General features: G+C 54.7%; 32 protein-coding genes and 1 pseudogene (2 of these 33 cut by a window edge). 12 read left to right on the top strand and 21 right to left on the bottom strand.

The features are described from left to right. Positions 1 to 1,546, bottom strand: the 5' portion of a protein-coding gene (locus JIN87_RS05330) for a c-type cytochrome (protein ID WP_200354493.1). Its footprint begins 380 nt before the window's first position; 1,546 of the gene's 1,926 nt are visible here — the first part of the coding sequence; its start codon is at positions 1,544 to 1,546; the stop codon falls past the left edge of the window. Positions 1,547 to 1,572: 26 nt separating this feature from the next. Further along, entirely contained in the window at positions 1,573 to 3,408 is a 1,836-nt protein-coding gene (locus JIN87_RS05325; RefSeq protein WP_200354492.1) for a 3-keto-alpha-glucoside-1,2-lyase-like domain-containing protein, read from the bottom strand. A gap of 249 nt (positions 3,409 to 3,657) precedes the next feature. Between JIN87_RS05325 and JIN87_RS05320 the strand changes: the two genes are divergently transcribed. The 3 genes from JIN87_RS05320 (at position 3,658) to JIN87_RS05310 (ending at position 8,529) form a co-directional block, all read left to right on the top strand. Then, a complete protein-coding gene (locus JIN87_RS05320) occupies positions 3,658 to 4,308 on the top strand; it encodes a nitroreductase family protein (RefSeq protein ID WP_200354491.1) in 651 nt (216 codons plus the stop codon). Between the two features lie 323 nt (positions 4,309 to 4,631). Further along, positions 4,632 to 7,406: a bifunctional aconitate hydratase 2/2-methylisocitrate dehydratase gene (locus tag JIN87_RS05315; RefSeq protein ID WP_200354490.1), complete on the top strand. Its 2,775-nt coding sequence runs from the start codon at positions 4,632 to 4,634 to the stop codon at positions 7,404 to 7,406. 241 nt (positions 7,407 to 7,647) lie between these two features. Then, complete coding sequence (locus tag JIN87_RS05310; protein ID WP_200354489.1) at positions 7,648 to 8,529, top strand: CIA30 family protein; 882 nt, start codon at positions 7,648 to 7,650, stop codon at positions 8,527 to 8,529. A 12-nt stretch (positions 8,530 to 8,541) separates the two neighbouring features. Here JIN87_RS05310 and JIN87_RS05305 read toward each other — a convergent pair whose 3' ends face one another. Beyond that, a complete protein-coding gene (locus tag JIN87_RS05305) occupies positions 8,542 to 9,555 on the bottom strand; it encodes a cytochrome d ubiquinol oxidase subunit II (RefSeq protein WP_200354488.1) in 1,014 nt (337 codons plus the stop codon). Continuing rightward, positions 9,552 to 10,874: a cytochrome ubiquinol oxidase subunit I gene (locus JIN87_RS05300; protein WP_200354487.1), complete on the bottom strand. Its 1,323-nt coding sequence runs from the start codon at positions 10,872 to 10,874 to the stop codon at positions 9,552 to 9,554. Before JIN87_RS05300 ends, JIN87_RS05305 begins: the two co-directional genes overlap by 4 nt. A gap of 310 nt (positions 10,875 to 11,184) precedes the next feature. Here JIN87_RS05300 and JIN87_RS05295 point away from each other — a divergent pair, with 310 nt between their 5' ends. Next, entirely contained in the window at positions 11,185 to 11,616 is a 432-nt protein-coding gene (locus JIN87_RS05295; RefSeq protein ID WP_200354486.1) for a hypothetical protein, read from the top strand. Here the strand turns inward: JIN87_RS05295 and JIN87_RS05290 are convergent. From JIN87_RS05290 to JIN87_RS05255, 8 genes are all read right to left on the bottom strand, one after another. Further along, positions 11,613 to 12,056, bottom strand: coding sequence for a thioredoxin family protein (locus JIN87_RS05290; protein ID WP_200354485.1), 444 nt, complete (start codon positions 12,054 to 12,056; stop codon positions 11,613 to 11,615). The genes JIN87_RS05295 and JIN87_RS05290 overlap by 4 nt on opposite strands. A 55-nt stretch (positions 12,057 to 12,111) precedes the next feature. After that, positions 12,112 to 12,582, bottom strand: a complete 471-nt coding sequence (locus tag JIN87_RS05285) for a transposase (RefSeq protein ID WP_200354484.1) — start codon at positions 12,580 to 12,582, stop codon at positions 12,112 to 12,114. A 96-nt stretch (positions 12,583 to 12,678) separates the two neighbouring features. Beyond that, positions 12,679 to 14,838, bottom strand: coding sequence for a TonB-dependent receptor plug domain-containing protein (locus tag JIN87_RS05280; protein ID WP_200354483.1), 2,160 nt, complete (start codon positions 14,836 to 14,838; stop codon positions 12,679 to 12,681). Positions 14,839 to 14,920: 82 nt separating this feature from the next. After that, positions 14,921 to 16,015, bottom strand: coding sequence for a DUF6174 domain-containing protein (locus JIN87_RS05275; RefSeq protein ID WP_200354482.1), 1,095 nt, complete (start codon positions 16,013 to 16,015; stop codon positions 14,921 to 14,923). A gap of 121 nt (positions 16,016 to 16,136) precedes the next feature. Then, a complete protein-coding gene (locus JIN87_RS05270; protein ID WP_200354481.1) occupies positions 16,137 to 30,710 on the bottom strand; it encodes an Ig domain-containing protein in 14,574 nt (4,857 codons plus the stop codon). A 66-nt stretch (positions 30,711 to 30,776) separates the two neighbouring features. Next, positions 30,777 to 31,823 carry a hypothetical protein gene (locus JIN87_RS05265; RefSeq protein WP_200354480.1) on the bottom strand — a complete coding sequence of 349 codons (1,047 nt, stop codon included), beginning with the start codon at positions 31,821 to 31,823 and terminating at the stop codon, positions 30,777 to 30,779. Between the two features lie 122 nt (positions 31,824 to 31,945). After that, on the bottom strand, positions 31,946 to 33,670 hold the full coding sequence (locus JIN87_RS05260) for a GAF domain-containing hybrid sensor histidine kinase/response regulator (RefSeq protein ID WP_200354479.1): 1,725 nt from the start codon (positions 33,668 to 33,670) through the stop codon (positions 31,946 to 31,948). 166 nt (positions 33,671 to 33,836) lie between these two features. Then, positions 33,837 to 35,066 (bottom strand): alpha/beta hydrolase, encoded by a 1,230-nt coding sequence (locus JIN87_RS05255; protein WP_200354478.1) that lies wholly within the window; start codon positions 35,064 to 35,066, stop codon positions 33,837 to 33,839. 197 nt (positions 35,067 to 35,263) lie between these two features. Here JIN87_RS05255 and JIN87_RS05250 point away from each other — a divergent pair, with 197 nt between their 5' ends. The 3 genes from JIN87_RS05250 (at position 35,264) to JIN87_RS05240 (ending at position 38,150) form a co-directional block, all read left to right on the top strand. Next, a complete protein-coding gene (locus JIN87_RS05250; protein ID WP_200354477.1) occupies positions 35,264 to 35,734 on the top strand; it encodes a redoxin domain-containing protein in 471 nt (156 codons plus the stop codon). Between the two features lie 297 nt (positions 35,735 to 36,031). Then, complete coding sequence (locus JIN87_RS05245; RefSeq protein WP_200354476.1) at positions 36,032 to 36,544, top strand: STAS domain-containing protein; 513 nt, start codon at positions 36,032 to 36,034, stop codon at positions 36,542 to 36,544. Positions 36,545 to 36,707: 163 nt separating this feature from the next. Further along, positions 36,708 to 38,150 (top strand): GAF domain-containing SpoIIE family protein phosphatase, encoded by a 1,443-nt coding sequence (locus JIN87_RS05240; RefSeq protein ID WP_200354475.1) that lies wholly within the window; start codon positions 36,708 to 36,710, stop codon positions 38,148 to 38,150. On the opposite strand, the gene JIN87_RS05235 is transcribed toward JIN87_RS05240, so the two are convergent. The 8 genes from JIN87_RS05235 to JIN87_RS05200 all read right to left on the bottom strand — a co-directional run bounded on the left by JIN87_RS05235 (position 38,147) and on the right by JIN87_RS05200 (position 49,525). Then, positions 38,147 to 38,818: a 3-keto-disaccharide hydrolase gene (locus JIN87_RS05235; protein ID WP_200354474.1), complete on the bottom strand. Its 672-nt coding sequence runs from the start codon at positions 38,816 to 38,818 to the stop codon at positions 38,147 to 38,149. The two genes, JIN87_RS05240 and JIN87_RS05235, sit on opposite strands and share 4 nt — an antisense overlap. A gap of 76 nt (positions 38,819 to 38,894) precedes the next feature. Next, complete coding sequence (locus JIN87_RS05230) at positions 38,895 to 40,181, bottom strand: Gfo/Idh/MocA family protein (protein WP_200354473.1); 1,287 nt, start codon at positions 40,179 to 40,181, stop codon at positions 38,895 to 38,897. A 193-nt stretch (positions 40,182 to 40,374) separates the two neighbouring features. Next, positions 40,375 to 40,902 carry a P-loop NTPase family protein gene (locus tag JIN87_RS05225; protein ID WP_200354472.1) on the bottom strand — a complete coding sequence of 176 codons (528 nt, stop codon included), beginning with the start codon at positions 40,900 to 40,902 and terminating at the stop codon, positions 40,375 to 40,377. A 103-nt stretch (positions 40,903 to 41,005) separates the two neighbouring features. Further along, complete coding sequence (locus JIN87_RS05220) at positions 41,006 to 41,485, bottom strand: GNAT family N-acetyltransferase (protein WP_200354471.1); 480 nt, start codon at positions 41,483 to 41,485, stop codon at positions 41,006 to 41,008. 58 nt (positions 41,486 to 41,543) lie between these two features. Continuing rightward, a complete protein-coding gene (locus JIN87_RS05215) occupies positions 41,544 to 43,640 on the bottom strand; it encodes a right-handed parallel beta-helix repeat-containing protein (RefSeq protein WP_200354470.1) in 2,097 nt (698 codons plus the stop codon). A 114-nt stretch (positions 43,641 to 43,754) separates the two neighbouring features. Further along, on the bottom strand, positions 43,755 to 44,855 hold the full coding sequence (locus JIN87_RS05210; RefSeq protein ID WP_200354469.1) for an alkene reductase: 1,101 nt from the start codon (positions 44,853 to 44,855) through the stop codon (positions 43,755 to 43,757). Positions 44,856 to 45,064: 209 nt separating this feature from the next. Beyond that, positions 45,065 to 46,261, bottom strand: coding sequence for an amino acid aminotransferase (locus JIN87_RS05205; RefSeq protein ID WP_200354468.1), 1,197 nt, complete (start codon positions 46,259 to 46,261; stop codon positions 45,065 to 45,067). A 228-nt stretch (positions 46,262 to 46,489) separates the two neighbouring features. After that, the gene (locus JIN87_RS05200; RefSeq protein WP_200354467.1) at positions 46,490 to 49,525 is read right to left on the bottom strand and encodes a carbohydrate binding domain-containing protein; all 3,036 of its coding nucleotides are present in this window, start codon (positions 49,523 to 49,525) and stop codon (positions 46,490 to 46,492) included. A 144-nt stretch (positions 49,526 to 49,669) separates the two neighbouring features. On the opposite strand from JIN87_RS05200, the pseudogene JIN87_RS28890 reads away from it, so the two are divergent. Together JIN87_RS28890 and JIN87_RS28885 are read left to right on the top strand one after the other, a co-directional pair. Continuing rightward, positions 49,670 to 49,948 (top strand): annotated as a pseudogene (locus JIN87_RS28890) (peptidylprolyl isomerase); the annotation flags it as partial. Between the two features lie 3 nt (positions 49,949 to 49,951). Beyond that, entirely contained in the window at positions 49,952 to 50,233 is a 282-nt protein-coding gene (locus JIN87_RS28885; RefSeq protein ID WP_200354502.1) for a peptidylprolyl isomerase, read from the top strand. Positions 50,234 to 50,287: 54 nt separating this feature from the next. On the opposite strand, the gene JIN87_RS05185 is transcribed toward JIN87_RS28885, so the two are convergent. Further along, entirely contained in the window at positions 50,288 to 53,710 is a 3,423-nt protein-coding gene (locus JIN87_RS05185) for an ATP-binding protein (protein WP_200354466.1), read from the bottom strand. 291 nt (positions 53,711 to 54,001) lie between these two features. On the opposite strand from JIN87_RS05185, the gene JIN87_RS05180 reads away from it, so the two are divergent. The 3 genes from JIN87_RS05180 to JIN87_RS05170 all read left to right on the top strand — a co-directional run. Then, entirely contained in the window at positions 54,002 to 56,221 is a 2,220-nt protein-coding gene (locus JIN87_RS05180) for a DUF1800 family protein (protein ID WP_200354465.1), read from the top strand. A 67-nt stretch (positions 56,222 to 56,288) separates the two neighbouring features. Next, the gene (locus tag JIN87_RS05175; RefSeq protein ID WP_200354464.1) at positions 56,289 to 57,635 is read left to right on the top strand and encodes a DUF1501 domain-containing protein; all 1,347 of its coding nucleotides are present in this window, start codon (positions 56,289 to 56,291) and stop codon (positions 57,633 to 57,635) included. Next, positions 57,632 to 57,671, top strand: the 5' end (the start) of a protein-coding gene (locus tag JIN87_RS05170) for a hypothetical protein (RefSeq protein ID WP_200354463.1). The gene runs 563 nt beyond the window's last position; only the first 40 of its 603 coding nucleotides appear in the window; its start codon is at positions 57,632 to 57,634; its stop codon lies off the right edge, out of view. The genes JIN87_RS05175 and JIN87_RS05170 overlap by 4 nt, the downstream gene beginning before the upstream one ends.

Below are 57,671 nucleotides of genomic sequence, written 5' to 3'. Positions count from 1 at the left end.
TGAGTGTGTAGAAGGCTGAAGCGTGGAGGAGCGGGTGGTTGTTCTCCGCATCACGAAGATCTCGGGCATGGATTTCGTGTACGTAGTATTGGCGTAGGTTCGCTACCGTAAGGTATGCTTTGAGTCTGTCATCGGACAGATGCACTCCGGTGAATTCTAAGTCTTCGATGTCGTGCTGTGGGCTGCCGTAGGCTGGGTGATACTTGTAAATGTAACTGCGACCTGAATACGAAGCGAGGTCGAGGGCAGTTTCCTTGTCCACCGGTTTTGTGAACTCGATCTCGAACCCGTCAGGTTTAGCGCGGACCGTTTTCATCTCAAAGGGAACCTTACCGTTCCATTCTATGAACTCCAGGCCGTGGGCTTCGTCGCCAGCAGATCCCCAGCCTCGATTCGTTTGCCCGGCGAATAGACTTTGGTTTGGGCCCCAGTCGAGTCGCAGAACTCCGCTTTGGAACCCAGAGCGGAAGTCGAAGGCGACACCTTGGTATTCTCCTTGTACCTTTTCGAGGGAGACGCGCATGATTTTGCTTTGTCCTTGGTCACCCACGAAGAGCTGTCCAGAGAATGGTCCAAAGTTGCCCTCGCTTTCATCTACGACGATCTCGGCATTTGATACGCCCAGAATTCCGTGAGGGAGTATAACGGCGGGCAGGCGAAAATTTGGAAAGCTCTCTAGTAGCTCGTAGTTGAAGTCTGGATCTTTTTCATCGGGAATGTTTTCAGGTTTTATGTAGAACCCGTTGGCATTCTTCATTTGACGGTGGTCGAGATGTTGCTCGAAGATCGCTTCGGTCATCTCGACTGGAGAACTGGCGTGCTCCGCCCAGCGAAGGCCGGCAGGGTGAGCGACGAAGTCGCCTTTTTCCAAGTGCCATAGTCCGCCAGACCCGACCCAGTCGCCTTGATTGTCTGTATAGAAGAGCTCGCCTTCATACATACCAAGTCCAGCGGGAGAACGAAGGCCAGTGGCCCATGGTTCGATTTCGCCGTCCGGATGGATCTTCAATGCCCAACCACGCCAAGGGACACGGCTTTCACCACGCCACCACTCTTCGTCGCCGAAGGCGATGTTTGTAGTGACGAAGAAGGTACCGTCTTCGGCGAGCTTCGGTCCGAAGGAATATTCGTGGTAGAAGGCGCTGAGAGGCCAAGCGGCGACCGTTTCGTAGATGTCGGCTCGCTCGTCGCCGTTGGTATCACGGAGTCGAGTCAGCTCACCGTTTTGAGCTGCGTAGAGGTCGCCTTGATGGAAGAGAAGTCCGAGTGACTCGTGCATGCCCTCGGCGAAGAGTTTGAACTCCGGGGCGAGTCCACCTTGCATCGTTGGGTTGTCTATGAGCCAAACTTGGCCTCGTCGAGTGGATACAGCGATACGTCCTTCAGGTAGCTGAGCGATCCCTCCGACCTCGAGCAAGACGCCTTCAGGGGCTTTGACGGTATGGATCGGATAATAATCGGCCTCGGTTGGAGTTTCCGCCGAAGCGTAGCTAAAAGAGGTCGCAGCTAGAGAAAGAGCGGTGAGGAGATGTAGTGAATGCTTCATTACGGTGTTATCTGTTTTCTAGCTGTTTACCAAATGAGAGAGTAAGAAAGGGGGGTGCCGTCGAATGGGAGTTGGAGCTCTAGCCCCGTCGCCGTGCGGACAAACTCCACTTCCTGTTCAGGAGATAGTTGGATATAGTAACTCAAGTCGTCTAGTGCGTAGAGACCAGAGCCCACGTCTTCTACATTTTTGGCGTTTGCGATGGTAACAGTGAAGGGGCTGATTGTTTGCTCCTCGTCGGATAGCGAAAGTGTGTAGGAGAGTTGCTTGCCCTTCATTTCAGGCTCGATGGCAATTTTGTATCCGACGTTCTGATATTGATAGCGGAAGGTGGGGAGTCCTGTCTCTGGGCTTAGCGCATAGCCCTTGGCCGTAAGGCCGTTCTTGCCACTCTCGTTGGGGGGCGTGATCGGGAAAGGAGACTGTGGGTTGTACATCTGAGCAGCCCCACGAGGACTGTAGGTTCCGTCGCCGCGATTGTACCACATGGAGGTGGTGTCGATGAACTTGCCTCTCCAACTTGCGAGTAGGGCAGCTCGCTCGAGGTCAAAGGCGTAGTGTGTCCCGCTCGGGTCGCCAACTGCGATGCTGTGACCGACTTTCTTATCGAGTGCATGGAAGAATCCTCGTTGAAGTCGAGGTTCTGCTCCCACTTCGTGATAGATCGGTCCGATCACATCGAGCCGTTCGGGGAACGAGTCGGGAGAGGTGAGGCGAGCTGGGTGAGTGCTACTTCCCTCGATCTGTACAAGTAGGCGAGGGTCTTCCCAGATAATGTCTTTGTAATGGTAAATCTCGACTTTGTGAGATCCCTTGTTGAGCGAAATGCTGGCTCGATTATCACCGTAAGTCGTACCGTTCTGCTGGTCGATCAGGCGTTGCCCGTTCACATCCAGAACCATGGCTCCGATTTGCTTGACTGAAAAGGTGTATTCGTCTGCTCGCGGTACGGTAAGCGTCATCTTCGTGTGGATACCGTATTCGTCACGTTTACCGGTCACATTGGCATCGAGAAGCGCTGCCGATGACTTGCCGGTGGGGTTGCTAGCCAGCATGTGGTCGATGTCGTTGAACGCTCCTTCGTAGTGTGTAGAGCTGAAGTCGCTTGTCTCGTACTCCAGGTTCTCGAGCAAGCGGTAGCGAACGTTTCGAAACGCGACTGGACCGTGATCGCCTTGAATCATGATTGGTCCTTTGGCGACTTCATCGTGGGAAATGGGGCCTCCTGTTAGTCGTGGAACCTCGATGTTTTGGTGGATGCGTATTCCATTTAGGTCAACGAAGTCGAAACGTGCGTTCGCGATCTTGTTTCCGTTTGAATCGAACTGAGGCGCTCTGAAAAGGAGATGGAGCGTCTGCCAGAGGCCGGGAGCCTTGGCAGCGTTGCTACGAGGAGCGATCCCTCGGAAGGCCTTCTCGGGTTCTTCTTCCCAGTTGCGGAAAATGCCGCCGATGTCGGCGAAGCTTGGATTTTTGACGCCCCAACTGTCTAGGAGTTGCAGCTCGTAGCGACCTTGCAGATACAAGCCGGAGTTCGAGCCCCGTGGCATCATGACTTCGAGGCTGATCTCGATGTCGCCGTGTTCGAGTCGGCTTACGATGTGATCCTTGGTTTTGTCGTCGTTCTGGTTGAGAAGAATACCGCTGCCGTCGCTCGTACTGAGGGCTCGGGCGGCGTCTTCAGGGTCGTGCGCATTGATCCTAGGATCCATGGTGACCGACTCGACGACCCGCCAATTTCCCGCTTGTGGGCGAAATGCTTCGAGGGAGTCAAGGGGTAGTGTTTCCCATGTTTCGGCTTGGGCTTGGACGATTGTGAATAGGCTTGCGAGAATACTGATGAATCTTGGCACTGAGGTCATAGTTGAACGGGGTTAGCCGGTCTCGTTGTGTTGGGGCGGGCAAAGTGATTTCGCTAAAGACTGGGTAAAGGCGAAGTTGGTTCGAGTACTTGTTTATTCATGTTGTTGTACAGGTGCAAATCAGCGGGGGAAGTTGTGTGCACAAGGATTCCGTACTCATCGTTGAAGGATGGTCGTGGTCTAGGTTCTCACTCGAGTTTTCGCTCTTTGGCATGGACAGGTTGCAGAGGTGCTTACTTGTTTTTGGCCATGTCTGATACGAATGTCGCCCGAATCGCGTCCGAGTTGTTCAAAGAACGTTGTACCTCCAAAGCATTGGCTGAGGAGGCTTGGCCTGTGCCTGATCAAGACGGAGAGAAACTCGCCGCAATTCTCGAAGCGGCAGGTTGGGCTCCCTTTCACAAGCCGGCGGCTCGGGAGTATCGTGTGGGCGATCAAGATGGCATTGAGCCGTGGCGTTGCCATGTGCTCGATGCAAAACAATGCAGGGAGCTGAGGCAGCGTTTACTCGATGCCGGTGACACTACCAAGATCCCGAAGATGTTAGCGGTGGCGGACTACTTGATCCAAGTGACCTGGCTGCAGGAACCAAGGGCGGAGTCGGACGATTCTCTTTTTGATCCGAGTATCCAAAATATGGAGCATATCGCTGCTGCGTCGGCTGCGATCCAGAATATGTTGTTGGCGGCTACGGCGAGGGAGATTCCCAACTATTGGTCAAGTGGCGGCAAGCTGAGATCGCCAGAGGTGTTCGAGATGTTGGGAATTACCAGCGAGGAAATCTTGCTCGGCTCTGTGTTGCTCTTCCCGAGGGATTTGGAAGGAGCGCAGGTTAAGGCGGGTGCTCTACGGCACTCGCGTAGCGAGGTGGGGCAATGGTCTCGTCGCGTTGAGCTTTAGGGGAGTATTGTCCGCAAAGGTAGAGCCCGCTGTCCCTAGCGGGCAAATGCGTTTGAAGTGGTTTTGTGTCCGTTGGGGACAACGGACGCTACCTCAGGGAATGATGCTTGTTTTAGTCGTTTATGTTGTTGCGAGAGAGCCTTTCTGACCGGGTGGTTCCGTTGAAATGATCCGAAATCATGAGAGACATTCGACTCAGTCATACTTCGTGCGAAACCGGCTCATGGAAACGGTCTAAAATCCGTGTTGGAAGCCTCTATAATAGGGCGAGGGCAAATTCTTCTTGAAAAGAGGAGGATCCGAGAGTGATTTCTTTCGGCCTCATGAGCTTGTATTCCGACTATATTCAGGAAATCGAAGAACGAAAAGGCCAAGGCTTGAGCCCCAAGCCAATTGATGGCGGCGAACTGCTTGCGGAAATCGTTGAGCAGATCAAGGATCTGGAGAACGCAGATCGAGAGGAGTCTCTCAAGTTTTTCATTTACAACACTTTGCCGGGCACAACTAGTGCAGCTGGCGTAAAAGCTAAGTTCCTCAAGGAAATCATCCTTGGCGAATCGAAGGTCGAAGAGATCACGCCAGAGTTCGCTTTTGAGCTGCTGTCGCACATGAAGGGTGGCCCTTCGATCGAAGTCCTTCTCGATCTCGTCCTCGAGGGAAGCGATATCGCAATCGCGAAAAGCGCTGCAGAGGTCCTCAAGACGCAAGTCTTCCTCTACGAGGCAGATACGGAACGCCTCGCCGTAGCGTTCAAGGCAGGTTGCCCTATTTCCAAGGAGATCCTCGAGAGCTACGCGAAGGCTGAATTTTTCACGAAACTTCCTGAGGTTGAGGAGACAGTCGATGTTGTCACGTTCATCGCTGGTGAGGGGGATATCTCCACCGACCTGCTTTCTCCAGGTAACCAAGCCCACTCCCGCTCCGACCGCGAACTGCACGGCAAGTGCATGATTTCCGAGGAAGCTCAGAAGGAAATCCAAGCGCTGCAAGCGGCTCACCCGGGTAAGCGTGTCATGCTGATCGCCGAAAAGGGCACAATGGGGGTTGGTTCATCTCGTATGTCCGGCGTGAACAACGTTGCTCTGTGGACAGGAAAGCAAGCCAGCCCGTACGTTCCTTTCGTGAACGTTGCTCCAATCGTAGCGGGCACAAACGGGATTTCTCCAATCTTCCTGACGACTGTTGACGTAACGGGTGGTATCGGCATCGACCTCAAGAACTGGGTCAAGAAGACTGATGAAAACGGCAACACGGTTCTCGACGAGAACGAAGAGCCCGTTCTCGAGCAAGCGTACTCCGTTGAAACCGGCACTGTGCTGACTATCAATATCAAGGAGAAGAAGCTCTACAACGGCGACAAGGAGCTCATCGATATTTCCGCATCGCTCACTCCACAAAAGCTCGAGTTCATCAAGGCAGGCGGATCGTACGCGATCGTATTCGGAAAGAAACTACAGAACTTCGCAACGCAGACGCTTGGTGTCGCGGGCGAACAAGTATTCGCTGCTTCCAAGGAGATTTCTCACGAAGGCCAAGGTCTCACCGCGGTTGAAAAGATCTTCAACAAAAACGCAGTGGGTGTTGCCGAAGGAAAGACTTTGCACGCAGGGTCCGACGTTCGCGTTAAGGTGAACATCGTTGGATCTCAGGACACCACTGGTTTGATGACTTCTCAGGAGTTGGAAGCGATGGCGGCGACCGTCATTTCTCCGACTGTAGATGGCGCGTACCAATCAGGCTGTCACACCGCTTCGGTTTGGGATAAGAAGGCTCAGGCCAATATCCCGAAGCTCATGAAGTTCATGCATGGTTTCGGTCTGATCACGGGTCGTGACCCGAAGGGCGAGTACCACGCGATGACAGACGTTATCCACAAGGTTTTGAACGACCTTACTGTTGACGACTGGGACATCATCATTGGCGGCGACTCTCACACGCGTATGTCCAAGGGCGTCGCATTCGGAGCTGACTCCGGAACTGTTGCTCTCGCTCTCGCTACGGGTGAAGCGACCATGCCGATCCCTCAGTCCGTAAAGGTGACTTTCAAGGGCGACATGAAGGAGTACATGGACTTCCGCGACGTCGTTCACGCTACTCAAGCTCAGATGCTGCAGCAGTTCGGAGAGAACGTTTTCCAGGGTCGCATCATCGAAGTGCACATCGGAACGCTTCCAGCCGACCAGGCTTTCACGTTCACTGACTGGACTGCGGAAATGAAGGCGAAGGCATCAATCTGTATTTCACAGAATGATACGCTTATCGAGTCCCTCGAAATCGCGAAGAGCCGCATTCAGATTATGATCGAAAAGGGCATGGATAACGACACCCAGGTTCTTCAAGGTTTGATCGATAAGGCGAACAATCGTATCGCTGAGATCCGCTCTGGCGAAAAGCCAGCGCTCACTCCAGACGCGGATGCGAAGTACTTTGCAGAGTTCGTCGTAGACCTCGACGTGATCGTCGAGCCAATGATCGCCGATCCTGACGTACACAACGAAGATGTATCCAAGCGTTACACACACGATACGATCCGAGATCTCACTTTCTACGGTGGAGACAAGAAGGTCGATCTCGGCTTTGTCGGTTCCTGCATGGTTCACAAAGGTGATATGAAGATCGTAGCCAAGATGCTCCGCAATCTCGAGGAGCAGTATGGCAAGGTCGAATTCCAAGCGCCTCTCGTTGTGACCGCTCCGACTTACAACATCATCGAGGAGCTCAAGGCAGAAGGTGACTGGGAAATGCTCCAGAAGTATTCAGGCTTTGAATTCAATGATGAAGCGCCCAAGAACACGGCTCGCACCGAGTACGAGAACATTCTCTATCTAGAGCGTCCTGGCTGTAACCTTTGTATGGGTAACCAAGAGAAGGCTGCCAAGGGTGACACGGTACTCGCGACTTCCACTCGTCTCTTCCAAGGCCGAGTCGTTGCCGATTCCGATCGCAAGAAGGGTGAGTCGCTGCTCGCGTCTACACCAGTGGTTGTTCTCTCTGCGATCCTAGGCCGCATCCCGACTATTGAGGAGTACAAGAAGGCTGTCGTTGGTATCAGCCTGACGAAGTTTGCTCCGCCACGTGAGCCGATGCTCGCGAGCTAAGCCAAAGTCGATACAAGCAATTTGAGACGAGGATGACTGTCACTGACGGTCATCCTCTTTTTTTGTGTGGATGTGCTCATGGTAGGGCTCGACGGCCCGGCGAGCCGAATGCGCGATGCGGTCCGCCCGGCGGTCGGACCCTACCTGCGAACAATGAACCGATTCGGAAACTGTTCAGGGCCTTCGTGAGATGAGGTTGAGCGTTTATCGTGTTATGACGTTACCAATCGTACGATCCACCATGACGAGTCTTTGTTTTTCCTTGTTCTCATCCTTGTCGCTAGCTGATTCGCAGGAGATCTCGGGGGTCTCTGAGCTCGTCCTTGATTTTAGTGATCCGAGCGTCTTGCGGGATTGGGGGGTGGTAAACGACTCGGTTATGGGAGGAGTATCTCGAAGCAGTGTTCGACGTACTGATGAGGGAAATCTGCGTTTTAGCGGTATCCTTTCTTTGGAGAACAATGGTGGGTTCGCATCGGCTCGTAGCCGTGCTAGGCTCCTGGGGTTCGAAGGGGCGAGCGGTGTCACGTTGAGCGTTCGGGGTGATGGGAGGACCTACTATCTCGATCTGCGTTCGCGTTCTCAGAGCATGGCTGGTTCGTACCGGGCTGCGTTTGAGACGGTGGAGGGCGCCTGGACGAAAGTATATCTTCCCTTTGATGGGTTTGTGCGGCAATCGTTTGGTCGTCGACTCCCAGGATCCGTCGATCCAGGTAGGATCGACTCGATCGGTTTCACTTTGTCGGATAAGCAACCGGGAGCGTTTCAGCTCGAAGTGGCTTCCGTGGAGCGTGTTTTTTCTGAAGGCGAGAGTGGCTCGCAAGGGTTTGAAGCTGCTCCGATTGAGCCAACGACGTCGAGAGAACTTATCGAATTTGCGATTTCACGAGGGGTGCCTTTGTTCAATGAGGGCAACCACAGGGCTTGTGCCGACATTTACGAAATGGCGTGTCGCGCCTTAACTGCGATGCCTGAGCTCTCTGAGAGGGGAATGGAAATCGTGGGTACCGCTCTGCGTCGCATCGAGAGTGAGAGCGCTTTCGAAAGTGCGTGGACGCTTCGCTATGCTTTGGACGAAGTAATGGAGCTGCTGCCAGAGCCAACGAGCGGCTCCGACGTCTAGTGTTTGATGGTTTTAGTCGTAGCGGAGCTCCTGAGCTTTCCCTCGGAAGATCCAATAAGCGAGAGCGGTATATCCGACCATGAAGGGAAGAACGACTCCGGTTCCGATCAAAATGACTTTCAAGGAGGCGGGAGCAGCGGATGCTTCTACGATCTTCAACTGTCCCGGGATAATGTAGGGATAGAAGCTGTAAACTAGTCCCAAGAATCCCAATACAAAGATAGAAACGGAAATCGCGAAGGGCATCCAATTGAGTCGGTCTCCCTCGAGCGGGAGGATTGCGAGAATGAATCGCATGAGCAGCGTGAGGATAACCGAGATGAGTGGCATCGCTATGAGTAGGGTAATCTCGGGAAATGAGAACATGCGGTCATAGATGCGCGTATCTACGAAGGGCGCGACGGCACTGCTGAGCAGTGCTCCCGCTACCATGATGAGGATGGCTCGTTTGGCCCAGCTGATGGATTTCTTTTGCAGTTCGCCTTCCGTTTTCATGATCAACCAACATGAGCCCATCAGGGCGTAGCCAGCGACAACCAAGAGTCCGAAGAAGATGGCGAAGAGTTCGCTGATCAGCCCGATTTGGAAACCGATCATGAAGCGGCCCAGCATGTAGCCTTGGCTGAGCGCGATTCCAAGCGAGCTCCAGAAAAAGATGTGGTTCCATTTCGCTTGGGCTTCAGGGGCGACCTTCTTGCGGAAGTCGAAAGAGACGCCGCGAAAGATGAGGGCGATCATCATGAGGGCCACCGGTAGATAGAGGTTCGTCAGCACTACACCGTGGGCGGCTGGAAAGGCTACGAGTAGTAGTCCTACACCCAATACAAGCCAAGTTTCGTTGGCATCCCAAAAGGGGCCGATCGAGGCGATCATGCGGTCGCGTTGCTCGCTGCTCACGGAGCGGGACAGTAGACCGACTCCGATATCGTATCCATCCAGCACGGCATAGAGCAGCATGGAAAGGCCGATCAGAAATGCGAAGACGAATGGGAGCCATTCACCGTTTTGGAAAAAGTCAGAGTTCATGATGCGGCGAGCTCCTTGCTAGGGGTGGCGATCTCCTTGCGTGAAAGATAGAAGAGAGAGCCAATGTAGGCGACCAGAAGAATCGAGTAAGTAACGAGGTAGGCGGTCAGAGTAACAGCTACGTGCTCGGGAGGGAGATCCGCTACAGCGTCTTTTGTTTTGAGGATGCCGGTAACCAGCCAGGGTTGCCGGCCGATTTCGGTTACGTACCAGCCAGCGACTGAACCCACCCATCCTGAGAAGGTCATGGCCAGAAGCAGCTTGAGGAAGAAGGGTGGCCATCCCCGCTTTTTCCAGAGCAGGTAGAGTCCGAGGAAGGCGGTTGCGATCATGAGTCCTCCCACTCCGAGCATGACCCGAAAGCTCCAGAATACGGGGCCAACCCGTGGGTTCTCGCCCTCGAAGTCATTCAGTCCTTGGACATGACCGTTCGGGTCGCGTGTAATGATGAGGCTGCCCAGCTTGGGGATCGCTATCTCCATGTGGTTCTCCCGGTTCTCTTCATCGGGAATCGCGAACAAGACAAAGGGTGCTCCCTCTTCGCTCTCCCAAAGTGCTTCCATGGCGGCGAGCTTCTGTGGCTGGTAGTCGCGTGTATTCACTCCGTGGAGATCGCCCACGATTCCTTGGAGCGGGCCGAGGATCGCTGCGAGGATTATCGTGGTTTTTAGCCCTGTCAGGACGGCGGGGCGTTTGTCCCCCTTGAGATAGCGATAGGCAAGGAGTCCGGCAGCCAGGAACGCGACGGTGAGCCCAGAGCCGATCAATGTGTGGAAGAGGCGGTAGGGCATGGAGGGATTGAAAACGATGTCCCACCAGCTTTCGGCATGGGCAACGCCATCGATCATTACGTGACCGGTGGGCGTCTGCATCCAGCTGTCGAGTGCCAGTATCCAAAATGCGGATAAGGTGGTTCCGCCGGCTACCAAGAAGGTTGACAGTGAATGGAACCAGGCAGGGACTCGTCGAAATCCGTAGAGCATGACGCCGAGGAAGGTTGCCTCGAGAAAGAAGGCTGTGAGTACTTCGTAGGCGAGTAGGGGGCCGGCTATGTTGCCCACCGTGTTCATGTAGCCTGGCCAGTTGGTTCCGAACTGGAAGGACATGGTTACTCCACTCACGACACCGAGGCTAAAGCTGAGGGCGAAGACTTTGGTGAAGTAAAAATAGAGCTCCATCCAGAGGTATTCCTGGGTGCGACTGTATCGCCATTTGAAGAACAGCAGCAGCCAGCCCAGGCTGATGGTGATCGTGGGAAACAGGATATGGAAAGTGATGTTCGTCGCGAACTGGATGCGCGAGAGCAGAAATTCGTCCATGACAAGGTGGTGCCGCCGGGAGACCGGAAGCGTGCGTGTTGGTGTTCAATCGACCGGAACAGAGCGTTCCAGCTGGATCCTCGGATTAGATCTTTGAATGTTCGTACGCAATAAAGGACGGCTAATAGAGCACCAAGAAGTAGCTGTGGTAACAGCGGTGATTAGCTGTGGGTGTAGGAGGGATAGACTCGTTTCGCTTAAACGGTTCATAGCAAATACTCGGCAGCTTTGATGGGTTTCCCATGTACGGATGCGGTAATTTTCATAGCTTTGAAGGGATCCAGCTCTGGTTGGGCTAAACCTATAGCGTATGAATCCCGTGATAAATTTCCTTTTGGCGGTTTTTGTTGTGCTTGGCTGCACCGTCTTCACTGGCTGCAAAACGACCTCTAGCAGCGAGGTGGCTGAGCCGACGGTAAATCTAGAGGTTGGGTTGCCGATCGAGGAGCTCGTGGCTCAACTGGGAGAGCCTGCTCTGGTGAAGCCGATGGAGAACGAAAGAGAGGGCTTCGAGGTGTGGGTGTATCAGTTTGAGACGACTGATCTAGAGATGCTGCCTACTACAACTGTGTCGCGGCCCTACATAAATCCTATCACCGGTGAGATGCTATATGAAGAAGAGCCGGTTTACGAGGCGGTCGACAAAGTGAAGTCTGCAACGCTGGAGGTTCTTGTTAGCCGTGAAATGGTCGTCGCTTGGAAGACGAGCCAGGACGTCGACTACGAGTTCTCGAAGAATTAGTCATTGAGGGCTTCGATCGCTTTTAAGTAGACCGACGGGCTTTGAGAGGTGTAGTTGTGGGTTAGTATTGGATTTGTGGTTACGGGATCTAGAATGATCACTGTGGGGAAGTCCTTTATTTTGAACTTCTCTTGGAGAACCCGGTTGTGACGTGCCTGCTGTGGTGGAATGGAATTTCGTCTCGGGAAGTCTAGTCGAACCGGGATGGCAAGCTGTGGAAGCTCGGCTCTGATCTGCTCATCAGCGAAAAGTTCGCGCTCTAGTTTCTGGCACCAGTGGCACCAGTCAGATCCGGTGAAGAGAAGCAGGACTAGCTTGTCTTCTGCTTTTGCTTGGGAAAGCGCAGTTTCGTAGTTGGTTTGCCAGAGGGAGTCGGAGGCTTGAGCGATGGAGAAAGGGAAGAGAACGAGGAAAAGGAATAGCAGTTTGCAGGAGGGCAACGCTCTGTCGTTGCCTTTTGGATCGGGCTGCTGGCAACGACGGAGCGTTGCCCTCCTATTGCCAGAATAAGTCATTTTGTTTTCCTTTGTAGGGCCAGTCTTCAGTTCGATCGACGCGCTTGGCTCGAATCGGATTTTGCTGAACGTAGTCCCATTTGGCGGTGTAACTGTCTCCGGTTCTGAGCTGAGAATCCCAGCAATCGATTTGCCAGATGGGATGCTCTGAATTGTCAGGCCAATTCTGGGAGGCAATGGATTTCCAATACTTGACCCAAGCTTTGACAGGAAGGTGATTAGGATTGGCGGGCGAGCAAAATAGGTGGATGTGATCAGGCATGATCAGGTAGTGGCCCACTTGCCAATGGTCTGCTTTTGTCCACGCAGTGATGAGAGTTTGATGTGATTCTGGAAGGGCAAGGATCTGTCTTCGTTTATGTGTGCAAACGGTGAGAAATATGATGTTCGGTTTCTTGTCTGTATACAGAAGCGGGAGACTGGCAGGGTGTTTGCGTTGGTAGGATTCCATGGGTGAAAGCTTAGGACTCCAAGGTCGGAGGGCAACGTGTCTTCGTTGCTTTTTTGATCGGGTTGCTGGCAATGACGGAGCATTGCCCTCCTGTTTTTACCAATCCATTCCGGCGCGGATGACGAAGCTTCTGGGGAAGCGGGGGCCGTAGAAGTAGGTGGTGTCGCGGTCGGGGCCGCTGGTGAGATCGTCTTGGCGTTCGTCGAACACGTTTTTGATGCCAGCCATAAGGTCTATATGTCGTGTCTTTCCGAATACGTCTAAGTGGATGTGTTTCGTGGCGGTGATGTCGAAGACGAAGAAGTCGTCAGTTGATTCGTTGAGCGTGCCTTCGACTTCGCGAGCGGCGATCATTGGTCCCGTGTAGACGAGGCCAAAGAAGAGGTCGATGAAATCCTCGTTCTCGTACTTGAGCTGGGCGACGCCGGACCATTCGGGTGTTTCGAGATATCGGTTTTCGTAGATGCCGGGGAGAACCTCTTGTGCTTCGTCGAATCGGGCGTCGACATGAGTGAGGCCTATGGTGCTTTGCCAGCGATTATTTATGCGGTAGGCGGTATTGAACTCTATGCCTTGTACCGTGGAGCTGCCTGAGTTGCTGCGGAGTTTGAATGCGGTTCCGTCTGTGTCGGTGTATACGATGTCGGATACGTTGAATGTGTCGCGCAGGTCGGTGCGATAAAGTTCTCCTTCGACTTGGAGTCGGTTCTCACCCGCTGCGGGTGTCCAGACGAAACCAGCGGAGTAGGAGATGGATTTCTCTTCGCTCAGGTCGTTGGCGTTCCGGGTCCGGGTAGGATCTTCGAGGATTTCGATGTGGAAGTCTTCGTCGAAAATTTCAGGGGCGCGGAAGCCGGTCGCAACAGAAGCGCGCCAAGTCCATGCCTCGTTTGTTGTATGGCGGAGAGCGATACGTGGTGAGATGATCCAGTCTTCGATCTCAGAGTGCTTGTCGGTACGGAGTCCGGTAATGAGTGTTGTATTCGGATTTGGCATCCACTCGTCTTGGACGAAGAGCCCGAGGTTCGTGAACTCTCCTGCTGCAATCGGATCCTGCCCGCTGAAGTCTGCGAGTGAACCGTCTGATAGGAGCGCCCCGTCTTGCTCATCACGCTTTTCGTCGAAGACGTCATCGATCTGATATTGAACGCCCCAAGAGAGGTGGTGTTCGCCGATGCTCTTTGAGAAAAGGGAGTCGAGGTAGTACCGAAGCGTATCCGAGTAGCCATACAGGAGTCGTGATTCGTCAGTTGCTGCTTGGTAGTCGCTGGCATCGAAGCCTTCAGATCCTGGCAGAGCAACGTCCCCGACTCCGCCGTAGTAGCTGTCGCGAGTGACATAGGAGACGGATCCACTAAGGCGGTAGTTTAGGTCGTTGGCCGAGCTTTCCCAGGTCAGGCCGCCGCGGTGCCAATCGTGTTCCAGCTGCTCGGTGATTTGAGCTTCATGGGGAAGGAGGTTGAAGGCGTTTCCACCCCTGCGTTCCTCCCAACTGTACGAGTAGTTGAGGCTGAGTCGTCCGTTCTCGGTTGGGTAGAACCAGCCGTTTGCTCCCACCGTGTAGAAATCCTTTTCTGTTATCTCTGTAAAGCCGTCGTCGTTCAGGTCTACTGCTTCATTGTCGTTGAATTGCGCATACAGAGAAATCGCTGTGTCTCCCTCGGGGCTCGACCAGTCGCGGAGGAGGGAAGTGCTGAGGAAATCTTGCCCGTCCACATTCTCGTAGGCGAAGTCGTAGCGTTGCTTGTCGACTACGGGCTCGTTGGGGAGGATGTTGATGACGCCAGCGACTGCGCCGGGTCCGTACAGGGAGGAGGCACCCCCTTTGACGACTTCTATACGTGAGATGAAAGCGGTCGGGATATGCTCGATGCCATAAACCGAAGCCAGACCAGAGAATAGAGGTTGGCTATCGAAGAGCAGTTGGTTGTAGCCAGCTCCGAGACCGAGCATCTTGATTTCGGCAGTGCCACAGTTCTGGCAATTCGCCTCCGAACGGATACCTGGCATGTATTCCAGAGCGGCGGCGATGTCTCGAGTCCCGGCAGATAGAAAGAGATCGGGCGCTATGAGTTCGGTGCGGATGGGCGCGTCTTTGGCAAGGCGTTCAGAGCGAGTGCCAGTGGAGACGATCTGATAGGCGTCAAGCTCTACGACGGAGTCGGCTGCTTCGTCATGGCTCTGAGCGGACGCGGCAGCGGCTAAGGCAAGGGACACGGCGGTCGCCTGCAGCGATCTAAAAGTTCTGTTAGGCATCTCAAATATTGAACTTTGACTAATCAAAGTTGTGGGGATGCGGTCAAGAACGATTTTGAGGGAGGAAGATTCGGTATGAGGGCTAAGGGGTAGGGTAATCGACCAAAACAGGGGGAGCATCACTCCCTTTCGTCCTGACCATCAGTCGAATAGAATCAGTGCGTCCGTGGGCTTCGGTGAATGCGGCTTGAAACTCGGATAGGGAAAATTCTATGGGATGCTTGCGATTGAGGATCGATGGATCTTGGAGTTCGCGTTGCAGTTCGGGAGGAGTAAGCGTGAGAAGTCTCAAAGTGAGCGATACGGAATCGGGCTTGGTCGATTCCAAGATTGCAGGGTCGTACTCCAGGACAAACTCGTTTCCATCTAGAATGTCTCTTTGGTAGTCCACTTCGATGGTAAGCCAGTCGCTGCTTGTGCTGGCACCTATGATCGTAACGGGGGCTTCGTAGGCGTTGGTGGGTTTGCTGGAGGCGGGGACGAGAGTTGATTCCCAAAGCGCGAGGTGGAAGTCGTGGTAGAGGTCGTCCAATCCGTTCCGGTCGTCGATTCGTATTTCAATCGGGTATCCGAACTTTGGATGATATCTGACATTTAGCACTCGAGCGTCTAGTGTTCGTTCTATGAGTTCAAAGTAGTCTTCGATTGAATACTTATGATCGGTGGTGTTCTCGGGAGCGGTTGGGTCCTTGATTGATAGGGTTGTGCGGAATTCGTTGTTCCGAATCGAATGTAGATAGCCGTGAATGTCGAAGGTCCAAGCGCTGTAGTCCCGATCGTAGTACTGGTAGTTTTCGGGTTTGTTTTGATCCCACAACGCTCGTGCCGCTTCCAGCTCTGCCGCGTCATCTACTGTGACCAAACGATAAAACACGGGGAAATTGGGAATCGGGTAGTAGTAGGGCCAGGTGGCGCTCGCGGGCCATTTCTCGTGTGGGGCTAGCTCTGCTTGAATCGTACCGACTGGATACCACGTTTTGAAGTCAAGGGATAGTTCGATCCGGTAGCGTCTCCGCTTAATCTCATCGGCTTGATGCGTGAACTGGAAGGAGAGCGAGGGGCTTGAGTATGAAGTGGATTGAATTTCCTGAATCAGCAGGCGTTCGGATCCGGAGCTTGGGGAAGTAGTCTCGGCGAGTACGCAGGCGAGCGCGAGTAGCGTTGCATAGGGACGCATAAGGGGCAAGAGGCTGGGGTAGTTGGAGGAAGGAAGCTCTGTCGTCAGGGAAAGAGTTCCGAGCCGATCCTAGTCTGCAACCCTTCGAGCGCTCGCTTTATAGCGCTCTGGAAAAGAAGCCTTAAGGTGCCGGGTTCAGATTTGGAAGAGTGAAGCAGGAGCTCGGCGGATCGAGGGGGCCAAACTGGAAGTCTACGCAGGATTGCTGGCGGCTGAGTTTGAGGGAGAAGGTGTTGTCTAGGAGTTTGACTGTACCGGTGAATTCTAGAATCGCTGCGAGCGTTATATCGAGGTCGACGCTGGCGAAACGGATCTTGTTGTCGTTTGTCCCGTCAAGGTTGTCGAAGCTGTCCATGAGGGCGTTAGTGAGGAAAAAGCCAGTTTCGAGTTCGACGCTCAGTGCTCCTTCTATGTTGCTGGCGAAGTTCCCATCGGTATCGACTCGAAGGTTGAAGCGAAGATCCTCAAGGAGTGGATTGCTGGAGAACTGGTCGTCAGGAATTTCGAATACGATGGGAGATGATGCGTTTTCACGGCTGAGGTAGGCTCTCACGTTTCCGATACGGGTACCGTTGAGGTCGAAGCCGTTGTGGATGAAGGTTATGTTGAAGCTTCCGTCGGCTCCGATTTCAGGAATTGCAGGAAGGGGGATGCCGTCGGCGAAGCTGCCGTCGAAGAATTGAGTCCAAGGTAACCTTAGCTCTGCTCCTTCTGGTATGCTGATGCCGATCTCGCCGGTTTGGAGGTTCCATTTGAATGGGAGGGCGGCCTTCAGGTTTACGAGCATTTGACCGATCGCTTCGCCGATGTCGAACTCGGTCGTTGAGCTACCGGCGGTGGCGGTAATCTCGCCTGTAGTGGAAATGCTCATACCAAGGTTGTTAAACTGGGCACCCAGAATATTGAAATCCCATCCTGCGGCCGAGAGTGAGAAGGCTCCTGAGCTATTGGTACGTGGGAAGTCGATGGTGATCGTTCCCCTTCCGGTTGGCACGGCGCTGTTGTTTATCTGAAGCCATCCATAATCGATAGATGGTAGTTCGGAACGGAGCGTGATCGGATCCATTTCGCCGGAGGAATCGAAGTCGAGGTCGATGTCGATGGGGGTCGTTACGATCTGGAGCGGATTGTTTGGATTCGGATGACGAATGTTTAGTCGGGCATCTAGTTCAGCGGCCAGACTCGGTAACTCGTCAAAGTCGAGTCGCGTAGAGAATTTGTGGGTGCCGGCTTTGAGTTCGATCAGATCGGTGCCAAGGAAGCCAATGTCATCCGAGGTGGTGAACTCGATCTTGTGCACGTCTTGAGCTCCGCCTAGGATGATGCTCACGTTGTCGATTTCAGCTGGAAGAACGTCGACTCCGAGGACTTCTACGCCCGGCGGATCGTAGCTGATGTTGATCCCGTCGCTGTCGAGCGTGAAGGTACCGCCTTTTCCACGGTCGATGGAGAGGAGGGGAGGGTTGGCGTTTGTTGGGAAAGATACTGCGGCTATCGATCCGAGTGTCGCGACTACTCCGTCCTTGGTGATCGTGACGCTGCCGGGGAGCTCGAGATCGGGAAGGTTCGCAAAATCGAACATTCCCTCTGGTGCCTCCACTTGGAGTTCGAAGCGCTCGCTATCGAGACCGAAGACGATGTTGCCGGGGGCAACGTTGATGAATTGGGCTTGGCGTCTACCCTGTCCCGGGAACCATGTGACGTCTACGTTGCCCTGGCGAGCGATGGTGAACTCTGGTTGATCGAAGCCGTTGCCGTTGATTGTGCCATCGATAAGGGCTCCTTTTCCTCCGGTCGGGGAGATGGTGACGATCGGGTTGAACGCATTGAATGGACCGTCTGGGTCGAGGGTGAGAGCGTCGAGAGTGACTCGAGCGTTCCAGGCTTCGTACCCGGAGAACGTGAACGGTTCGTCCGGCGCTCCGCCGTCGATGTTGAGGGCTTGGTGAAGTCCGAAGGTCCAGAGTTCGAGCTTTGCCGGTTGGATACTAAATGTCCCGCCTTCGCCAGGGAAGAGTTCAAAGCTGAAACCAATGCTATCACCGCTGGCTGGTTTGATGGACGCGAGTTCACTGAGTGCGATTTCGTCTAGGCTACCGTTGATGAATATCCGATCGTTGGATACTTCGAGGTCGAAGCCGCTTTGAATGTCGAAATGAGAGGCGAAGGGGAGAGGGTTATCGATCGAGGCGATTAGATTGAAGTCTTCACCTTGAAGAGAGAGACTGATTGTGCCGGAGCTGCCGATCGCGACTTCTTTACCGCGAAGTTCGGTAGCGGGGAACTGATTTGTGAATGAAATCCTAGCACCTATTGGTAGGTTAGAGATAGTGAGACCTGTATCCGAAGCTGCGATACTGGCGATCTCTTTCCAATTATCATCTATGGGATCGATTTCGAGCCAAGGGGTGTTGGAGTTGGGGCCAAGAACAAAACCGCCTTCGCCTTCGAAGTGAGCTGAGGCGGTCCAAGGTCCGTCGTCGTCGAAAGAGAACGGATCGGTGTCGTTTTCTCCGTGCAGATGGAGGTAGAGGCCTTCAGCGAAGAAAGGACCTTGAATCCGTCCCGCATCGACGGAAAGGTTGAGATCTGCCCAATCTGAGGAGGCGAAATCCAGACTGCTGGCTATCCGCGTTGTGATCAGGCCGTCTTCGTCGCTCTGAAGCGGAAGAAGGCGGCCGAAGAGGGGAATCGAGAGATAGGGCGCTACAGCGGCGATCGAGATCCGTCCTTCATCCGAAGCGAGATAGAAGTCTCCTTTGAAAGTTACATTGGGAGTGTTTGCCTCAACTAGGTTCGAGGTGTCGAAAGAGCTGAGTTCAAAGCTGCTTGCGATCGTCGGGAATGCGAGTGGATCTGTGGCGTTCGGGGTGACGGCGAATTCGATGTCCGGGACTGAGAGCAAGCCGGAACCGACCTCTAGGTCACCCTTGAAGGCGATGCCGCCAAGGTAGCGAGCCAGGCCGATCGGGGTGGTGTTTTTCTTGGATCCACGGTGGTAGTAGGGCGAGTAGGCTTCAAAGCTCGCCTCTCTTACAGTGGCTATCCTGTTCGTGAAGCTGATTGGATTTGGGATGATCAAGTCACGGCCGGCAAGGTTGGCAGAGATCTTTGGTAGCATTCGCAAGTAGTTAACTACGTTTTCTGCGTTGTTGGCGCTCCCATCGAGGACATCCTCAGCAAGCTGCTTGATGCTCTCTGACGCTTCGTCTGGATTATTGAATACGTTTTTGTACGTGCCCCAGAATTGGTCGAAGCCATCGATCTCCTCGCCTGGCGCTATTTCAAATTCGATTGATGCTTGGCCGATCAGGTAGGAAAGCCAAGAGCCGCTCGGAAGTTCGGAAAGAATGTTCAGTGTTCCGGCGTCTCCGTCGAGATCGATAGTGGAGCGTGTGGTTGGGATGTTTAATATCGTGGCATCGGCCCATCCGCTCATAAACGCTTTGTCGCCAGGGTAGAACTCATCGAAATTGAGATCCGGATCAAAGTTGAGTAGCAAATCGATGAATTCTTGAGAATTGTCAGGAAAGTCGGATACGGGAGGATTTGGGGCGGGGACGTAGAAGGCGAGTTCGCCGACCTCGTCGACTTCGAACAAGTAGCTGAAGAGTCCCTCTGCTTTTTGGAGGTAATAAGAGTAGCCCTCGCCGGGAACCAGAATCTCCGCTGCTTCTGGAGGAAGCCCTCGCGTGAGGATGCGGGGGAAGGAAAGTGACCCAGCTCCGAGAAGCCCTCCGTGAGGGAAGAAGTCGTCGGTGAGGTTTGTTCTCTCATGGAAGGATCCTTCGTATTGGCTTCCCGCAAAGAGCAGATCGAAGGCTTCGGAGCCGTGGCCAGACCAGAATGGGTCTGCCAAATGGTTGGGCGCGTCAGATCCAGCGTTGCCGCCGAGGGAAGCGAGGAGAAGCTCGAGGCGTGAAGGAAGTCCACGTGTCTCCAATTGATCGTCGTAGCTCGGAACTGGGCCTAAGCGTGTCGATTGGGTGAAGATGGACTTACCGCTACGAGGATGGCGGTCGAACGAAGGCATGAGGATGCGTCCTCCGGCACGTCCCATTTGTAGGCCGAATGGTGCGAGCTCGTATTCAAATGTGGTGACAGCGTTTGAGATGAGGTCGCTCATACGTTCGTTGGCGAAGTTCACGGGGTCCTTGGTGAGTTGATCGCGAACGATGGTGCCGGGATCTGGGAGTTCGAAACGTAGATTTGCGGTTGCTTGGTCAAACGCAGGGAAGAGCAGGCCGCCGGCTCCGCCTGCGTCCCCAGTCAAAGTGCGGAGGAGAATTTGGGATGGGGAGAAGGAGAAGCTCTCGATCAAGGTGACGCCTTCTAAAACTGCATTGGGATCTGGGCTCTTGGGACCGGCGTAGGCTTTGAATGAGAAGGCGTCGTTGCCGCCGGTGAGTGGGAACCCAAAAAGCTTGGGTTGAACGGCACCGCAGGTAGAGAGGCGTGGTATGATGGCGTTGGCTGTTTCGGATAAGAATACGATGTAGGCTTCCGAGTAGTTTCCGAAGGCGTCTGTGGGAGGGAAGGAAATCAGGTTGCCTAGAAAGGCTTGGCGTTTGTCGTCTGAATCGAGTTGGTTGAAGTGTTCGAGTGGGCTGTAGTTGAGGTTCGGTGACAAGTCTGGGTAGTCTCGTTCGAGCTTTCGCATGATATCGTAGACGTATTGCGAGGAGAGACTGTCCACTGCGTTTTCGACGGCACGGAAGGATTTCTCGACACAGCCAGGGCAATCGAAGAGCAAGGCCGCGGATCCGAGTTCGAGAGGTCCGATCTTGGCGTTGATTTTTCCGCAGAGATTTGGTGCGGCGATGTTGCCATAGGCGTCGAACTTGTTGAGGTAGAGCTCTGCTCCGCCAACGGGAACGCCGAAGAGTTTGATATCTCCGACGAGGCCTTCGGTTCCGCTGGTGGATGTTATCATGCCGCCTGTAACAGAGGCGAAGGAGGAGACTCCGATATAGGAGAATTCTCCGGAGACTTTGATCACCATGTCTTGGTAGGGGATGCCTGCGTAGGCGGCTTCGGCGATTGCGACATAGACTTCGCCCGCGTTTTCGGGAGCGTCCAGTGCGTTGATGGCGCAGAGGACGGTGTTTGCGAAACCGAGCTCGATATCGCGCAGGGTTTGCTCGATGCCGTCGTTGATGGCGTCGGCTACGATTTGGTCGGGAAAGTCATCAGGGAGGCGTGGAATGATGCCGCCGACTCCGGAGACTATTTTGTGGGCGATGTTGGCTGCGATTTGATCGACCGTTCCTGTTCCGACGATGGAGGCGACTGATTCGGGAGTGATGCCAAAGGCGTTGAGGGTGGCCTCATCGATGGAGGTGAATTTGAAGATGGCTCGGCCTTCGTATTCGGAACCGGATACGAACGCTTCGGGGTGTGGTTGTGCGGCGATGCCAAGAGCCGGTGGCGGGCAATTGCTTGGATCGGGGCAGAGGGTGAAATTTTCGACAGATCCTTCTTCGGACTCGGCTTCGGCGACGTCGGCACGGAGGTCCGCGAGGAGTGTGTCTATTTCGCTGGAGTCGAGCCCTTCGAGGGCGGCTGCGGCATCTGTGCTGCTCATGTTGAACTCGAGGACGAGGATGCGTTCGAGTCGGTAGCGTTTGACGGCAAGTTCGGCGGCAGCGGTGACTTCCGAGGTGTCTTGCAGATCGTCCCGAAGCTGGACGAGTTGTTCCCAGGTGATGAGGGAACACTCTGTGAGGTCTGGAAGCGGAAGATCGGGGGCGGTGCTGCCGGAAAGCGGAGCTCCCGTGTTAGGATTGATGGGGAAATGACGTTTGAAGGAGCAGGGATCGCTGATGTTGTTGCCGAAGGCGATACCGCCTTGACCGCCGTTGAGAGTGAAACCGTAGGGGAGGGGGATGTTGACTTCGGAACCGGCGAGACCGAAGCAGACGCCACGGAGTCCTGAGGAATCGAATACGCCGATACCGTCGACGGCGTTGCCTTTGATGTTGATGGTAATCTTTCCGGAGAGGAAGATCTGCGGGAAATGTTGAAGGCCGCCGATGTAGACTGTGCCGGTGGCGGGGAAGCCAATAGTGTCAGTTAGGTTTACGCCGAAACCGAGTCCGTTGACGTTGGCGGAGGGCTTGCCGTCGACCATGCGGAGCTCGAGGTCGTCGACCGAACCGGTGATGATGTCGGCGATATCGAGGTCGGCGGAGAGGATTATGCCGATGTTGTTGGCGTCGAAAACCGCGTAGGATTGTCCGTCGGGTGGGAAAAGGGAGAAGTATCCGGAATCCGATGACGGGGAACGGAAGTCGAGGCAGAGTTCACTGACAGTGAGTGGTAGATCGTCTTCGCCTTCGCCGAGGAGTTTCTCGCCCTCTGCTTCATCTCCATCCGCTGTGCCGTAGGTGTAGCAAGTCTTGCCCGGGAAAAAGAAAGGGGAGCCTTCTTCTTGCGAGAAGACGATACGGGAACCGCTGGTGGAGAGGGCGACGGTTTCGCCGGTGTTTTCGCCATCTTCGGATAGGGCGACGCCTACGCCAAAGTCGAAGTCGAGGCCGAATTCGGCGGCGAAGATGCCGAGCGGGTTTTCGAGGCGGAAGCGGGGATTGATGACGAAGAGCCCTTCGCCCGCTTCGCCGAGGTAGAGTTCGCTTTCGGAATTTGCGGATATTTCAATGGCATCGAGCTCGAAGGCGAAGTCGTCGAAACTTGGGCTTGAACCGTTCTCGGGCAGTTGGATTTGCAGTATGGCTGCATTGCCACCGACGAGATCGACGGGGTCGCCTGCCGCGTTCTGGAACATGCCCTCGACTCTGCCTTTTGCGAAACCGGTCAGGGTGAGGATGCGGTCTTCGAAGGTGAGTGATGTTTTGGGTTCCCCTTCGTCGTTTTGGCCGAGCAGCGTTAGACTGAAAGGCGCGTTGCCGAAGAGTTCGAGATCTTCGACTAGGGAGAGTTCAAAAGCGGGGTATCCACCGAGTGTCCAGTTTCCGTTGTCGAGTTCGGCCCGCGCGTATTTTTCATCGGGGAGTGGGATGTTGATGACGGCGTTGACGTCGGAGAAGGAAGCGCTGGAGCGTTTCTCTCCAGAGTCGTATGCGAAATCCAGAGACATGCTGCACACGTCAACCCAGACTGCTTCGTACTCTTCGATGCCGAAACGGATGTCTGATAGGGCGAGAGAGCCGGCCAGTTGTACTGCTTGGTCAGCGTTTAGCCAATTGAACTCGAGGTTTGCGATGCTGATCGATGCTCGAGGCGCGTCCGGATCGACGGCTCCTTCGATGTCTTCACCGCAGGCTTGGGATTGGAAGCCTTCGGGGAGTTCGAGGTTTCCCTCGCGAAGGGCGATGAGCACATCGCCGTTGGCTTTGGTACCGAGAACGACTCCACCGGTGAAGAGTAGTTTGAAGTCTTCGGGCTCGGGATCGTAGTTTTCCGGGAATTCTGTATTCTTGTTTAGAATACCAACTTTCGCTCCTGCGTGGTAGGTGGCTGAGGTGAAGTTTGATCCGTTCTCGTTCTCTTGGGCCGTGACATCGGCACTGATCTCGCCAGTGAAGACGACGACGTCGTTGCCGAACATAATGTCGTCGGTGAACTCGAGTCCGATGCCGAACTTGTGTTCTTGGAGGTCGGGATCGTAGGCGTAGAGGATTTCAGCGGCGTAGGTTTCGATGGTGCCGTTGGTATCGCGTTGGATTTCGGCATCGAACTTGGTGGAGTTTATGCGACCGCTCCAGGAGCCGGAGAGGTTGAAACCGCCGTCGATGATGAGTTCGACGTCTTCGCCTCCCATTTGGGTGGCGACAGGGGTGAGGGCTTTGAGTTGTAGCGAGAAGCCCTCGGTGCGGTGGAAGGTGGAGTCGACGACTTCGAAATAAGCGGGGTTGCCGTTCTTATCCTTTATCTCAGGGAAGGAAACTCGGCCGCCCAGTTTAACCTGCCAGATTTCGGTTTCGCGATTAAAGGCGAGTTCGCCGAAGATGCGTTCGAGCGTGATGTCGCCGGGAAGGGAGACGACGTAGTCTTTCAGTTCGAAGGCATCGAACTGGGCGCCGATCAGGTTGAGCACATCATAAATCAGATAGAGACCGTCGACGGCGCTGGAGAGCAGGGCGTCTGCGGCGATGGGCTTCAGCTCGTCCTTGTAGTTATTGTATGCGGCGGTGACGGTATCGAGGTGCTGCTGGGCGAGCCAGAAGGCTTGGCTGCCTTCGACCCATAGGTTGAATTTGCCTTGGATCGCGTCTAGTTTCGGCTTTACCACATCGGCATCGAAGGAGGGGGTGAATCCCTCGAGGGGGACGCCGACAAACTCGATGGCGAAGATCAACATATCCAGAGCGTCGGCTGTTGAATTGGCGACATTGGCGATGTCTTGAGTTTCGAGCTCGGACTCGGAAATGATCTCGATCTGGCGTTTGAGGTAAGCGTCTAGGGAGGTGAAAGCGGCTTGGTTCGCGGCGGTGTTGCCCGAATTCTGGGCAAAGGTGACAAGAACGTTGAAGAGCTTGTAGAGCGGGTTGCGCTCCTCGCGTTTCTCCACGGCTGACTTAGCGGCTCGGATGCTGGACGCCTCCGCAACTCTGAGGTGGCGGTGCTCCGCCTTCGCGGCTTCCTCTTGATCGCGGACAGCCTGGGAAACGCGTGCCAGAGCCTTACCTGATTCGAGTTGGATTTGAGCGTCTGTAAGCTCCGGGCGCTGAAGCCTTAGGTCGTCCTGGTAGTCTTCGACTATACTGCTGATCGGAGCGTAGTCCTCTGCGGATGGTTCAGCAATTGAGTCGAGCTTTTCGAAGACATACATCGCCTCGAGCTTGCGTTTGAGTCTTTGTTCGGGCGTCTCGTTACGACGTTGGTTGGCGGGAGTGGTTTCGTCGTCTTCTCGAACGAGCTCCTCGTAGCGTATCCAATATAGGGATTCGAGTATCGACATATCGAGGTTATCCACTCCGAGGCTGCTTGCTGTTGCTCGCATCCGTAGCAAGGTCTCGACCAGATATTTAAACTCTCCGCGGCTGAGCTTACTGTACTTGTTACGATCAACGATCTTCAGAGTGCTTGGACTGATGCCATAGCGTTCGAGTAGTTGAGTTTCGACGTCTTCGAACTTTTCGTCAAGCGAAGCTCCGAGATCTGCGAGAGTGGAATCATCGTCCCCACCGAGCCCTTGATAGTTGGCTTCAAGGTCGAGAGCGGATTCTCCCAGAGCTAATACGATTGGTAAGGAGTTGCTGGATACGTCGAGATTCTCAATTTGTTCCGCAGCCAATTTACGGCTTTCGTCAAGTTCGTCGCTGATCTCGGAGAGAGTTTCCGATCCCTCCAGTCCGGTGGCAGATGCCAGGGCACTGTTGTCGAGGGCCTTTTTGACTGGATTCGCCAGTTCGTTAAGCCTCTGAAAGTATTGAATCTGCGCGACGGTTCCGTCTACCGAAGACTTAGCTGCCCGGAGCTCAATGAGAATGTTTATGAGAAAAGGAATCAGGTGGGCTTGAGTGGCGGTTGCGGCGTCGTTGAGACCCAAGTTGACTGCATCCCCGAGTTCTTCGGTGAAAAGACCTGCCCAGGCGTTGAGAGTGTCGAATTTGATATTGATCTCGGGAGTGGCGAAGTAGGGAGGTTTTCCGATATCGGTGAAGTTTGGTTCCGGAAGTTCAGCGGCGCGTTTTACGAAGGGAGTAAAGCTCTTGTTCAGCGCGGAGAAATATTGGTAGAGCGCTTGGCTGTTTTCTGTCGCGGTATCGAATTTGATTGGATCGAAGGCGGGCAGTGAAAAACGTACCGCGTTGGTAAGCGCGAACTTCACTCCGCCCGCTTCCGCTCCGAACAGGTACTCGGGATCGTCGATATCGAGGTAAGCTTCGAAGAACATTCCGTTGGGGAGGTCGAGTCGAGCGCTGCCACCGATTGCGAATTCGCCGTTGCTGTTTAATTCGAAGCTCATGGGGCGGCTCTCTTGGACGGAGAAACGAACGGAGTCTTCGAACTCGCCTTCAAGTGAGCCTGGGAAGCTTGTTTCTCCATAGACGGAGAAGGCGAGATTACCGAGGGTGTCGAAGGAGCCGTTGGGGACGATGAGGGTGGTGTTGAATTTCGGGAGCTGGACTTCGCCGGAGAACGCTCCGGAGAAGAAACCGGTGCGAACGTCGAAGGTAGCGGCACCGGCTAGTTTTTGGAGCTGGATATCGCCTGGGAGGAGCATGTCGGTAAGGGACTCATGCGTTCCGAGGCTTGCTGCTTCTTCGTTCCAGCTAGCGACTGTTGCAAACCTGTAGTGTGAAAGTAATGACGCGGAGTGGGATAAGAGTTGAAAGCGGCGGGCGTTCAGATCGGTTCGGCTGGTTTCGTCTAGCTCCTTTTTGTACTCTTCTGAGATGAGTTCGGCTTCCTCGAAAATGTAATTTGCCGCTACGTCCATTGCTTGCCAAACTGGTTTTCGCTCGGAGCCTTCCACTGCTCCCGAGATTTCTGCGAGATGTGCGATGATCCGAGATAGGCGTGTGTTTGTGCCGGCCGTCCATTGATCGTTGGGATTTTCGCTTCCGTAGTTTCCGGAGCGGTAGAGTCGATCGCGAAGGAGGCAGAGTTCAAGAATCGCGGCCGTTTCAATCGCATGGTAGTCTCTTGATTCGGCAGGGTAGTGCGGGAAGGTTTCGAAAAGGGTGTCGAGTGTGTTTGCGAAACGGTTGTAGTGTTTTTCTCCATACTCTACCGCGAGTTCCTCTGTTTTGAGTTGGTCAAGTACGTGGACTATGAAGCGCGCTTCTTTTAAGAACTCTCTGAAGTTCTGACCTGCGGGAGGTTCCGGATAGTCGTCGAAGGCTTCGACGATTTCGGCGAGGGTTGTGCCGGCAGCCAGCCCAGCCTGAGCTCGGGCCGCTTCAATATCGAGCATGTCTCGGAGCGCGAGGATGATGGCGTGACGACTACGAGTCGCTTCAGCAACAGCAAGGTCTTCTTCTACTTTGTCTGCTACTAGGTCGAGCATGCCTGCCGCCTCGGCTAAGCAAGAGTCGCTAGCAGCCCCGAGGGCTGATTTGCTAGCTTCGATATCCATACCGCGATTGACCATGAACAATAGTTCGAAACGGTTCATGAGCTTGTAGGCGGGAGTCGGGTCGCCTCCTTGCCAGGGGCGGATGACTGTTTGACTGGCGTCGTTGGGATCGGGGGCGGCGACTTTGAGACCAAGCTCGAGCTCGTAGCGGTCCGAGTAGGTTTGGACGAGGATGGAGAGTTCGGCCATGCATGATTCGTAGCCGTTGAAGCCGGTAGCGGACCGGAGGCGTTCGATCTCGACGAACGCATGAACGATGCGAGAGAACTGCTCGTAGGAGAGCGAGAGGGATGGGTTTACGATTTGCTTGAGAAATGTGGTGCGGAGGCTTTCGACTTGTTGTTCTAGTTTTTCGGCGTCGTTTGAACTTATTAGGTCCGGAGCTTCTGCTATCGATTTTTGGATACGCGTTAGCGCTTCGAGCATTTCGGCGATGTAGAGTGGGTCTCCGGTGGCTATGGCGGATTTCGTTTCGGTGCCGAAGAGTTCTGATAGGCGTTGGCCAGTGACGGCTTCGAGAGGGGAATTGATATTGTTCTCAAGGAGAGCGGCGAGGCCGTGAGCCCATGCGTCGATCGCGCTTGTAGTGAGATTCGCGTTGATGGCGAAGAATCCATCGGCGGGATCCTCTTCAAATACGTTTTTATCTGCGGCGGTGGCGAAACCTCTGTAGGCGAGGCGATAGCTGTCGAAGCAGGCCTGGAGTTGGCCGAGTTCCTCTGCGTTGGGTGTATCGGTATTTGGGAGACAGGAATCGGGGTTGTCAGGGAGAATATCGACGAGGCTGCCGAGGGCGGGGATTTCGACTGACTCTGCTCCGATCTTGATGGTGTAGCGAGGATGGGCGAAGTGGAGGGAACCTTTGAATTTAGCTCCACTCTCAAGCTCGACTTGGACGGCACCCTTGAGGAGGAAGGATCCGTTGGGGTAGAGGGAGAGCCAGAGGGGGTTGTTTGGGGTGGCAGTGAGTTTGGCCTTGGCTCCGGGGAGCGTGAATTCGCCATGCCAAGTTTGCTGTAATAGTGTTGCACGACCCGAGGGAGGTGGGGGAGGTGGAGCTGCAGGGGCTTGCAGAGCAGGGACTGGGGTCGTGGTGAGAAGGGTGAACTGAGGGGGAGTCGATGAAGAAGTAGAAGCGGATGAAGAGGGTAAGGGGCCGCCGGTCCAGAGGAGTGATTGGGTTTGCCAGAGGAGAAGGGGGAGACCATCGGAGACTATGTTGCCAAGGAGGGGGGCAAGGTGGTCGAACTGAAAGTCGTCTGTGGGGAGAATACCGGTGGGGATGGCGAAGGGCTCGTCAGGTGCGGAGCCGAGGATGAGTTGTCCTGATTCGAAGCTGAGTTGCTTGCGGCCGGCGATTTGCTCGAGCCGGGTGCCGGAGGGGAAGTTGAGCCAGAGTAGTGGATCTGTTGGTGAAGAGCCTTGAGGGAAGTAACGGAAGGCGGGGAGCGAGCCGTCTTCGTTTAGAGAGATGAGGGCTCCGTAGTCTGGATCGCCGTTTTCGTTGAGGGCGACGAATTGCGCGGGATCGGCGAGGAGGAGTCGGGTTGTACTGGATACGGTTTGATGATCTTCTGTGCTATGGGCGATCGCGAAGAGTTCGGTGGTGCGAGGATTGCTTGGATCCGTTTGCACGGTGAAGGCCCAACGGCCGTCGCCTAAATCGGTGGCGTTTCCGAGAAGGATCGTACCGTCGTAGAAGACGACGTTTGCGAGCTGCTCGCGTGAGGTGTTTTCTATTTGGAGAAGGATGCCGTCGACGTCGCTTCCCGACTCGTAGGTGGCGATGATCTCGGATATGGCGAGGGGAACGCCTTCGGCGGTTTTGATGATACGCCAAAAGGCGGAGGCGTCGCCGGGTTCTAGTTGACCTGCGAGGGCTCCTTTGATCGCAGTATCTGAAATTGTGATACTCTCTTGACCTTTCCAGTCGCGTAGGTTGGTGGATTTTTGGAGTTGGTAGGTCGCTCCCAAGTCTCCTCGGAACGAAAACTCTACTGGACTGGCTTTCCCTATTTGGGGGGTGGCTTGCTTGAGCTCGAGTTCCAGCGACTTGTGGAAAGAGGGATCGGTCAAGATGGGAGCTGGATTTGTGGAAACGGTGACGCGAAGCTGCTGAGACACCCGGTTTCCCGCTTCATCGGTGACTGAAAGGGATAGGGTTGTGGTGCCGAGTTTTGCGTCGGCCGCTTCGATGCTCAGCTCGCCTGTTGCTGGATCGAGGGTGACTTTGCTGAGGAGGGAGGTTGTGGGGCGGCTGATACTGTAAGTGACGGCCTCGTCTGGACTCTCGGGGTTGGAGACGAACTCCGCGAGTTTGATGGATCTGCTAAGTGTGGATTTGTCGAGAGATATTGATGGGATGCTCTTGAACGTTGGAGCCAGGTTTTTGGATACGACTTCTATGGAGAGATTGGCAGAGGCTTTGTTGTTGTCTTTGTCGGTAGCGGAAAGGTCGAAGCCTGAACTTCCGGATTTTCCGGATTTGGGGAAGAGGACGAGCTCGGCTGCCTTTTGATCGATGCTGTATTTATCGAAGAGCTCGGGCTTTTCGACTTTGTCGAGTTTGTAGGTGAGGGGGGAGCCTGTTGGGGATTTGAAGATCTTGGTAAGGTCGAGTCGCACGGTGGCGCCGTTACTTGGGGCCAGGAAGTTGGTTTTTTCTGTGGCGACTGGGGCGTCTGGGGCTGGAGTGATTTCTAATGAGGCGTATCCGCTGTATTGCGACAGTGTGTTTTTAGCCTCGTTGCTTGCGATCTCTAGCGTTCCGTGAGTCGGGCCTGCGAACTGATCCCATAGGAGGAAGCGAAAAGCCTGAGGAATGTTTTTTGAAAAGTCCGCGTCAGGGATGAAGCGAATGCGATCGCTGGGGAGAAGGGTGAATGCTGTTCCTTTTTTTGGTGGATCGACGTTTATCCAGGTTGTTTCGCCTTGGATGAGGTATTGCCAGTCTCCGTTTGTGAAATCGAGGTTTGTCAGGGCGAGAGAGAGGGCGTCGCTGTTGGGGTCGGTCGCCTGCTTGGAATCGAGTTGAGCAACTAGGTCGGAAACGAGAGTTCCCGCGGAGTCGGTTTCGTTTTCGTCGATGGCAGCGAGCTCGGGCGCGGTAAGAAACTTGAGAACTGGAGGTTGGTTGGGAGACGGTGTAAGGACAAAGTGGTGACGGCGAGTGGTCGTGATGCCAGACTGGTTCGTGGCGATGACTTCTAGGACGTACTCTCCTGCGGCGAGAAAGAGCTGCGATGTGTCGATGTCGACATTGGCGAGGACGCTATTGCCGAAGGGAGTCAGCGGTAAGGCTTCGCTGGTGTGGACGATGTCTCCGGCCGCATTTTTGATTTGGTAGTGGGTTGATGCTAGTTGTGTGACATCGTAGTCGTTTCTTATCTGGTAGTTGGCTGCAGAATACGTGGGACCCCACTGGTCCGCCTGGTAGGCGATTCGGATAAACAGCTCGTGGTTTCCTGGGGTGAAGGGGGAGAAGAGGTTTAGCTCATCGAGGACGAGGCCGTCGACAGGATCGTCGATGTCGATTTGGATGCCGTTGCCGAGGCCGGGGTCGGTGTTCCAAAAATACTCGAGGGTCGCGGCGGTGGCTGCGCTGACGGCTAGGGATGCGGCAGCGAGGGAAGAGAGGAGGGCTCTGCTCATTGGATTTGGATGAGTTGGATGAGGCTATTGATCGCGGCACAAGGCCGCTTCCCACAGAGGGCGTTTCTAGAGGTCGAGGGGGACGTCGTCGGTTCCGCCTTCTTCTTCTATGGTGGGCTCTGCGGTGGCTTTGAAGCTGAGCTTGAAGGTTTGTCCCACTTCGAGAGTTGGTGGAGCGGAGACTTGGAAAACGACGGGAACGCTAGGCATTCCGGATGGGACGTAGGGGTGATCGCCGGAAAAGGGGCCGGCGTCTATGCCGGTGTCGAGGATGTTTGCCGCCTCGCTGCCGGGAGCGAGTTTGTAGCGGGCGTCGAAGGAGCCTCCTGCGAAGAAGGTGGTTTCGTCGGCGTCGTTTATGTTTTTGTCTTCCGGCCAGACGTTTTTGTCGTTGCCGGTGTTGTTTTGGGAGGCGTCGACGATGTTGTATTCAGCGAGGGCGTTGGTGAGGGTGAGCTGGCAGGAGGTGTCGGGGGCGAGGATGTTGTAGCGCAATGTGCCACCTTCGATGGCAATGAGATATCCGCGTAGTAGATTATAGGATACGTCGCTGTTATGGAGAGTCGTGTGGAGGCCGGATCCGATGAGGATGTTGTTGTGAATCTTGAGGTTGCTGTTGGTATTGCTAAGCGTGCCGCCGCTGACCTGGGCTCGGTAGTTTTGGCGGATGGTGGAATTGGTGACGTCGTTTACGTTTATGAATACGGTGCCGGTCGAATAGGTCGGTCCGAGTCGCTGGACGAGGATGTCGGAGGTGTCGTCGAGATCGACGACACCAATTTGTAGACTGGTGAGGGAAGAGCCTGAGCCGGCCAGGGAGTTGATGGTGACCTTGTCGATGATGGCTCCGTGGGTTTCGGAGGCATCGGGGAAGTTTCCTTCGATGAACCAACCCGGGCCTATGAGGTGGAGCTCTTTGTTGAGGGTGACACTACCGTAGGATGTGGACGAGCCGGCGAGGATGAGAGTGTCTCCTGCAGCGGCAGCTGTGATAGCTGCCGAGAGGGTGTCGAAGTCGGCTGCGCCGGGGTTGGCGTTGTCGACGGTGTGGGTCGCTGCGTGGGATGCAGATACAGTGAGGGTACAGGCTAGCAGTGCGGTGATCAGACGCATGGAGTCGGTTGGTTGGATTAAAAAAAGTGTAAAGGCTAAGTAGCGCAGGTAATGCTTAGCCTTTGATTTTGGCAAACTCTAAGTGGCTTGCCGAGAGGGGGGAGCTGTGGAATTAGCTGGGCTTAATTGCTGTTCACGCCGATAGCGGTCAGGCATTCTCGGAGGGCTTCGCGAGACATGGGCTTGGCGAGGAAGGCGTCGGCTCCGGCGTCTTTTGCGTTTGCTCGGTCGCGATCGAAGACCGAGGCGGACTGGATGATGACGGGTAGCTGCGGGTAGAGCTTTTTGAGCTCGCGGGTGCAGTCCAGGCCGCTGCCGCCGGGCATGTGTACGTCCATGAAGACGGCTCCGGTATCTGGATTGCTTTTGCAAAACTCGAGGGCGTCGGCGGCGCTGGCGACGCAAGAGACGTCGGCTCCGTCTTTTTGCAGAAGCTTGGTGATGACGACTTGGTTGAATTCGTCGTCTTCTACCACGAGGAGCTTGGTCTTTTTGACGCTTTGGGTGGCGAAGGGCGCGGTGGATTGAGTTTGGGTGGCGCTGTTCTCTGCTTCGTTGATTGGGAGGTGGATTCTGAATAGGGCTCCGCTTTCTCGCTGGTCGGTTGTTTCGACCGTGACCTGTCCTCCCATGAGTTCGATCAGGCTTTTGGTGATGGCGAGTCCGAGGCCTGAGCCGCCGTGCAGGCGAGTGGCGCTGTTGTCGGCTTGCATGAAGCGCTCGAAGATCTGTTTGGCGTGTTCGGGGGAAACGCCGGGGCCGGTGTCGGCGACGGAGAGTTCGAGGGTGTCGCCGTTTCGTTCGGCGGCGATGGTGATAGAGCCTTTGTCAGTGAATTTGAGCGAGTTGGAGAGGAGGTTGTTTAAGCACTGGTTGAGAGCCCCTTTGTCTGCGTTGACCGTTTGAGGGAGGTCGGGAGCGAGCTCGAGATTGACGCGCAAGGGAGTTCGTTTTCTGGCGGCGAGCTTCTGTTGTTGGGCGGCGGCTTTCTGGAGGAGCGGGATTAGCTCGATCGGAGTGGAGGTGAGCTCTACGGCGTTTGCCTCGATGCGGGATAGATCGATGACGTCGTCGACTAGTTTGAGCAGGTCTTCGCTGCGTTCTTTGATGTGGGAAAGGTACTCGTCGCGTTCTTCCCCTGTGTTTTCGGGGTCCTCGAGCAGGCTGGAGAAGCCGATGATGGCGTTCATCGGAGTGCGGATCTCGTGGCTCATGTTGGCGAGGAAGGCGGTTTTGAGGCGGTCGCTCTCTTCGGCCTGTTGCTTGGCGATGACGAGTTGTTCGTTGCGCGTTTGAAGTTCTAGGGCGTGGTCGTGGTGTTCGAGTTCGGCGCTGGCTCGACCTGCGAACATGAGGAGGAAGGACTCGACGAGCTTGGGGTTGCGGATCGGCTTGTTGTGAAGGAGGACTAGGATGCCAAGGGGCTTGCAGTCTGTGTTGAAGAGTGGGACGCCGACGTAGGAGTCCACTCCCATTTGGACGAGAAGTTCGTCTTTGGGGAAGAGTTGGGAGACGCCGCTTTCGTAGATGCAGGGGCCGAAGTCTATGACGTTGGAGCAAGGGGTGTGCTCCAGCTCGTAGGTGAAGTTGGGGGCGATTTCGCCTTTGACACAGAGGGAGGTGGTGGTGACGGATTTTAGCCCTTCGAGTCGGCCGATAAAGGCATAGTCGACTTCGAGAAGCTCTGCGAGCAAGAGGACGGTCTTGTCGAAAAAGGCTTGGCCCAGCTTGTAGAGTTCGAGTCCGAAGAACTTGTTGATGAGCTCTTCGCGGGCCTTGTATTTGGCGAGCTCAGCTTCGAGCTCCTTTATGCGTGACTGTTCCGTGGAAGGTTGATCGGCGCTCATGTGATAAGTCTAGGAATGATTCTGCATAGGCTGGCGGAGTCGTTCTCCGCTCGTCAGCTGAAGATACCTAAATACTAGCTACATCCGTAACTGCAATATGAGCGCGCGCGATTTACCTGAGATTTATCAGGTATTTAGGCGGGCTCAGGGGAGGGTGAAGCTGAACTTATGGTGATTGAACGCGATAGTAGGGGAGATTGCCGTCAGCGGAGTTGGCGGGGGTGATGTTGCTTCTCTGGTCGGCGGGTTTGGAGAGGTTTACCATTTCCCTGATATCTTCGATTATGGAGAAGGCTTCCGCGAAGTAGGAATGGCGCAGCAGGCTGGAGTCGGTTCCGGTGGCGTCGATGGTGTCGATGCCTTCGATCACGACCAGGTTTTCTCCGGCGTCGCCGGCGCGCGGGTAGCCGCCGTGGACTTCGCGAGAGGTCATGAGGGCGCGGTCGTCTTCGTTGGCGTAGAGGGTGGTGTTGAGGGCGGCTTGCTGGAGGCGTGGGGCGAGGTCTTTTTTGAATACGTCCGCGTCGATGTCTGGGGCGGCGAGGATGATCTCTTTGAAGCGTCCTTCGAGTTCGGGGCGGTTTTGCATGAGATCGGCGATGGCGTTTGAGAGTACGCGTGTGCCCATGGAGTGGGCGACGAGGTAGAGGTTTTCGACTTCCGACTCGTCGGCGAACTTGGCTAGGAACTCTTCGAGAAGGGAGTAGGACCACTTGGCGTTGGTCTCGTCGCGGGTGTAGGAGGTGAGGGTGATTTCGCCTTGGGAAGGCCAGCTGAAGAAGGTGGGGACTCCGTCGAATTTCAGGTCGTGGTGGATTTGGGCGGTGCGGCGGGCGGCGTCGCGGAAGGTGACGTTGTATCCATGAATAAATACGAAGGCGTTGCTTCCTTCGCTCTCGTCGGCCATTTGGCGCAAGGCGCTGGTGAAACTGTCCCATTCAAGCGGGACGACTTGCCGAAGCATCAGGTGGTCTTCGGGGTCTTCGCTGAATTCGAATTTCCACCATGTGGGAGACTCGAGTTGGCCGACTTCGTGGTCGAGGGGTATGGATACTTGGCAGACTCCGTATTCGAGCTGACCGCGCTCGATGCCATAAAACGCGTTGGGGTCCTCTTCTCCGGTGCGGGCTCGGCTGGTGCCGTAGAGTACGTCGACGCGATGGTAGGCTCCTTCGGGGAGAGCTTGAATCGCTGGGGTCTCCTTATTGCCGAAGGATATGTCTCTGGGGGGAGCGGGACGGGGTGCGGTTTTTCGCGGCGGAGGCGCGCCCCAATCTGGTATGTCTTGAACGGGAGCCGGAGAGTTTGTCCTCTGGTCGGAGGTTGTGTTGCAGCTGGCGAGGTAGAGACCAATGCTGGCGATTAGAATACAAAGTACGGCGGAGACTTTTCTCATGAATTTGGATTGGCTGGGAGGCGAATTGTGGCGGTGCAACAATTTCATTAATAGGAAACCTTCGGTCGGTTTGATTTCCACTTTAAAAGAGGCTTGATTTCCCTGTATTCGGCCAACTTTCGATTTGCCCCAAAAGGGGAAAGGGTAATGCTTGCCGACTCCTTGTTAACCGCATCCAAGCAAAACACATCAAGACTATGGCAATTGCGACTGGCTCACAGGCACCGGATTTCACTTTGAAGAGCAAAAACGACGAAGGTTTGGCCGACGTCACGCTTAGCGCGAACTACGGCGAGTCTGCCTCGGTTCTGCTTTTTTTCCCGCTCGCGTTTACGAGCGTTTGCGAAGCGGAGCTTTGCGGCATCCGCGATTCGCTGGCTGACTACGAAGGTCTCAACGCGAAGGTGTACGGCATCAGCGTCGACAGCCCGTTTTCTCAGGAAGCCTTCGCTAAGGCGAACGGCTTGACCTTTCCGCTGCTGAGCGACTTCAACAAGGAAGTCTCCACGGCCTACGACGTGCTCTTCGAGGATCTTATCGGGTTCAAGGGCGTTTCCAAGCGCGCTGCGTTCGTCATCAGCAAGGATGGCGAAGTGATCTACGCGGAGTCCAGCGACGACCCTAAGCAGCTGCCGAACTTCGACGCGATCAAGGCGGCTTTGGCCTAGGCTTTTGCCCGCTCTCGTTTTTTCCGGGGCGGCTCTGACTTCGGGTCGCCCTGTTTTTAGTTATACTCATTTCCCACTCCATCCGTCTTGCAGGCGGAAATTTCAGGGAGCGCTCTCTTCCGAGTCGGCTAAGCCGGTGAATAAGAAGTGAATATGCGAGTTGATACCGACATTGAGGTAGAATATATTCGCAACCTTGGTATTCACCCGTATGTTTTACGGGATAACATCAAGACCGCTCGTTGAATACAGTCTAGTTTGTCACAGCGTTGTCCCACAAATACGCGTTTCGAAGTTATGCCAGAAGAGAATCCTGTTTTCCTAGTTGATCCGTACTCCAGCCCAGTTGCAGTACGGATAGCGGGTCGTGCATCGTTCCAGAACGTGGTGCCGTTGAAGGAGTTTCTCAAAAGCTCTTATGCGTCAGGGAAGCGTGACTTCGTTTTTGACTTCAGCCAGTGCTCGGGAATGGACAGCACCGTGCTGGGCGTATTGGCGGGTTGCGCTTTGGAGCTTCGCCGACTTGAGCCCAAGGGCTCGCTTGTTCTGTCTCGCTTGAGCGATCGAAATCTCGAGTTGGTCAAGAACCTCGGTCTGCATCGGATCGCGACCGTGGATGCTGGCGATGGCCCGCTGACCACGGGAGTCGGTGCGACGACCGCCCTGAGCGCCAAGCAGCTCAATGAACTGGAGAACGCCCGTCTTTGTCTGGAAGCACACGAGAACCTCGTGGCTGCGGATTCGGACAACAAGGAGAAATTCCAGGACGTGATCGCCTACCTGAAGAATCGGGTTGAGGACGAAGCCTAGTATCGAGAGAATGACCTCATTCGGATAGTTCGAGATGGGGGGGGTTGTTGGTATATCATTTTTAGAAGGCGCGGCTTGGATCCAATCCGCGCTTTCCTGTGTCTATCTCCGGCGGGCTCGCTGGCGAAAACGCTAGCTCTTTTTTCAGACGAAACCCCAACTCATGAGTCTGCTGTTCACCTTTACCCTTTTGCTGTTAGCTGGATTTCTCGGCTGGTTGTATTTCCGCGAGATCAAGCGCAGCTCGGAGTATCTGGAGCGTGCCCAGCTGGCTCAGCAGGAAAAGCTGATTGTGGCGGACTTCATGCATGAGATGGTGCTGGCTTTGGGCGATGAGCTTGGCAAGGAGGAGTTTTTCCAACGGATCGTGCACGCGTCGATCGTAAGCACGGGGGCTTTGAGCGCGTGTGTATTCGAAAAAACTGACAGAGGCACTTTGAAGAGCGTAGCGGTGGAGGGCTTGTTTCCCCCGCACCGGCCATTGCCTGAGCACGTGCGGGCGAAGATCGCGACGCGAGCGAAGTTCATCGAGAGCGTGCTGAAGTCGGAAGAGTTTCCGATTACGGAGGGGGTCACGGGCGAGGCGTGCCGCACGCGCAAAACGATATTGGTCGCGGATGGCCGGACTGATCCGAGGGTGGTGAAGCATGATGACGCGTCGTTGCGGGTGACCTCCGCGATCTGCGCTCCGATCGTATTTCGTGACGAGGTGTTGGGCGTTTTGGCGGTGGCGAACTCGGCGGATGGAGCAGCCTTTAGCAGTACGGATGCCTCGGTGGTGCAATCGTTGGCGGAGCAAGCGGGCATCGCGATTCGCAACAAGACTTTCCTGACCCTGTTGATGGAGCGAAAGCAGATCGATATGGATCTGGCGATCGCCCGGAATATCCAACTGATGCTGTTGCCGCAATCCTTGCCCGAGATCGCGGGGGTGGAGCTTGATGCTCGCTACGTCTCTTCGCATACGATTGGCGGCGATTTGTACGATGTGATTCCGCTTGGAGAACAGAAATTCGGACTCGCGGTCGCAGATGTATCGGGAAAAGGGATACCGGCATCGCTGATCATGGCGATTTGCCGGACCAACTTGCATCGTTTGGCTCAACGCGAGGATTCGCCACTTAAGGTGTTGAAGGAGTTGAACCGAGCGATGACCGGGGAAGTGAAGCAGGACATGTATGTGACTGTGTTTTACGCGGTCGTCGATTTGGAGCGGAGCGAGATTCGCTTTGCCCGGGCGGGACACGAGCGTCCGCTTCTGTGCTCTTTCGACAAAAGCCGGGCTCTTTCCAACGCGAGCTTTCCGGATAGCGAAGGTTTTCCGGTGGGGATGATGGAGCCGGAGCAATTCGATCCGTTTTTGGAGGAAAAGTGCGTTCCGTTTGTGGCAGGCGATATCTTTGTAGCCTTTACGGATGGCGTGATCGAAACCGCGAATTCGACGGGCAAGGAGTTTTCTGCGGCTCGGCTGGCCGACTCGGTGAGATCGCTGAGGAAGCACAAGGCCTCTGCAATCAACGCAGGGGTGCTCAATGCGCTTGATGGGTTTAGCGGCAAGACGTCCTATGACGACGATCTGACTTTGCTCACTGTGAAACGGGTTTAGCGGGGAAGAATCTTTATCCCGCGATATTGCACGTCGGCCTTTTCGGCTTGGAAGCAGATCGCTCCGGCGCGGCCGGTTGCGTTCCAACCTTTGTTTACGAGCTCACCGTTGACGTATACACTTACGTTCCCGTTGTCGGAAATGATGCGAGCGTGATTCCATTCGCCGGCGGGCTTTTCGGAGTCATCTGTAAGATTGTGGCGAAGGCGCACTCGCCAGTCTTTGGGGTTGTTTGGGTCGGTCTGAGCAACCTGGGCTTCGGTGACTTCGATGGTCTCGCCAATGTAGATGAAGTCTCCTGCATTGCCGTTCGCCATTTGAATCTCGAGCGACTTGGGCCAGACATTGCGCTCGCGAGGAGTGCTGCAGAAGATGAGGCACCCGCTATTGCCTGGTTCGTTAGGCCAACGCCATTCGTACTCGAGTTCGAAGTTAGAGAAGTCTTTCTTGGTGCGGATAACGGCGACATCCTTGCCCGCCCCGAATACTGAAAGCACACCGTTCTTGATGCTGTACGTTTCTTCAATAGGTGAGCCGTCTTTTATGTCGAAAGTCCAGTTGGAGAGATCGTTCCTATTGAGGAGAGTGATCCACTCTTCCTGAGGTTCGCTGCAAGCAGCTAGTAGGAGGCTGAAGGTGGCAATGAAGAGGGAGGTGAGCTTGGTCATTGGGGCGGGAGGAGGTTTGGGGCGGCGCCCAAACCCTACCTTTTTAGCGTCTGGGCTTTGTCGCGAATGCTTGCAGCTACTTGCGGCGGATCTCTGCTCCGTCGCCGGGGACGGGTACTACGTTTTCGGGCGGTAATACGATGCGGCCTGTCTCGAAGTCTTCAGCTTGGACGCTGACCTTGAGATCGTAGTATTTGGATTTTGGATTCGCCATCAGATCTGTGAAGCGGATGAACTCGCCGGTGTAAGCGGCGTAACGTCCCATGATGGCTACAGCGGTAGATTCGGCTATTTGCTTTGCCTCGTTTAGAGTAGAGTCTGTACGGGCTGCACGTATCCAGTTTATCAATCCCTGTACGTTTCCGTCTTTATCTTCGAATGGGATATCGGGGATGGAAACATCGCGGCCTTTCATTTTTCCTCCGCCGAGGACTTCGCCCTCCGTACCGCGGAAGAACTCGCTTACTCGTGTGTAGGTTCCGCTGATCTGACGACATTGGCTGTGGATGTGCACACCTTCACCGTAGTCGAGGTCTAGGCTGAAAAAATCGTAGTTGTTACCCGTTTCTCTGCGGGCTCGTCCGCCGAAGCCGATGGCGGATTGGGGCAGGCGGCCGATGTACCAGTTTGCGATATCAATGTTGTGGACGTGTTGTTCGCCGAGGTGGTCTCCAGACATCTCCGACCAGTTGAGCCAGTTGCGTCCGAGGTAGTCGGCATCAGACCAGCCTGGTTTGCGTTCCTTGATCCAAGGTACGGTGCTGTTCCAGCTGACGGTACCGCCTAGGATGTCACCGATGGCTCCAGCTCTGATCTTAGCGGCGTTCTGCAAATAGCCGACGGTGTGGCGGCGTTGAGTGCCGGAGAGGATGGAAAGGCCCTTCTTCTTGGCGATTTCTCCTGCGGCGATGATGCGACGGCAGCCTGGTGCGTCGACGGCGACGGGCTTCTGGAGAAGCACATGCTTGCCGGCGTTGACCATTGCCTCGAAGTGAAGGGGACGGAAGTTAGGCGGCGTGATGAGCATCACGAACTCCGCCTCGGACTCGGCCACCTTTTTGTAGGCATCCCAGCCTACGATGCACTTGCTCCGATCGACGCCGAGCTTGTCGGCACGCTCGAAGGCTTGATCCTCGAAGGCGTCCGCGAGAGCGACCCATTCGACTTCCAGTCCGAGCATTTCGCAGGCTTTCTGAAAGTTCGTGCTGTCACGCCAAGAGCGGCCGCCGCAACCAACGATGGCTGCTTTGACTTTCTTTCGGCCGAGCGGATTGGTCGCGGCAGACAGATTGCTGAGCACTGCGTTGGTTGCGACAAGAGTACCTGCGGCGGTGCTGACGAATTTACGGCGTGACAAGTTCATCAATAGTAGGGGGTGGAACGTTAGATTGAGCTACCTGAGGAGGGCAGGGGGGTGCGTCTCCATCTCTTGATGGTAGAGGGGAGCTACGCATCGATTGATGATTCGGTGCTATAGGGAACGGTTGGCCCTAGCAAGTCGCAGATGCCGTAAGGAAAAACAAATACGCGATAGCGTATATCGGAGGCGGGAAGCTTTATGTTCTAGCGGATTTTAGAAGGAATTCTTCCGCCTTGCTCAAAGCTTGGGCGTTGCTTGTCAGCTCGAACTTGGTGCCGTCGAAGGCTTCGAACAACATCTGGTGCTGTTGGAGAGAAAACTCGTCGTCGCGTGTTTCATATTCGGCGACCCAATCGAGCAGCATGGATAGGTTCTTGTCTTGGGCTTCCTTGGATTCGTACTTATGGGATTCCCAGGGGCGAGAGCGACAGTTCTCCTGGCAGGCTGTGATTCCCGGATTTAGAAAGATCATTTCGTTGGCTTCATCGGCCGCGTAGTCGAGCAGGGTTGAATAACAGCCCTCTATCACCCAACTGGAATGAGCGTCCGTGAAAGAGTCGATCGCTTCAAAGCTGGTGTGCAGCGTCTCACGTACACCCGGTTGGCTCGGTTTCCATGCGACCGTATCGAGGTCGAGGTGTGCGACATCGGGAAGTTTAGCGATGCTGGCGGCGAGGGTAGATTTTCCAGAACCGGAATTTCCAAAAACGATGATGCGTAACATGACAGCTGTGGGTTGGATGTTGGAAACAGTTTAGACAAGAAACGTTGGATCACGTTTCATGATTCCACCAGATCGTTTCGAAAGGGATGCTTTGTCTCTGCCCTTACTGGTCGACCAGTAGGGAGTATACGCCAGGGAAGCTGTCAGGAATGGTGATCGCTCCGCAAACTTTCTCGTAGAAGGCTTCAGAGCTTACCCAGCCGATAACGGCGTAGGCGTAGCCTGCATGTTTCATCGCTTCGAGACTTTGTAGTATCAGTTCTTTGGCGACACCCTTGCCTCGGCACTCTTCGGAAACTCCGATGGGGCCGAGCATGCCTTTCGCCGTGGCGTCATAGCAGCAAAATCCGACCACTTTGTGGTCGAGCGTGGCGATCATGCAGCTGCTTGGTTGCTGGGTGAGGGACACTTCTGCTTCCGCGGCCCAACCTTCGGCGCTTTCGGGAAATGAGGCTTTGATAAAACGGGTGATCTTAACTCGGTCAGCGCCGAGGGCTCGGTTGATTTTGAATCCTTGTTTGGCGAGGTCGTCCGCACGGCTGTGCCTTGTTTCGCCGTACAGTTTCACGAGCATATCGGTCATATGAAAACTCTATGGAGCTGAGAGATGGCTACGAGAGGAAATCTCCTCTTTTAAAATACTATCTGACCGCGAAGCGTAGAAACAGGGATTGAGTTTCCGGGGAGAGGGAGAGTTGGTGGGCGAGGCGATTTGGATCGTCGGCAACTTCGCTGCTAAGCTCTGTCAATTCGGACTCGAATGGAGCTCGCCAGAGTTGAAGGTTTTCGGAGAGCTGTAGCTGATAGTCAGAGCCAAGTTGCAGCTCCCGGTTTTGCTCCCAGGAAAGGGCGAACATATGCGGGCCGGCTCTTTCGAATTTAAAAAACGAGTGTCCCAATTTGCTCTCAGGGCCACCGTATACTCGTTTCACCTGTTGTGGCCCAATATTCGTTCGTGAGAGTGGTCCGGCGTTCGGTGTATCGAAATGATCGCCCCTCAAGTCGCGGTCGACTGTGATTCCGTTACCAAGCTGGTCCTCGATGGATTGGTTCGATGGAGAAAGGATGCCGATCATTTCGTAGTCAACCAACGGCATATTCTCGATTAGAGCGTTTGTATCCAGATTGTAATGAACCTCCACATTCCAATCGGTCTCATTGATTTGAAAGGAGGGGTCGAAGTTGGAGGTCGCACTGTTACTGTCAGCCCATGGGCTCGGAGAGGCTCCGTGGTAGAACACGTTGTAGTTGGACGCGTCGCCGCTGTGTTGAGTGACTGAGTCGAGTCCATTCCCGATAAATAGGTTGTTGTACCAGCGGGTACTGGAAGGAAGCCCAAGTCGAGTGCCCACTTGATTGAGGGTATGGGGCGTGTAGTAAGCGGAACGGCGATTGTCCCCGGCGTAGGCGATTCCAATATCGAAGAGTCCGTCGACGAATAGATTGTGGGCGATTATGACTCCTTCGGATCCGCTTTTGATAGCCTTGCCTTGAATAATATTGTGATCGATCAAAATCGGCCCGTGGTTGTGCTCGAGGTAGAGGCTAAACTCAGCTGTATCGTAAATTATGTTACGGGTAATGCGAACGCCTTGGTTGGCGAAATCGATCCAGATCCCGTAGGCAGCAGAGTGTAGGTTTTGTACGTCTCGGATGGTATTGTTGGAGAGGGTATAGTCGATTGCCAGGTGGTGTTTGATTCCCGCGGTTTCCCATCCGCCAAATTCTCTCAAGGTGTTTACGCCGTCGATGAGGTTGCCTTCGATGAGGCTGCGAGAGACGCCGCGCTCGCCTGCGATCCCCGCTTGGCCACAACGCCGAATTACGTTGTTCCGAACAATGTGGTGCCCGAAATCCTCGATTCGGGTACTGTTCATATCAATGTTGGTTGCCATTCCAAGAATGACCCCGACACAGCGGGAGTCGCTGATACGGCAGTTTTCGATAATCCATGAGCGACCTCCCCTTGGCCCTATGGCGCCGGATTGAAACACCATAGTCGGTGGAGCCCAGCCTGAGGCGGCCTGCCGAAGCTCCAAGCCCTCGACGGTGATATAGTCTACTCCGGCGACCGCTGGCATGAAGATGCTTTCGCGAGCGTTGTATTCAATAAGGTGATCCGCTGGATCAATCTCGCCGAAGTTCGCGTACACGACAGAACCCGTGGCTGTATCCTCACTGTGCCAGCGTAGTGAGTTGCTCGCGACTTCCGCTCTCGATTGGACTTCGGTGAACGCGGTCCCGTCGAGGTAGATCATACCGCGGCTGTGCCACGCTCCGTAAGTGATCCAGCCCGATTGATCGTTGTCTGCGAAGGGGTCAGTCCCGCCTGAAAAAATCGGCGTTTTGAAAGGGTTGCTGCCTTCGAAGCTGGCATCGGTAACTTCGAACTTCCAGACCTCCGGTCCAACCTCGGGTGCAAGAGTCCAGTCGCTCGCGACCTCAGAACCTTTGATAGTCACTGATTCGCCGGGGGCAGCCCGGTACGTGATACGGTTTTCGTCGTCGAGTCCTGAGTGCCGAGGTTTTACCCATTCTCTGTAGGTGCCTTGGTGGATGATGACGGTATCGCCAGGCAATGCGATCGATGCGGCTTGTGAAATCTCAAGAAAGGGGGCGCCGGATTCGCCAGTTCCCTCAAGAGAGCCTTTCGTAGAGACATGGATCGTTTTCCCGAGGGTAAGCGTGGAGCAGGATACTGTGAAAAAGCAGAGAGCAAAAAGGGGTAGTCGCTTCATGTGTCGTAGCAACGCTAAAAACGCGCACAAAAATGCACACAAAGTAAAGCCGAAGCGAAAATTTGCTTTGCTCTCTGCTGGGGACCGTTGCGTTGGGCAACGGTTGATTTTGCGTTAGGAGATGCCTGCTTCTTGTGCGGTCGGCTGGTCGGTGTAGCCCTTCGCAGCCCCGTCGCCGTACCAGTGCTCTTGGCCCAGTTCAGGATTGAGAGGCAGGTTTTGTGCGAAACGTTCGACTAAGTCCGGGGTACTGATGAATGGGATGCCGAATGCGATCAGGTCTGCGTTTCCTTCCACGATGCGAGCCTCTGCTGCTTCCTTTGTGTAGCCGCAGTTTCCCATGAGTGTGCCGCCGAAGACCTTGCGGAATTCCGAGAGCTCAAGTGGGTCACCTTTCTCGTGAAATCCGAAGGCGAGTCCGTCCATGACGTGCAAGTAAGCGAGACCGTAGCGATCGAGTTGCTTGCCGGCGTATAGGAACTGTTCGCGGAATTCGGGCGAGCCCATGTCGTTGTAAACTCCGTTTGGCGCGAGACGCACACCGACTCGATTGGCTGGATAAACTTCGAGTACGGCGTTCACGACTTCATCGAGGAAGCGGTAGCGGTTCTCGATTGATCCGCCGTAGCTGTCGCTCCGTTGGTTGGTAACGGTCTGCAGAAACTGGTCGATTAGGTAGCCATTCGCTCCGTGGATTTCCACGCCGTCGAAGTTCGCTTGCTCAGCGTAGAGGGCGGCTTGTTTGAAATCCGCTACGATGCGTTTGATCTCATCGGTTGTGATCTCGTTTGGAGTTTCGTAGTCCTTCTTGCCTTCTGGTGTATGAATTTGGTCGCCGGTGATCGGGATGGGCGAGGGAGCGACTGGATGCTGCCCGTTGTTCAGAAGGCTGTGAGTCGCCCGTCCTGGGTGCCATATTTGCAGGAAGATTTTTCCGCCTTTTCCGTGGACCGCATCGGTGGTCAGTTTCCAGCCCTCGACGTGTTGTGGCTTGAACGCACCAGGCATGTTTTGCCAGGAAATGGAATTGTCTGAAACTGCGGTGGCTTCGGCGATGAGCAGGCCGGCGCTGGCACGCTGGCTGTAGTACTCGGCCATGAGGGCGGTCGGGGTGCCGTCGGCTTCAGCGCGAGTGCGCGTCATGGGTGCGTGGGCGACGCGATTCGGGAGCTCGAGATCTCCGAGGGTAACGGGCGAAAGAAGCTGTTGTGTCATTGGTGGCCTTCTACGAATGAAGGTGGGGAGCGCTCGCAGGGTCGGGGCGGAATTTTGGTTTTGCGATGAGGAGGCGGGTCGGCGCCCCGCCCTACAGGGGGAGGGGGGATGAGTTCCTTGTGGCCGTTGGGGACAACGGCCGCTGCCTTGGGATATGAAAAAAGCCTCCCGGGGTGGGAGGCTTTGGAAGGTGTGACTTGTTGTGCGGCTTAGAGCACGTCCTTGATCGCGGCGGCGACCTGGGCAACGTTCTCGTCGGTGATGCCGGCGACGTTGATACGGCCGGAATCGACGATGTAGATGCTGTGCTTTTCGCGGAGGGCTACGGCTTGTTCCTTGCTGAGACCGGTGAAGGAGAACATGCCCTTCTGCTCGATGAGGAAGCTGAAGTCGCGTTCTACGCCAGCGGCTTTGAGCGCATCCACGAACTGGGTACGAACTCCGGCGATACGGTCGCGCATGGCAGCGAGCTCTGCGTGCCATTGCTCGGTGAGAGCGGCGTCGGAGAGAATCGTTGTCACCACTGCTCCACCGTGTGCGGGTGGGTTGGAGTAGTTAACGCGGACAGAGATCTTCAGTTGGCTAACGACGTTGGCGAAGTTGCTAGCGTCGTCGGTAATGACGTGTAGGGCTCCGACGCGATCTTGGTAGAGGCCGAGGTTCTTGGAGAACGACTGGCAAACGAAGGCTGGAAGGCCGGCTTTCGCTACGATGCGTGCTGCGGCCGCGTCTTCCTCGATTCCGTCACCGAATCCTTGGTAAGCGAAGTCGATGAGTGGTATCCACTTCTTGGTGGCGGCGATTTGAGCAACCTCTTCCCATTGCTCCGCAGTGAGATCAACGCCGGTTGGGTTGTGGCAGCAACCATGCAAGACAACCACATCGCCTGCTGGGATGTTGTTGAGCGACTCGATGAAGGCTGCGTAGTCGAGGCTGAGCGTTTCCGCGTTGTAGTAGTTGTAGGTCTCGAGCTTGAGGCCAGGTGCACCGAAGATGCCCTTGTGGTTGGCCCAAGTCGGATTGGAGAGCCAAACGGTGTTGGTCTCGAGATTCTTGGAAATGAAGTCAGCTGCGACACGGAGGGCTCCGGTACCACCTGGAGATTGCAGAGAGGCGACGCGACCTTGGAGTTCGCCGGCGAGCTCTTCGCCGAAGCAGAGCTTCTGAGTGAGGCTAGCGTAAGCGGGGGTACCTGTCATGGGCAGGTAGCTCTTCGAGGTTGCTCCTTCGAGTAGGCGCTTCTCCGCTTCCTTGACTGTGTCGAGAATCGGGGTGGTGCCGGTTTGGTCTACGAATACGCCGACAGACAAGTTTACTTTGTCTGGATTGGAATCGGCTTTGAACGCCTCAGTAAGACTGAGGATCGGATCTGCAGGAGCGAGGCTAACGGCGTCGAAGTGTGACATGGATCGTTAAGGTTAATCGATGGATTGGCACGAGTGCCCCAGATTTGAGGCAGCCGGGACGTTAGTTTGTGACGGGGGCGTGTCAATGCTGCTGCATCATCGCGGGCGTGTTTAGGTGCGATTGACTATTTGCCCGAGGTAGGGCTCGACGGCCCGGCGAGCCGACAACGCTAGATTTTACTATGCGGTCCGCCCGGCGGTCGGACCATACCACTCTAAATCCAGGAATCAATCGCTGGTGAGACGGGAAAAGGCGGGGTAGACCGCGGGCTGGTGGGTGATGATTAGTTTTTGATGCGTCTCGTTGTGCGGTTCGGTGGCGATGCTTATACTTGAAGCGTCGAGAGCGAGAGCGCTCCAATCTTCGAGGTCCGAGCCAGAGGCGATGCCGAGCTGTTGGTGCGGAAAGCCAATGGGAGTGAGGAAGCTGTAGACGAAGGCCGGCTTTTGGTCGATCCAGGTGATCGTTTGCTGGATTGGGCTTCGTTTGTCTTTGCTCTTGGGATCGAGTCCGGCGAGGAACTCGACGAAATTCAAAATCTTGTCCCCATCTGGATCTGCCGATTTGCCTGATATGGCTTCGTTCTCAAACTCGGCGGAGTCGGTCCAAGTTTGCTCGCGCCAGCCGAGGTAGGGATCTCCGGATTCAACAGCGATTTCGTACCAAAGGGATTTGTTTGTGCCGCCAATTTCGATGATGGATTCGTCTCCGGAAGCGGTCACGGTGAGTTCTGTATCGCGTTGGCCCGTTTCGTCGAGTGTCCAAGCCTGTGTGCGGTCGGCGGGGTAGGGAAGTGTGATAGTAGCTGGAATCGCTTCGGTTGTAGAGGGTGACTCGCCCCAGTTTGTGCCGACGGAGCTTTTGGTGGAGTCAGTCCACTGCATGTTGGTGTTTTCCGTGAGACCGGTGGCGACCAGAAGAATGTTGGCCGCTGCGTGAGGTTGGTCGAATGAGCCTTGCATGGCGGTAAGCGTGACAGTGGCCCAATCTTCTTGTGTATCCCCGGGATCGATACGGACGTTGCCGATGTCGAAGTCGCGTCCGTCGATGTAACCGATCATAGAGCGGGTCTTGCCGGTATTAACGGTGATGACGCCTTTGTTGGTAAAGGTCCGGTCCCAGCTGATCTCGTTGGTATCTGAAGTGAAGACAGGTCCAGCTGGCACAGCGGTTTGCTCGTCGAGCCCGGTTGGTGAATCGCCAATCGAGAGCGATACGCGTTGGGTGAAAACGTGGGCGTTGTCGATGTCGAGATTTCGTCCATCGCCCACTTGCCAAGCTCGACCTTGGTTGGCGACGATTTCAGCTTCGAGTTCCGGATCGAAGTTCATCAGAAGCTGTCCTGTCGCTGCGGATACGTGATTGCCCCGAAATATCTGCGCACCCGCGAGTGCGTTGGCCATCGCTGAGGGATGGTTGGCCATATTGAAGTAGCCGTCCCAGTAACCTTGGTCCCAGCCGTTTTGGCCTCTGCCGTACTCGAAAAAGTAGATGCCGTCCCAGTCCTGCAAGGCGGCGTAGGTAGCTGCCATGAGAGGACCCTCGGAAGCAAACGGGTTTGGGAAGGAGTGCTGGTATTCCGATACGGTGTGAGGGTAGCCTTCGACGCGTTGCTTGGCGAGGCCGCTGAGAGTATTGTCCATAGTGTTGACCATGGAGATCGGGTTTACGGTCCAATTGTTGGGATCCCAAGGATTGCCGGGAAATATGGGATGCTGCCAGTAGGCGTGCGTATCCACCAATTCATACACACCCTGAATGTTTGGCGTGGAGTTCATGATCGTGGTGCCGTTGATCATGCCGCCGTAGCCGAGATCGTTGCGAATGTAGTCGCGCATGTCGGTCCAATACTCGGTAGCGAGATGGATGAGGAAGCGGGCCCAGTCTGTCTTGCGGTTGGGGAGGTAGGAGCCGCTATTCGAATTGCTGGCGATGTTCTCCGCTTCGAGCGTCTCGCCATTTGGCAAGGAGGCGGAAAGGTCGGCTCCGGTCTTCAATGAGATTCCCGAAAAGTAGATCGCCCCGGCGTCGCCGATGTAATTTGAGAAGTTGACGCGGAGGTTGTTGTCGGTGGTGCCGCCGTTGAAGGTGAAGGTAAACTGCTGCCATTCGGTGGTGGCTTCGAAGGTACCGAAACTGTGGACGCTGGAGTAGGGACTGTAGGCGAGTCCGATGTTCGCGCTGAAGTTCCGTGTTTGGTCGGCTCGAGCCCAGAAGCTGAAAGTGTAGAGTTGGTCCTTGGTGAGGGATACGCCGGATTGGTTGAGTTGGCCGTGCCAGTTGGTGGTGCTGGTAGTGGTGACATCGATTTTAACACCTTGGCGGCCTTCATACTCGCCAGTGGTGGTGGTGACAGCGGAGTCTCCATGTTGCTCGGAGTTCCAGTCGCTGGTGCCATTCTCAAAAGTGGGGTTGGACAGGATTTCTGGGCCGAAGGCTTCGCTCTCTCCACTCCAGGCGTCGAGGAGCTCAGCAGTGTCGGCGTATCGGTTGGAGAGCCAGCTGTTCCATTTCGTGTTTAGCTGATCCTTGTAGGCTTGTGGCCATTTCTCGAGTGAGCCGCCGTAGTACTGGTGGAAAATCCCGTTCTCGTTGTTTACCTCGACGACGGCAATTGCGGGATCCTCGGCGTAGGTGAGACCGGTGTAGGGGTTTGTGTGGGTAAGGAGTTTGCGGGCGTACTCTTTTTCGAGATCGCGGAAAGTCTCATCCACGAATCCGATCACGTGGCGTTCTTTCCATTCGAGGTTGGCTTCGATTTGTGGATCGAGACCGTCAGCCACCTTGAAATCGCGAGCATTGATGAGATTGATGTTGGTGTAGATCCCGTTCTCTTTGAGCTTTGCGATTAGGTAGTCGAGGCGGTCGAGATTGTCGGTGTGGAGTTCGCGGGAATTGCCTTGGCTGTAGTCGATGAGGCTGCTGCCGCCCCAATTGTTGTCCATGTGGTGGAAGCGAACGATGTTGAAGCCGAACTTGGCAAGACGTGGAGCGACTCCGTCTGCTTCATTATTGGGGATGAATGGAGTGTTCGTGACAAAGTTTACGCCCCAGAAGCGAATGCGCTCCCCGCCGACGGTGAAGTGTGCTTGATCGTCGATCGTGATGTACCCGTGCTTGCCGGCGGGCTTGTGGTTCATGCCGGAGAGATCGGTGATGCCTGGGGTATCGTCGTTCCATGGCAAAATGAAGGGGATGAGCTCTCCAGCAAGGAGCGAAGAGTGAAGGGTGCAAATAGCGAGAAGTGTGCTGATGGACTTCATGTTAACGCGGTAGTCTTTGTGAAAGCCGGGGTGGGAAAAAGTTTCGGGGATGGGGTGTTTGTATATTGGGGCTTTACGTAGAAGGGAAAGGTGGCAAGGGTCCGGAGCCCTATTTCATAAGATTAACCAAAACCCAGATTTACCATGTCTAGAGCAATGGCCCGACACATCCTCGTTGAAAGCGAAGAGCTTTGCAACGAACTGAAAGCTAAGATCGAAGGCGGCGCTTCGTTCGCCGATCTCGCGAAAGAGCACTCCAAGTGTCCATCCGGCCAACGCGGCGGCGAGTTGGGCGAATTTGGCCGTGGCCAGATGGTTCCAGAGTTTGACGAAGTGGTTTTCTCCGCTCCGGTCAACGAAGTGCAAGGTCCGGTTAAGACCCAGTTTGGTTTTCACCTTCTTGAAGTGACTGCTCGCGGTGATGAAATGCCAAAGGCTAGCGCTCGCCACATCTTGGTCGAGACCGAGGCGGAGTGTAACGCGCTGCTTGAAAAGATCCAAGGCGGTGAGTCGTTTGCGGATTTGGCTGCGGCCCACTCCAAGTGCCCGTCTGGCAAGAGCGGTGGCGCATTGGGAGAGTTTGGCCGTGGTCAGATGGTTCCAGAGTTTGACGCAGTGGTTTTCTCTGCTCCGGTTAACGAAGTTCAAGGACCGGTTAAGACTCAGTTCGGTTACCATCTTCTCGAGGTGACTGCCCGTAACTGCTAGTTGTCTGGAGCTGGCGGGTCAACGCCCCGCCCTACAGATTCGTAAAGCGAATTTTCAATTGGCGATGTCTTCGGACGTCGCCATTTTTGTATCCGGATTTTGGTTAAATCCTTTTTGGCTTCTCGGGAGGGTTAGGATTGCGGTGGCGCCCTGGTGTTTCCCGGCACTCTTTATCTCGAGGTTTCCGCCGAGGGCTTGAGCTGTGTTTGCGCAGCTGTGGAGCCCGAAACCGTGACCGTCCACTTTGGTTGTGAAACCGTGGCGGAATAGCTTTTTCAAGGTGTCAGGCTCTATTCCCGATCCATTGTCTGTTACCTGTAATTGGAGCGTGGAGTCGTCTATGTACTGGGCAGAAAAGGTGATGGTCCCTATCGCTGGATCCTCATCTCTGATGGCGTCCTGGGCATTGGTGATGAGGTTCAGGATGATATCGATAAGCTTATGCCTGTCGTTCTCGATGGTTAGACTGGCTGGGATATCGTTGATAATCTCAATCTTACTGCGGGTGACCTCGCTGCCGAGGATGCTGAGAGCGTTTTCGCAGAGCTCACGTAAATCGATCTCTTCGAGGAGGCTCTGAGTTTTAGCGTGCGTTTGTTGGGCGGCGATTATGTTTTTGATATGGTGTACATCTTCACCCATCACGCCAAGTTCGTGTTGGATACTGTCGACTTCGTTTGTTAATGTGTCTGCAAGGTGTATTAGGTAATTGGGTACGGCTTTCCCTTTTGGATCTTGAGTCAGGAAAGTGTCGATATCATCTTTGTGCGATTCGAGCAATGATGCGACACGAGTTAAGTTCCCGATTTTGGACTTCTCCATTTTGTCCCCAACAAGGTTGAGGCTTACGTTCAAGCTGTTGAGCACGTTGCCGACGTTGTGGAGGACATTTATCGCGATCTCTGCTTTTCCGGCAGTACGGGCGGTTTCGAGAAGCTGATCTTGTGTCTCTTGAAGTTGGTGGAGAGTAGAGGTCAGGGTCTCGGTGGTCGCGGTGAGTTCTTCGGTCTTTTCGCCGAGCTCTTCGTTTTGCTTTTCGAGTGCCTCGGCTTGTCGAGCGAGCATGGTGTTTTGGTCTTCTACTTCCTGGGTGCGTTCGTTCACCAATTGCTCGAGTCTTTTGCGTCTTCTGATTTGGTTTCGATTGTATCCCCAGACGATGAAGACGACGAAGAGAACTCCCAAGAGGGTGAAGAGCGCGTAAGCCCAAGATTTCTTGTGCCAAGGCGCTGCAATGGAAATCGGGAGATAGAAGCTGGACTGCTGTCCGTCTGCATTTAGGCAGTTGATTATGATTGTATAGTCCCCGGGGACGATGTTGGTAACCTCTCGGAACGAGAAGGTTTCAAAGGGTCCCCATTCTGTATCCAGACCTTCAATATAGATTTGAAAAGTGTTGTGGCTTGTGGAGTGAAAGTGGTTGAAGTATGCTTCGATGCGGAGCGAGTTCTGGTGAGGTGCGAGATGAAGGCGTCCGTCGCTGCCCGCACGGTTGGGGAGATCGACATTGTCTTTGAGGGAGGTCAGTCGATGGATGTCAGGTTGTGTTCCTGCTGGTTTGATTTCAGTATGAGGATTTGTGGCGAGAATGAGTCCGAAGTCACCCCCGGCCCAAGCCCGTCCTTCTGCATCGTAAACTAAAGAGCTGGCCCGTGTCTCTAACGCATCGTTGAGACTGGAAATCTCGCTGACAACTTTTCGGTTGGGGCGTGTTATGGCTAAGCCTCTTCGAGGATTTATGCTAACCCAGCTGTTTTCATCGTCATCAGAGAACGAGTGTTCAAAGCCGTAGGGTCCGATCCCTTTGAAGTACTCGATGGATTTTTCCGTGACGAATTTTTCTGAGTTGTCGTCCCAGACCAAGGCGGGGGTGGTGTTGGTGTAGATCTTGCCTTCGATCGTTGTGCCGGTTGTCCAGATTCCTTGAGTTGGGATTTCAAACTCGATCAATTCCGCGTAAGCGGATGTATCGGTTATGTGGATGCGAGTGATTGTAGAGTCTCCATTGCCACCGAGTATTGTTCCGTTTTCTGATTCGGAGAAACTGAATACCTCTTTGCTAACGCCATCAATCTTTTGGAACTGGGACCATTCGCCGTCGACAAAACGGCTTATGGAAACGCCCTGATAATTCCCCATGAGAAGGGCGTCTGGATAATGGCTAGGTTGCCACAAGCAACTGCCTCCTTCGGATTGAAGTTCGATTTGATTGCCTTCTTTATCGATGGCGAAGACGTGCTCTCCAGCGATGAAGAGACGATCTTGGTGAACGAGCAAATCCGATGCGGTGTTAATTGAGTAGAGCCTTTGGAAAAGTGACTCCATGTTTTCAGCTCCGCGATCGCTTTTGAAGATCCCTATGGGGGTCGCTAGGTAAAGGTCGTCATTGAAAAGGGCAAGGGCGTCAACAGTGCTACTGATTCCATGGCGTTCATCGAAAAGGAGAGTGGCTGGATTGAGTGGGATGCGGTTGAGGCTGCGTTTGGTCGCGGCCCAGATGCCGCCTTGAGAGTCGTGCCCGAGTCCGATAACGCCCATAGAGTCCAGTCCTTGATCTTTGGATACACTGCGCTTCAAGCTGCCGTCCTCGTTGAAAAAGAAGATCCCTTTTGTCGACGTTCCTACAACTAGCTGGTCGGGGCCTGATTCGATAAAGCTAGTGATGGTTGTGTCTAGTTTGTGAAGGATTTCATTGCCCGGCCACATCCAGCTCTTTTCGCCGTCGAAACCAACGAAGTCTCCTTTTTGGGTGAGCATCCACACGCCTCCGTTTGCTCGTGGGTTGGATGCGTTGAACCATTCGTAGACCGAATCGCTGAGGACGGAATCGTGGTTGACGAGTTTCTCCTTATCCCAGTCCCAGCGGTTGAGCAAGGTGTCCCGACCTCCTGTGGTGTAGATTTCGTCTCCGATCGCGAATAGGCTGCTGGCCCAGTTTTCGAGTTCGTGAAAGTGGAAACTGCCGTCCGGTTTAATTACGATGAGGTGAGTTCCGTGGTTCCCAAAAATGTGTCCGCGTGCGCTTGCGACGTAGCGAGGGGAATGAAGGGAGTGGGTGATGAATTCAGCGGGAGTGAGCAGTGTGAATTGGTTTCTCCCGAATTCGTTAACTTCGATTCTGGAGATTCCGGCCGCGTGCCCGACGAGGGCGCTTCCATCTGGGTTGTTGAAGAATCGCGTGGGACGTTCGAGTTCAGGTACAAGATCCCAATGCGTACCGTTGAAGGTGATGAAGTCCTCGGCGGTAAGTACGCCGATGTCGCCATTCGGCAAGGTGTGGATGGATCGAATTTCGCCGATAACCCCGGTTTGGCGTGGCGTATACCGGTCTACTTTGATCGCTCCAAATTCCAGAAAGGTTTCGATTCCCTTGTCATCCGCGGCGCTGCTATTGAAGGCTGTGATGAACAATACGATCAGCGATAGAAAGCCGCGGGTCGTTCTGAATCGGAAGCTGAACTGGAGGAGGGCGCTCAAGTGGGGGATTGGGTCGTTTGGGGGCTCTTTTATGAATAGGGAAAACCATGGTCTTGTAAAAGCGATGCTCCTCTCCGACGGGTCTTTAACACTCCTTTCATCTCTTTTGGACAGGTTTCGCTTTTTTCCTAAGGGCGGCTTCCGCAAGTCCAGCACAGACGCTAGGTAGTTCTTAGGGGAGAACATGTCTTTGCTTCCAAAATGAGGTCGTTTAGTTGAGCGTCGTCTTCGCTCGCCGTTAAAGAGGGGCGGGCGATACCCCCGCAATTGACCTCATTCCGCCAAAATTCGATGCTGCAGCTCCACCGAAGAATTGCCTTTTTGTGTCCGGCCGTCTGGACGGCTTGGTCCTTGGCCGATGTGCCGATGGTGGACCTCGATGGCGATCAGATGAGTGATATTTGGGAGATCGCTTTTGATGCCCAAGCAATCGCTCCAGAAGCGGACGAGGATGGCGACGGGATGAGTAATCTACAGGAGTGCGAGCATGGAACGGACCCGTTTGATGCGGAGTCGGTTTTCATTGCCTACCGTTTCGGAATCGTGCCGGAGGGAGTTGCGTTCGAGTTCAGTGGTGTTGATGGGCAAAGCTACCGTTTGGAGGAGAGTTCGAATCTCGTCGATTGGCGCCAAGGTTCGACCTCGCTGATCAGTGAAGGTGGCGATGACCGTTTGGTTAGCTCAGCCGGATCCGAGGGGATTCGTTTTCTTCGCTTCAGGGTGGGGGGCGACCACGACGGGGACGGATTGTCGGACTTCGAGGAAAAGCTGCTGGGCTACGATCCGCTGAGCCAGCATACGAACTCAAGTTTCGTCGGCGGCGACATGGCTCGCTTGATGAACGACTTTTTTGGCGGCGGCACGATAGATATTGCAGGTAAACAAGTTCAGGGAACAGAGCCAACCTTAGCAGAAGCCTCGCGCTTCCTGTCTCAAGCTTCCCTGAAGTCGCCTCTTACAGAAATCGAGCGCGTCGCTGCTATGGGCTATGATGCTTGGATCGACGAGCAGTTCGGTGAACCGATTGGATATATCATGCCTGGGATGGATGGTTGGCATCAGTATTTCGAGGATACGCCGGACCCGGATGATAGCCCCTTCAATGTGCATCGCCGTTATGCTTGGTGGGAGCAGATGTTCGAGGCGAGCGATTTGCTGCGTCAGCGTATCGCTCTCGCGTTGAGCGAAATCTATGTAGTGTCCGACGCTTCACTCGATGGTGGCGCGGCTACTGATGGTATGTCCGCCTTTTACGATATGCTGTTGGATCACTCCTTCGGGAATTGGCGGGATCTCTTGCGAGATGTTTCCTTGAGTCCTACCATGGGTGTATATCTCAGCCACTTGCAGAATCGAAAAGCGAATCCTGCGGAAAACGTGTATCCTGATGAGAACTACGCACGTGAGATTATGCAGCTCTTCAGTATTGGTCTCTTTGAACTGAATCCGGACGGCACGCGTAAGCAGGATGCCAGCGGGGTGGATATCCCGACCTACGATAACGAGGACATAACGAATTTCGCTCGAGTCTTTACTGGCTTCTCATATGGAGGTCCCAACAACGATGTCGATACGAACTGGCACTTCCAGTGGGGGGAATGGAATTGGCGTCATCCGATGAAGGTTTGGGCGCACGAGCATGATACCGAAGAGAAGACTCTGCTTAATGGAACCGTTCTTCCAAGTTTTGAGGACGACCCCGGCCGTACGCCAATGGATGATTTCGAAGATGCGATCGATAATCTCTACGAGCATCCGAACGTTGGACCGTTTGTCGCCTACCGCTTGATTCAACGTCTTGTTAAGTCGAACCCAAGTCCTGCATACGTTAAGCGAGTGGGACAGATTTTTGATGACAATGGCCAAGGGGTAAAAGGGGACATGAAGGCGCTTGTGCGGGCGATCCTTCTCGATGTGGAAGCTCGCAGCCTCGTCGCTTACTCGGACGACCATGCGGGCCGTTTGCGAGAGCCTTACTTGCGCTGGATGCGTTTGATCACGAGTCTCGGGGCAGAACATGTCGAAGGGGGTGATCCGCAGATTTCAGATTGGAATCACCACCGCGAAATGGGGCAGCGGGCGATGAGCTCGAATTCCGTATTCAATTTCTTTTTACCTGACTACGTCCCTCAGGGAGAAATGGCTGAGGCAGGACTGGTCGGTCCGGAATTTCAGGTTCTGAATTCATCCACGGCAATGGCGACGCAAAACATTTTTGGTGGAGCGATGATGTGGGGATTCGAATGGCGTGACGATGACGAAGACGACCAATGGGAGCCGAGCATGACGTTCCAGTTCACGGACGAGGTTGCTCTTTTGCAGAACGAAGGTGTCGACGCTGTGATTGATCGCTTGGATCTCATCCTTTGCCACGGGACTATGACGGATCGGACACGCGAAATATTGAACGCCGCCTACCAAGACAGGGCGGGTTGGTTTGATGACCGCTTGACTGTCGGCATGTTGGTGCGGATCGTCATGTTGTCAGCCGACTTTGCGGTAACCCGGTAGTGGGAATAGAAATACGATGAGCAGGAGATCGGATAGAGGAATTTCAAGACGGAAGTTTGTAGGGCAAATGAGTTGTGCCGCGGTAGGCTCGACTGCCTTCTATTCGACTCTGATCAGTCTGCTGATGAGCAACCGAGTGTCTGCTCAAAGTATGACGGGGAGTAGCGGGCACAAAGCACTGGTTTGCTTGTTCCTCGAAGGCGGAAACGACTCCTTCAATATGGTCGTGCCTCAGGAGGCTGATGAGTTTCAGCGATACCGGGCAGCTCGAACGAGCATGGGCTTGGCTCCGGATCAGCCACTTCCCATCACAGACTCTGCGAGTGGCCGTTCCTTCGGCTTGCATCCGATGCTGGGAGATCTGCAATCGCTTTACCAAAGTGGCGAGCTGGCTTTCGTTTGTAACACCGGGACTCTGATTGAACCAACTACACTCGCCGCGTTTGAGAACCGCAGCGCGCGTCTCCCTCTGGGGCTGTTTTCGCACGCGGATCAACAGATGCACTGGCAGACTTCGACGCCGGATAAACGAGATTCGAAGGGGTGGATCGGACGTATGGCGGATGTGCTGCAATCGATAAACGAGGCTCCAAAAACATCGATGAACATATCGCTTTCGGGTACCAATATCCTGCAAAGCGGAAACTCGGTCATTCCGTATACTATTACTAATGAAGGAGCCATCGATCTTCAGTTTTATGGAGCAGAGGATCATGCGTACTTCAAAGGAGCGGTAGACAGTGTCTTGGAACAAGAGTACCAAAATCTGCTTCAAAAGACTTATTCGAACCTGAACCGAGAGGCGATCGACCTTGGAATTGCGTTTAATGCTGCTGTAGGGGAGGAGATTCCATTCAGTACGGAATTTCCGGATACGGAATTGGCGGACGATCTACGAATGATTGCCCGGAGCATAGCGGCTAACGGAAACCTAGGCCAACAACGTCAGACCTTTCTGGCTCGCCGAGGTGGATTCGATCACCATGACGACATGATTAGCGGTCATTCCTACCTCATGGAGGAAGTGGGGCAAGCTGTAGGAGCGTTTTGGGCAGCCATCAAGGAGATGGGGATGGAAGATCAGGTTGTCCTATTCACTGCGTCTGATTTTGGTAGAACGCTCACCAGCAATGGTGACGGAACTGACCATGGCTGGGGCGGAAACCACTTCGTGCTGGGTGGGGGCATCAATGGCGGCCGCTTCTATGGCGAGTACCCGGAGAACATTGGTTTGGGGAACGATCTGGATACGGGACGTGGTCGATTGATTCCGACAACTTCAGTCGATCAGTACTTCGCTGAAATCGCCCTTTGGTTGGGAGTGGAGAAGTCGGACTTGTCGATTGCCTTGCCCAACATCGAACGTTTCTACGATCTCGGTTCGAGCTCGGCTCCGCTAGGATTCTGGCAGTGATGAATCCGCGTGCGGTTCTAGGAGTTCTTGCTGGGC

It is taken from the genome of Pelagicoccus mobilis (assembly GCF_016595505.1).
GTDB classification, from domain to species: domain Bacteria; phylum Verrucomicrobiota; class Verrucomicrobiia; order Opitutales; family Opitutaceae; genus Pelagicoccus; species Pelagicoccus mobilis.
The sequence above is the reverse complement of the archived record's forward strand: the minus strand, read 5'-3'. Positions and strand labels throughout refer to the sequence as shown.

Coding starts and splice junctions, on each gene's coding strand:
- JIN87_RS05210 (WP_200354469.1), bottom strand. CDS start 44,855: ATGACACAACAGCTTCTTTCGCCCGTTACCCTCGGAGATCTCGAGCTC.
- JIN87_RS05295 (WP_200354486.1), top strand. CDS start 11,185: ATGAATCCCGTGATAAATTTCCTTTTGGCGGTTTTTGTTGTGCTTGGC.
- JIN87_RS05285 (WP_200354484.1), bottom strand. CDS start 12,582: ATGGAATCCTACCAACGCAAACACCCTGCCAGTCTCCCGCTTCTGTAT.
- JIN87_RS05305 (WP_200354488.1), bottom strand. CDS start 9,555: ATGAACTCTGACTTTTTCCAAAACGGTGAATGGCTCCCATTCGTCTTC.
- JIN87_RS05310 (WP_200354489.1), top strand. CDS start 7,648: ATGACGAGTCTTTGTTTTTCCTTGTTCTCATCCTTGTCGCTAGCTGAT.
- JIN87_RS05230 (WP_200354473.1), bottom strand. CDS start 40,181: ATGAACTTGTCACGCCGTAAATTCGTCAGCACCGCCGCAGGTACTCTT.
- JIN87_RS05225 (WP_200354472.1), bottom strand. CDS start 40,902: ATGTTACGCATCATCGTTTTTGGAAATTCCGGTTCTGGAAAATCTACC.
- JIN87_RS05300 (WP_200354487.1), bottom strand. CDS start 10,874: ATGGACGAATTTCTGCTCTCGCGCATCCAGTTCGCGACGAACATCACT.
- JIN87_RS05205 (WP_200354468.1), bottom strand. CDS start 46,261: ATGTCACACTTCGACGCCGTTAGCCTCGCTCCTGCAGATCCGATCCTC.
- JIN87_RS05275 (WP_200354482.1), bottom strand. CDS start 16,015: ATGCGTCCCTATGCAACGCTACTCGCGCTCGCCTGCGTACTCGCCGAG.
- JIN87_RS05325 (WP_200354492.1), bottom strand. CDS start 3,408: ATGACCTCAGTGCCAAGATTCATCAGTATTCTCGCAAGCCTATTCACA.
- JIN87_RS05260 (WP_200354479.1), bottom strand. CDS start 33,670: ATGAGCGCCGATCAACCTTCCACGGAACAGTCACGCATAAAGGAGCTC.
- JIN87_RS05235 (WP_200354474.1), bottom strand. CDS start 38,818: ATGACCAAGCTCACCTCCCTCTTCATTGCCACCTTCAGCCTCCTACTA.
- JIN87_RS05320 (WP_200354491.1), top strand. CDS start 3,658: ATGTCTGATACGAATGTCGCCCGAATCGCGTCCGAGTTGTTCAAAGAA.
- JIN87_RS05175 (WP_200354464.1), top strand. CDS start 56,289: ATGAGTTGTGCCGCGGTAGGCTCGACTGCCTTCTATTCGACTCTGATC.
- JIN87_RS05245 (WP_200354476.1), top strand. CDS start 36,032: ATGCCAGAAGAGAATCCTGTTTTCCTAGTTGATCCGTACTCCAGCCCA.
- JIN87_RS05280 (WP_200354483.1), bottom strand. CDS start 14,838: ATGCCTAACAGAACTTTTAGATCGCTGCAGGCGACCGCCGTGTCCCTT.
- JIN87_RS05255 (WP_200354478.1), bottom strand. CDS start 35,066: ATGAGAAAAGTCTCCGCCGTACTTTGTATTCTAATCGCCAGCATTGGT.
- JIN87_RS28885 (WP_200354502.1), top strand. CDS start 49,952: ATGCCAAAGGCTAGCGCTCGCCACATCTTGGTCGAGACCGAGGCGGAG.
- JIN87_RS05200 (WP_200354467.1), bottom strand. CDS start 49,525: ATGAAGTCCATCAGCACACTTCTCGCTATTTGCACCCTTCACTCTTCG.
- JIN87_RS05250 (WP_200354477.1), top strand. CDS start 35,264: ATGGCAATTGCGACTGGCTCACAGGCACCGGATTTCACTTTGAAGAGC.
- JIN87_RS05180 (WP_200354465.1), top strand. CDS start 54,002: ATGCTGCAGCTCCACCGAAGAATTGCCTTTTTGTGTCCGGCCGTCTGG.
- JIN87_RS05220 (WP_200354471.1), bottom strand. CDS start 41,485: ATGACCGATATGCTCGTGAAACTGTACGGCGAAACAAGGCACAGCCGT.
- JIN87_RS05315 (WP_200354490.1), top strand. CDS start 4,632: ATGAGCTTGTATTCCGACTATATTCAGGAAATCGAAGAACGAAAAGGC.
- JIN87_RS05215 (WP_200354470.1), bottom strand. CDS start 43,640: ATGAAGCGACTACCCCTTTTTGCTCTCTGCTTTTTCACAGTATCCTGC.
- JIN87_RS05265 (WP_200354480.1), bottom strand. CDS start 31,823: ATGCGTCTGATCACCGCACTGCTAGCCTGTACCCTCACTGTATCTGCA.
- JIN87_RS05240 (WP_200354475.1), top strand. CDS start 36,708: ATGAGTCTGCTGTTCACCTTTACCCTTTTGCTGTTAGCTGGATTTCTC.
- JIN87_RS05270 (WP_200354481.1), bottom strand. CDS start 30,710: ATGAGCAGAGCCCTCCTCTCTTCCCTCGCTGCCGCATCCCTAGCCGTC.